Source organism: Prochlorococcus marinus XMU1412, assembly GCF_017696315.1.
Taxonomy (GTDB): domain Bacteria; phylum Cyanobacteriota; class Cyanobacteriia; order PCC-6307; family Cyanobiaceae; genus Prochlorococcus_A; species Prochlorococcus_A marinus_AF.
On the sequence record NZ_JAAORJ010000004.1, the window covers coordinates 136796 to 194466 of the forward strand.

General features: G+C 27.1%; 56 protein-coding genes and 1 tRNA gene (2 of these 57 running past the window's edge). 13 read left to right on the forward strand and 44 right to left on the reverse strand.

The window, feature by feature from the left end:
• From rfbF to HA152_RS07315, 22 genes are all read right to left on the reverse strand, one after another.
• Positions 1-649, reverse strand: the 5' portion of a protein-coding gene (rfbF, locus tag HA152_RS07210) for a glucose-1-phosphate cytidylyltransferase (RefSeq protein ID WP_209135029.1). It extends 122 nt beyond the left edge of the window; the window shows 649 of its 771 coding nt (coding positions 1-649); its start codon is at positions 647-649; the stop codon falls past the left edge of the window.
• 104 nt (positions 650-753) lie between these two features.
• Complete coding sequence (locus tag HA152_RS07215; RefSeq protein ID WP_209135030.1) at positions 754-1755, reverse strand: glycosyltransferase family 2 protein; 1002 nt, start codon at positions 1753-1755, stop codon at positions 754-756.
• A gap of 5 nt (positions 1756-1760) precedes the next feature.
• Positions 1761-2933, reverse strand: a complete 1173-nt coding sequence (locus HA152_RS07220) for a hypothetical protein (protein ID WP_209135032.1) — start codon at positions 2931-2933, stop codon at positions 1761-1763.
• Positions 2934-2935: 2 nt separating this feature from the next.
• Positions 2936-4933, reverse strand: a complete 1998-nt coding sequence (gene asnB, locus HA152_RS07225; protein ID WP_209135034.1) for an asparagine synthase (glutamine-hydrolyzing) — start codon at positions 4931-4933, stop codon at positions 2936-2938.
• A gap of 2 nt (positions 4934-4935) precedes the next feature.
• The gene (locus tag HA152_RS07230; protein WP_209135036.1) at positions 4936-5898 is read right to left on the reverse strand and encodes a class I SAM-dependent methyltransferase; all 963 of its coding nucleotides are present in this window, start codon (positions 5896-5898) and stop codon (positions 4936-4938) included.
• Between the two features lie 124 nt (positions 5899-6022).
• On the reverse strand, positions 6023-7003 hold the full coding sequence (locus tag HA152_RS07235; protein ID WP_209135051.1) for a fructosamine kinase family protein: 981 nt from the start codon (positions 7001-7003) through the stop codon (positions 6023-6025).
• Complete coding sequence (locus HA152_RS07240; protein WP_209135053.1) at positions 7000-7608, reverse strand: hypothetical protein; 609 nt, start codon at positions 7606-7608, stop codon at positions 7000-7002. The genes HA152_RS07235 and HA152_RS07240 overlap by 4 nt, the downstream gene beginning before the upstream one ends.
• Positions 7601-8527, reverse strand: coding sequence for a transketolase family protein (locus HA152_RS07245; protein ID WP_209135055.1), 927 nt, complete (start codon positions 8525-8527; stop codon positions 7601-7603). The genes HA152_RS07240 and HA152_RS07245 overlap by 8 nt, the downstream gene beginning before the upstream one ends.
• 14 nt (positions 8528-8541) lie before the next feature.
• On the reverse strand, positions 8542-9387 hold the full coding sequence (locus tag HA152_RS07250) for a transketolase (RefSeq protein ID WP_209135058.1): 846 nt from the start codon (positions 9385-9387) through the stop codon (positions 8542-8544).
• A gap of 4 nt (positions 9388-9391) precedes the next feature.
• Positions 9392-10333, reverse strand: a complete 942-nt coding sequence (locus HA152_RS07255) for an NAD-dependent epimerase/dehydratase family protein (protein WP_209135060.1) — start codon at positions 10331-10333, stop codon at positions 9392-9394.
• On the reverse strand, positions 10330-11343 hold the full coding sequence (locus HA152_RS07260) for a GDP-mannose 4,6-dehydratase (protein ID WP_209135062.1): 1014 nt from the start codon (positions 11341-11343) through the stop codon (positions 10330-10332). Before HA152_RS07260 ends, HA152_RS07255 begins: the two co-directional genes overlap by 4 nt.
• 15 nt (positions 11344-11358) lie before the next feature.
• Entirely contained in the window at positions 11359-12867 is a 1509-nt protein-coding gene (locus HA152_RS07265; protein WP_209135064.1) for a PfkB family carbohydrate kinase, read from the reverse strand.
• Positions 12864-13916 carry a zinc-binding dehydrogenase gene (locus HA152_RS07270; RefSeq protein ID WP_209135066.1) on the reverse strand — a complete coding sequence of 351 codons (1053 nt, stop codon included), beginning with the start codon at positions 13914-13916 and terminating at the stop codon, positions 12864-12866. The genes HA152_RS07265 and HA152_RS07270 overlap by 4 nt, the downstream gene beginning before the upstream one ends.
• Positions 13917-13921: 5 nt before the next feature.
• Positions 13922-14593, reverse strand: coding sequence for a class I SAM-dependent methyltransferase (locus tag HA152_RS07275; RefSeq protein WP_209135068.1), 672 nt, complete (start codon positions 14591-14593; stop codon positions 13922-13924).
• A gap of 4 nt (positions 14594-14597) precedes the next feature.
• Entirely contained in the window at positions 14598-15200 is a 603-nt protein-coding gene (locus HA152_RS07280) for an SIS domain-containing protein (protein WP_209135070.1), read from the reverse strand.
• Positions 15201-15205: 5 nt separating this feature from the next.
• Positions 15206-15934, reverse strand: a complete 729-nt coding sequence (locus HA152_RS07285; RefSeq protein WP_245211232.1) for a nucleotidyltransferase family protein — start codon at positions 15932-15934, stop codon at positions 15206-15208.
• Positions 15935-17152 carry an L-2-hydroxyglutarate oxidase gene (lhgO, locus tag HA152_RS07290; RefSeq protein ID WP_209135073.1) on the reverse strand — a complete coding sequence of 406 codons (1218 nt, stop codon included), beginning with the start codon at positions 17150-17152 and terminating at the stop codon, positions 15935-15937.
• Positions 17149-17814: a D-glycero-alpha-D-manno-heptose-1,7-bisphosphate 7-phosphatase gene (locus HA152_RS07295; protein WP_209135075.1), complete on the reverse strand. Its 666-nt coding sequence runs from the start codon at positions 17812-17814 to the stop codon at positions 17149-17151. The genes lhgO and HA152_RS07295 overlap by 4 nt, the downstream gene beginning before the upstream one ends.
• Positions 17807-19588, reverse strand: a complete 1782-nt coding sequence (locus HA152_RS07300; protein WP_209135077.1) for an ABC transporter ATP-binding protein — start codon at positions 19586-19588, stop codon at positions 17807-17809. Before HA152_RS07300 ends, HA152_RS07295 begins: the two co-directional genes overlap by 8 nt.
• Before the next feature lie 52 nt (positions 19589-19640).
• On the reverse strand, positions 19641-20999 hold the full coding sequence (locus HA152_RS07305) for a nucleotide sugar dehydrogenase (RefSeq protein ID WP_245211233.1): 1359 nt from the start codon (positions 20997-20999) through the stop codon (positions 19641-19643).
• Between the two features lie 6 nt (positions 21000-21005).
• On the reverse strand, positions 21006-22016 hold the full coding sequence (locus tag HA152_RS07310) for an NAD-dependent epimerase (RefSeq protein WP_209135079.1): 1011 nt from the start codon (positions 22014-22016) through the stop codon (positions 21006-21008).
• Positions 22017-22152: 136 nt separating this feature from the next.
• Positions 22153-23238, reverse strand: a complete 1086-nt coding sequence (locus tag HA152_RS07315) for an EpsG family protein (RefSeq protein ID WP_209135081.1) — start codon at positions 23236-23238, stop codon at positions 22153-22155.
• Between the two features lie 131 nt (positions 23239-23369).
• Here HA152_RS07315 and HA152_RS07320 point away from each other — a divergent pair, with 131 nt between their 5' ends.
• The 5 genes from HA152_RS07320 to HA152_RS07340 all read left to right on the forward strand — a co-directional run bounded on the left by HA152_RS07320 (position 23370) and on the right by HA152_RS07340 (position 27825).
• Positions 23370-24092, forward strand: a complete 723-nt coding sequence (locus HA152_RS07320; RefSeq protein ID WP_209135083.1) for a hypothetical protein — start codon at positions 23370-23372, stop codon at positions 24090-24092.
• Positions 24093-24157: 65 nt separating this feature from the next.
• Complete coding sequence (gene hisH, locus HA152_RS07325) at positions 24158-24796, forward strand: imidazole glycerol phosphate synthase subunit HisH (protein ID WP_209135086.1); 639 nt, start codon at positions 24158-24160, stop codon at positions 24794-24796.
• An 11-nt stretch (positions 24797-24807) separates the two neighbouring features.
• The gene (locus HA152_RS07330) at positions 24808-25572 is read left to right on the forward strand and encodes a HisA/HisF-related TIM barrel protein (protein ID WP_209135088.1); all 765 of its coding nucleotides are present in this window, start codon (positions 24808-24810) and stop codon (positions 25570-25572) included.
• Between the two features lie 9 nt (positions 25573-25581).
• Positions 25582-26733, forward strand: coding sequence for a hypothetical protein (locus tag HA152_RS07335; RefSeq protein WP_209135090.1), 1152 nt, complete (start codon positions 25582-25584; stop codon positions 26731-26733).
• A 210-nt stretch (positions 26734-26943) separates the two neighbouring features.
• The gene (locus tag HA152_RS07340; RefSeq protein WP_209135092.1) at positions 26944-27825 is read left to right on the forward strand and encodes a hypothetical protein; all 882 of its coding nucleotides are present in this window, start codon (positions 26944-26946) and stop codon (positions 27823-27825) included.
• Positions 27826-27904: 79 nt separating this feature from the next.
• Here HA152_RS07340 and HA152_RS07345 read toward each other — a convergent pair whose 3' ends face one another.
• From HA152_RS07345 to HA152_RS07360, 4 genes are all read right to left on the reverse strand, one after another.
• Positions 27905-28291, reverse strand: a complete 387-nt coding sequence (locus HA152_RS07345; RefSeq protein WP_209135094.1) for a hypothetical protein — start codon at positions 28289-28291, stop codon at positions 27905-27907.
• Between the two features lie 19 nt (positions 28292-28310).
• Positions 28311-29600 carry a hypothetical protein gene (locus tag HA152_RS07350; RefSeq protein ID WP_209135096.1) on the reverse strand — a complete coding sequence of 430 codons (1290 nt, stop codon included), beginning with the start codon at positions 29598-29600 and terminating at the stop codon, positions 28311-28313.
• 115 nt (positions 29601-29715) lie between these two features.
• Positions 29716-30663, reverse strand: coding sequence for a glycosyltransferase family 2 protein (locus tag HA152_RS07355; protein WP_209135098.1), 948 nt, complete (start codon positions 30661-30663; stop codon positions 29716-29718).
• Between the two features lie 86 nt (positions 30664-30749).
• The gene (locus HA152_RS07360; RefSeq protein ID WP_209135100.1) at positions 30750-32057 is read right to left on the reverse strand and encodes an ArnT family glycosyltransferase; all 1308 of its coding nucleotides are present in this window, start codon (positions 32055-32057) and stop codon (positions 30750-30752) included.
• Between the two features lie 411 nt (positions 32058-32468).
• Between HA152_RS07360 and HA152_RS07365 the strand changes: the two genes are divergently transcribed.
• The 5 genes from HA152_RS07365 to HA152_RS07385 all read left to right on the forward strand — a co-directional run bounded on the left by HA152_RS07365 (position 32469) and on the right by HA152_RS07385 (position 37033).
• Complete coding sequence (locus HA152_RS07365) at positions 32469-33200, forward strand: TylF/MycF/NovP-related O-methyltransferase (protein WP_209135102.1); 732 nt, start codon at positions 32469-32471, stop codon at positions 33198-33200.
• Positions 33201-33247: 47 nt separating this feature from the next.
• Positions 33248-34363: an SGNH/GDSL hydrolase family protein gene (locus HA152_RS07370; RefSeq protein ID WP_209135104.1), complete on the forward strand. Its 1116-nt coding sequence runs from the start codon at positions 33248-33250 to the stop codon at positions 34361-34363.
• A 258-nt stretch (positions 34364-34621) separates the two neighbouring features.
• The gene (locus HA152_RS07375) at positions 34622-36475 is read left to right on the forward strand and encodes a carbamoyltransferase family protein (RefSeq protein ID WP_209135105.1); all 1854 of its coding nucleotides are present in this window, start codon (positions 34622-34624) and stop codon (positions 36473-36475) included.
• Between the two features lies 1 nt (position 36476).
• Positions 36477-36869 carry an SxtJ family membrane protein gene (locus tag HA152_RS07380; RefSeq protein WP_209135106.1) on the forward strand — a complete coding sequence of 131 codons (393 nt, stop codon included), beginning with the start codon at positions 36477-36479 and terminating at the stop codon, positions 36867-36869.
• Between the two features lie 2 nt (positions 36870-36871).
• Positions 36872-37033: a DUF5989 family protein gene (locus HA152_RS07385; RefSeq protein ID WP_209135107.1), complete on the forward strand. Its 162-nt coding sequence runs from the start codon at positions 36872-36874 to the stop codon at positions 37031-37033.
• Here HA152_RS07385 and HA152_RS07390 read toward each other — a convergent pair.
• On the reverse strand, positions 37030-37542 hold the full coding sequence (locus tag HA152_RS07390) for a 2'-5' RNA ligase family protein (protein WP_209135108.1): 513 nt from the start codon (positions 37540-37542) through the stop codon (positions 37030-37032). The two genes, HA152_RS07385 and HA152_RS07390, sit on opposite strands and share 4 nt — an antisense overlap.
• Before the next feature lie 430 nt (positions 37543-37972).
• Here HA152_RS07390 and HA152_RS09995 point away from each other — a divergent pair, with 430 nt between their 5' ends.
• Positions 37973-38509 carry a YdcF family protein gene (locus HA152_RS09995; RefSeq protein ID WP_308789026.1) on the forward strand — a complete coding sequence of 179 codons (537 nt, stop codon included), beginning with the start codon at positions 37973-37975 and terminating at the stop codon, positions 38507-38509.
• A gap of 16 nt (positions 38510-38525) precedes the next feature.
• On the opposite strand, the gene HA152_RS07400 is transcribed toward HA152_RS09995, so the two are convergent.
• The 10 genes from HA152_RS07400 to HA152_RS07445 all read right to left on the reverse strand — a co-directional run bounded on the left by HA152_RS07400 (position 38526) and on the right by HA152_RS07445 (position 49308).
• The gene (locus tag HA152_RS07400) at positions 38526-38759 is read right to left on the reverse strand and encodes a hypothetical protein (protein WP_209135109.1); all 234 of its coding nucleotides are present in this window, start codon (positions 38757-38759) and stop codon (positions 38526-38528) included.
• 3 nt (positions 38760-38762) lie between these two features.
• Positions 38763-40265 (reverse strand): hypothetical protein, encoded by a 1503-nt coding sequence (locus tag HA152_RS07405; protein ID WP_209135110.1) that lies wholly within the window; start codon positions 40263-40265, stop codon positions 38763-38765.
• 345 nt (positions 40266-40610) lie between these two features.
• Complete coding sequence (locus HA152_RS07410; RefSeq protein WP_209135112.1) at positions 40611-41363, reverse strand: HAD family hydrolase; 753 nt, start codon at positions 41361-41363, stop codon at positions 40611-40613.
• Positions 41353-43401: a hypothetical protein gene (locus HA152_RS07415; protein ID WP_209135114.1), complete on the reverse strand. Its 2049-nt coding sequence runs from the start codon at positions 43399-43401 to the stop codon at positions 41353-41355. Before HA152_RS07415 ends, HA152_RS07410 begins: the two co-directional genes overlap by 11 nt.
• Before the next feature lie 3 nt (positions 43402-43404).
• Positions 43405-43992, reverse strand: a complete 588-nt coding sequence (locus tag HA152_RS07420; RefSeq protein WP_209135116.1) for a phosphatidylinositol-specific phospholipase C/glycerophosphodiester phosphodiesterase family protein — start codon at positions 43990-43992, stop codon at positions 43405-43407.
• Between the two features lie 2 nt (positions 43993-43994).
• Positions 43995-44699 carry a glycosyltransferase family 2 protein gene (locus HA152_RS07425; protein WP_209135117.1) on the reverse strand — a complete coding sequence of 235 codons (705 nt, stop codon included), beginning with the start codon at positions 44697-44699 and terminating at the stop codon, positions 43995-43997.
• A gap of 6 nt (positions 44700-44705) precedes the next feature.
• Positions 44706-46316, reverse strand: a complete 1611-nt coding sequence (locus HA152_RS07430) for an NTP transferase domain-containing protein (RefSeq protein WP_209135118.1) — start codon at positions 46314-46316, stop codon at positions 44706-44708.
• Positions 46317-46318: 2 nt separating this feature from the next.
• Complete coding sequence (locus HA152_RS07435) at positions 46319-47323, reverse strand: class II aldolase/adducin family protein (RefSeq protein ID WP_209135122.1); 1005 nt, start codon at positions 47321-47323, stop codon at positions 46319-46321.
• A 127-nt stretch (positions 47324-47450) separates the two neighbouring features.
• A complete protein-coding gene (locus HA152_RS07440) occupies positions 47451-48194 on the reverse strand; it encodes a PIG-L family deacetylase (protein WP_209135124.1) in 744 nt (247 codons plus the stop codon).
• A 94-nt stretch (positions 48195-48288) separates the two neighbouring features.
• Positions 48289-49308 carry a glycosyltransferase family 4 protein gene (locus HA152_RS07445; RefSeq protein WP_209135125.1) on the reverse strand — a complete coding sequence of 340 codons (1020 nt, stop codon included), beginning with the start codon at positions 49306-49308 and terminating at the stop codon, positions 48289-48291.
• A gap of 179 nt (positions 49309-49487) precedes the next feature.
• On the opposite strand from HA152_RS07445, the gene galE reads away from it, so the two are divergent.
• The gene (gene galE / locus HA152_RS07450; protein ID WP_209135126.1) at positions 49488-50516 is read left to right on the forward strand and encodes a UDP-glucose 4-epimerase GalE; all 1029 of its coding nucleotides are present in this window, start codon (positions 49488-49490) and stop codon (positions 50514-50516) included.
• Positions 50517-50567: 51 nt separating this feature from the next.
• Here galE and HA152_RS07455 read toward each other — a convergent pair whose 3' ends face one another.
• From HA152_RS07455 to HA152_RS07485, 7 genes are all read right to left on the reverse strand, one after another.
• Complete coding sequence (locus HA152_RS07455; protein WP_209135127.1) at positions 50568-51182, reverse strand: methyltransferase family protein; 615 nt, start codon at positions 51180-51182, stop codon at positions 50568-50570.
• Between the two features lie 390 nt (positions 51183-51572).
• Positions 51573-52457, reverse strand: coding sequence for a hypothetical protein (locus HA152_RS07460; RefSeq protein WP_209135128.1), 885 nt, complete (start codon positions 52455-52457; stop codon positions 51573-51575).
• 91 nt (positions 52458-52548) lie between these two features.
• Entirely contained in the window at positions 52549-53388 is an 840-nt protein-coding gene (locus HA152_RS07465) for a class I SAM-dependent methyltransferase (RefSeq protein WP_209135130.1), read from the reverse strand.
• Between the two features lie 2 nt (positions 53389-53390).
• Entirely contained in the window at positions 53391-53549 is a 159-nt protein-coding gene (locus HA152_RS07470; protein ID WP_209135132.1) for a DUF5989 family protein, read from the reverse strand.
• Positions 53550-53933: an SxtJ family membrane protein gene (locus HA152_RS07475; RefSeq protein WP_209135134.1), complete on the reverse strand. Its 384-nt coding sequence runs from the start codon at positions 53931-53933 to the stop codon at positions 53550-53552.
• 4 nt (positions 53934-53937) lie between these two features.
• Positions 53938-55770 carry a carbamoyltransferase family protein gene (locus HA152_RS07480; RefSeq protein WP_209135136.1) on the reverse strand — a complete coding sequence of 611 codons (1833 nt, stop codon included), beginning with the start codon at positions 55768-55770 and terminating at the stop codon, positions 53938-53940.
• A 342-nt stretch (positions 55771-56112) separates the two neighbouring features.
• Positions 56113-56185 (reverse strand) — tRNA-Ala (locus HA152_RS07485).
• 491 nt (positions 56186-56676) lie between these two features.
• Between HA152_RS07485 and HA152_RS07490 the strand changes: the two genes are divergently transcribed.
• Positions 56677-57671, forward strand: the 5' portion of a protein-coding gene (locus HA152_RS07490) for an SGNH/GDSL hydrolase family protein (protein ID WP_209135138.1). 136 nt of this gene lie beyond the right edge of the window; 995 of the gene's 1131 nt are visible here — the first part of the coding sequence; the start codon lies at positions 56677-56679; its stop codon lies off the right edge, out of view.

A 57671-nucleotide genomic window follows, 5' to 3' on the forward strand; every position in this document is an offset into this window, starting at 1 on the left:
TTTCAGCTAATTTTTTAAGAGGTTTATCTTCCCACATACATTGATCTCCATTAATAAAATCAATTACAGAAGGTTCGAGGACAAAAAATCCTCCATTTATCCAACCATTATCACCAATCGGTTTTTCCTTGAATGATTTAACTAAGTTACCCTCCAATTCCAGTGCTCCATATCTCCCTGGAGGCTGAACTGCAGTTAATGTTGCGAGTTTTTTATTCTTTTCATGATGATCTATAAGTTTCCTAATATCAATATCTCCAACCCCGTCACCATAAGTAAAGCAAAAAGATTCATCTTTTAAAAAATCTTTAATTCTTGCAAGTCTTCCACCTGTCAATGTAAATTCTCCTGTATCTATAAGAGTGACCTTCCAATCTTCTGATTTTCTGCTATGAAAAATAACTTTTTCATTATTGATATCAAAAGTAACATCGTTTGTATGTAAGAAATAATTGGAGAAAAATTCTTTAATAATATATCCTTTATATCCTAAGCAAATAATAAATTCCTTTATTCCGTATGAACTATAAATTTTTAAGATATGCCATAAGATAGGTTTCCCCCCTATTTCAATCATAGGCTTAGGTTTTAAATGTGTTTCTTCTGAAAATCTTGTACCTAATCCTCCTGCTAATATTACTGCTTTCATTATAAAAAAATATTTATTTTACAAAAAATGAACCTTATTAAATTAAAAGTAAATTATTCCAAAAAAAATATCAAGGACATAAATCAATTCTTAATATTAAAAATTCAATTTATTTTTATTTTTAACTGAGCTAAAGCTAATTTTGGACTAAATTTTGAATTATGATTTTTCTTTAAAAATTTAATATAAATTATATAAATTAATTTAAAAACCAAGACTGGAATCATGACAACAAAAAATATTAAAATTTTATTTAGTAAGGAAACTTTTTTTGAGGTAAATAAATACTTTTTATATATTTGATAATTAATTCTTCCATAAGCTCTTGCGGCAACCATAGATTTTATCGAATTCATAGGATTTCTTGAAATAACTTTTTGTTTAGCAAAATTAGAATAATTTTCCAATCCCCAAATAATACTGGGATATAGCAAATACCAAATTTGAAAGGATTTATCTAACCAAGTTTGAGAACCTAATCTCATTTTTATTACAGGAGTAGAAAAATAATAAACGACTCTATTATTTTTTAATGAAGCCAAACAATCTATATGAGCAAAAAAACTTCCAATTTTAGATTTATCATAATTATCTATCCATAATTTTCTTTTAACAAGAATAGCTCCTACAAATGTTAAATAACCCCCTAGGTCAGTAAGAAATGCATCATTCTGATTCTCTAAATAAATATCTTTAATTGTTGTAGGAAGTCTTGAATACTCAATTATATTTTCATCTCTAAAACTTTGACTATTTAGTATTAAAAGATTGGGTTTTTTTAACTTCAAAAAATTTAAAATATTTCTTACCACCCCTGGAATTAGTAAATCATCGTCACCAAAAATCCAAACATATTCTCCACTTGATAATTCTATTGATCTATTAACATTTGCATCTAAAGAGTCAAAATGTTTTGAATTAAAAAGAGATATATATGGAACATTAAAATCATTCTCGTAAAGTTTTTTTATATCATCATTAATACTATTGTCAGATATTATAATGTCAAATTCAATGCCAAATTCCTTTTCATTTATTATTGAATATAAAGCTTCTTTTAATAAATAAGATTTATTGTGAGATGGTATAGCTATAGTTAATAACACAATTTTTAAATTAGTATAGTTTTATATAAATTTTCATATTTGTCTAAAGCTAATTTCATATCATATTCTTTTTTAGCTATTTTTATAGATGTTCTTGATCTTCTTGGGTCATTTATTTTTTCAAATAATTTTTTTGCTTCTATTTTTTTAATTTTATGTACTAAAAAATCTCTACGAATAATTTCAACAGAATCATAATTTTTAGCTAATCTTTGTGTTACATTTAATCCTTCAAGGCTTAAAACAAATAATCCGGAGGCCAAATATTCTCCAATTTTTGTTGGAGAACTCATACTCAGCCATTTACCTTGAGCAATAAAAACCAATCCACAATCATATCTATTTAATTCTTTGGGTATCTTTTCATTTGGTATTTCTTTTATAGAAATATTTTCTAAAGGAAAATTTATGTTAGAGCAAATTTTTTCAATTACTTTATGCTCTCCTTTATTTATGAAGTCTAACTTACAATTAAATCCAAGTTCTTTTAATTGATTTATAAACATAAGCGCCTCACAAGGAAGATATGGATATGAAACACCTCCAAGAAAAACAAATTTTATTTCTTTGTTTTTCTTATATTTAAATGCCTTATAATTATTTAAATTAGTTGATGTAGGAATAATTTTATATAATATTTTCTTCTTATAATTACCTTCTAAATACTTGGCACCAGACTTATCTAAAACTACTACTCCGGCTGCTCTTTTAATTAGATAATCCTCCAAAATTCTAAAAATACCATGCAATAATGAATTTTTTTTTATCGCCTTTGTTTCAACCCATTGTCCAGAGAATGATCGCATATCATAAATAAATTTTTTATTTACGAAAGAAAAAAAATAAATCAAAGAAGATAGAATCGTTCTACAGTGGACTAAATCAATATTATTATTCCTACATATATGATTTACTAAAAAGGCTCCTTTGATTATTCTCAATAAGTTTTGAAACTTTCCTTTTTGAAAACTGAGTCTATACCATTTTAGATTTTTTTTATTTAAAAGATATTCAAGTCTTTCAAATTCATTTATATTTTTATTAATCTTTTCATAACTAAGAATATTAAATCTAAAACCTCTTTCAGACAGCCCAAGCAAATAAGGCAAAATTTGACTTTTACCTAAAGGATCCAGTAAGCCGTCATAACTAACAAAAAGAACATTTTTTTTTACCATATCTAATTAAGTAAATTTTTTGAAGATCTATAATTATTCAACCAAGATTGCCACATTAATATTGGCCAAAGTTTACCACTATTTTGAAAATTACAAGATAAATGATCATCCCAAATTTTCTTAATAGGTTCATATTTTAAAAAATTTGTATTCTCAATATTATCCTTAGAAAGTAATTCATTAGCCCAATCCTTAAGAGGTCCTCTTAACCATGAATCAATAGGTACGCCAAATCCAGTTTTAGGCCTTTCTATAAGTTCTCTTGGTATATATTTAAACAAAATCTCTCTTAATATAACTTTATTTGAATTGTTAAATCTATTAGATTTAATTTTTAAATTTTTATCTAATCTCCAGGCCAACTCAATAACTTTATGATCCAAAAAAGGAGCCCTTGTTTCCAAACTTGTCGACATTGCTGCTCTATCTAACTTGGTCAAAATATCATTAGGTAAATAGTCTAAAGAATCATAATACATCATTCTTGAAACTAGATCATTAGATATACATTCAGGCAAATCTAATTTTATATAATTAGGTATTTCTAATAAATCTTCGTTAGTTAAATCCTTATTAAATAAAAACGTTAAATCTTTCCATTGAGAAATTAAAGAAAAATAAAATTCGTCTTCATTTTTTATATATTTCAATCGCTCAGAAAATTTTCCAACTTTTGTCCCAAATTGATTAATTCCTACAATATCTGAAAATTTATTTAAAACTTGATAAGGTATTCTTAATCCAATAGAACCAATTTTATTTCTTATCTGGAAAGGAATAAAATCTATTTTTTTCCATATATTTTCTGCCATAATATATCTATTATAACCTCCAAAAAGTTCATCTCCTCCATCTCCACTTAGTGCAACTTTTAAACCACTATTTCTTGCTTCTCTGCATATAAGATGGGTAGGAATTTGGGATGAATCTGCGAAAGGTTCTGAATAAATCTGATTCAATTTTGGAATTATTTCTTGTGTATCTTTAGAAGTTAAATAAAATTCAGAATGATCTGTTCCCAAATGTTTTGCAATTTTTTTTGAAAAAGGGGCTTCATTAAATTGTTTATCCTCAAAGCCTATCGTAAAAGTTTTTATTTTCGTATTAGATTCACTTTGCAATAAAGCAGTAATAAGAGAAGAATCAATACCTCCCGAAAGAAATGTACCAAGAGGGACATCTGCAATACTTTGCTTTTTTATTGCATCTTTTAAGATATATTCGGTTGCTGATATTGCGCATTCTTTATCTATAATTGGATCATTAAGAGATTTTTCTATACTAGATTTTAAATTCCACCAAGGTTTGCTTTCAGGTAAATTTTTAGATTTTGGATTTTTTAAAGTAAATATATGACCAGGTAGTAATTGATGAATTCCTTTAAAAATTGTAGAAGGAGCAGAAATTGCTTGATAATTTAAAAGTTGAAATAATGCGTTCGGATTAATATTATTATCAAATAATCTCCAACTTGTAATAGCTGACAATTCTGATCCGAATAAAAAAGTATGTGATCCATCATCTCCACTCAAACCATAATAGAGTGGCTTTTCACCCATCCTATCTCTTGCTAATTTTAAGCATTTTTCATTTCTATCCCAAAGCGCCAATGCAAACATTCCAGTACATTTTAAAAGTGCTTTTTCAATTCCAAAATATGAAATCAACTCCAATAATATTTCCGTATCGGAATGCCCCCTCCACTTAATTAAATTATTGATCTTTTCAAGTTCTTTTCTTAAATCAAAATTATTATAAATCTCACCGTTAAATGAAATAACATATCTTTCGTTATGACTAATCATTGGTTGAATACCTGCTGTGGATAAATCTAAAATTGATAACCTTTTATGTGTTAAATAAAAATTTACGTTTTGATCACTCCAAAAACCCTCATTATCAGGGCCTCTATGATTTAGACAAGAGGCCATTTTTTTAATATCTTCTTCCAACTGAATATTTTCACAACCATTTGACCATAATCCTGCAATTCCGCACATATTTATTTCTTTACTGCTCTAATTACTGTAGTAGCGCCTCCATTGTAATTGACAACCCCTCCAAAAGTAATCTCACATCCTCCTTTTTTAAACATTTTTACCACATTTTCTAACTTTTGAGGATTATCAAACTCAGGAGAGAAGGCATCAAAAGTATCCATTATTGCCCATCTTTTTCTTTCAAGTTTATTTAAGTTATTTGGAAATCCTCTTATATCAGTAATAGGTATAAATCTAATTAAAAAATCAATCTTGAGAAATAAAAATAAATCAAATAGAAATAAGGAAATATTTATAGTTTTAGAAATCAAAAAAAGCAATATTTTTTTAGGGATTCTTTTTGTTATTGGACGCAATAAATATTTTGAATGAATTCTAGTAATAAATCCTTTACTTGGATAAAAGTCAACAACTACTTCACCATCTTTTTTTAATTTTTTTACTAAAGATAGTACAGATTTTTCAAATGAAGGAGTATGTTGCAAGACTCCAAAACAAAAAATCTTATCAAAAGTTTCATCTTTAAAGGGCATTTCATAAATAGAAGCTTGAACCAAATTAAGTCTTGAACGATTACTATAGTTATTTCTCATATTAGCCTCTACGGCAGAAGAGTAATCAAGACTGTAGAGACTTTCTTCTGTAGATTTTAAAAATACTTCTGTAAATCTACCTGCCCCACAACCAACTTCAAGGATATTTTTTCCTTTTAGTTGATCTTTATCCCAATTAGTTGCAGCCCAAAATCTTCTATTAGACAACTCAGAATTAGAAAAACTATCTAGTTGAGTTCTATCAAATTTATTCCATTGAAATCCAAAACTGTTTGTATAGTTATCAGGTGAACAAAATCTTGGAATATTATTTTTTATAAAAAAAACATTTCCTGACTTTGTAGAATATTTTTTACCATCAAATAATAAATCGTCACCAGTATATGGGCAAACATATTTAACGCTATTCATAGGTTAAAATTTGATAAATTTAAATTCCAATTAATTAACTTATAATACACATCCCAAAGTAGTTATAAAAAAATTTTAATCAATTTATAATAAAATCATTTAAATTTTTTTATTTTTAATTTTACTAAATATTCCATATTTCACCAACCAAATTATAGTAATTCTTTATCTTAGTAAATAAATTATTTATATCCTTAATTTCTAAATTATCCTCATACAAAATTTTATTTAAAATAATTGTAATCCACTTTACCCTATATAAATCTATATAAAAATGAAGTACTTCATTTGAAATTTCCATAGAAAAGCCATCTGCAAGAGAATGTATTATAAAAAAAGCTTCCTTTATGTTTAGTGTTTGTTCAGGTTGTATAACTAGATCAACAAACAATTTGTAAGGATCATCCCAACCCGAATATTCAAAATCATAAAAAAAGAGTTCATTTTTTATACAGATAATATTATGAAACCCTACATCAGAAGGAGAAATTATCTTATTATTTATTGATGAAAATTTTGAGTATATGGTATTTTGAAAATATTTTTTTTTTAAAATTTGTAAACGATTTATTATCTTTTTTTTCAACCATTCATCTATATATTTAATTTCCTTTTTACTTAAAATAGTTAATGCTTTATTTACTCTATCTTCAATAAGATCCAAATGGCTTCCAATATCAAAACAAGCTTCAGAAGCATTATTTATATTTTTTGCAAAATTAGAAATTTTTAGATTTTGAAGATCTAAAATAAATTTAATGTAAATTTTCCATTGATACTCATTTGCTTTAATAATTTTATTCCCTTCTATCCACTCAAATAAACTCCAATTTTCTAATTCATTAAAGTACAAAATATTAGGAACATTTGAAATATTTTCATTTTTTAACAACTCTATAAAATTAATTTCATTATTTAATCTATTTCTTTTAAAATCATAATCCTTATAAAACTTGAGAAAATAAAGGTTTTTTTTGTCCTGTAATTTCCAACAAGTGCTATTTGCTCCTCCAAGTATTCGTTGATAATTTTGAATATGTAAATTATTTTTTTTTAAAGTATTTAAAGCTTTATTTAGATTTTCTTCTCTTGAATTTTTTTTCATAAAAAACTACAAATATAATTACCAATCAAATCCCAGTTTTGAGTTTTTAAATCAAAATTATATTTTTTATCATCATGTGATTTATTGTATAGTATTTTTTTTATATTTGGCTTAATCATATTTAAAATTTCGGGTAAATCATCTATGAAGAAATCACATTTTAAGTCATGAATTTTTTTGATTTTTTCCTCTTTAGAAACATTGAAAAATATCATTTCTTCTGAAATCTTTGCTCCTTTAGAAGATAAAAATAAGTAATGTCTCAACCATTTTTTTGCAGCTTTATGTAGGTCATACTTTTCTCCAATGTAAGGATATTTTGTTTTGTGACTTATGATAAAAACTTTCATGCCGAGATCATTAAATTTCCTTATATTTTGGATAGCATTTTTAGAAGGGGTTGCGCTTAATATATTTAGCCCATATACCTCTCCTTGCAATTTAGTAAATAGTGATTCCTTTCCTTTATTTACAAGAAATTCCCTTACAGCAATCTTTGACTTCTCAATATTTGAATCAATCAATCCTTCCCTTAATGCAATTTCATAAAATAGTTCATCGTAATGGACTAATGTATTGTCAAAATCAATCCCAATATTAAACATATTTTCTAATAATTTCAAAGATTGCAGCACTATCTAATTTCAATTCTTTTCTTAAATAATTTTGCTTACCAAGTTTATTAATAAATCTATTAGGCGTACATAAGTTGATAACATCAAAATTTCTTTTTTTTACATTTTGAATTAGCCAATTATTTATTTTAGAACCTACTCCACCATTAAAACCATGTTCTTCTAAAGTGATCCAGCATTTAAAATTTTTTTCTACCATTTCAGATAAAAAACTTTCATCAAGAGGTTCTATACTACCAAGACTAACTACCTTAACATTTTTATCAAAAACACTCTTTATATTATTTGATGCTTCTAATGCTTCTCCAAGAATTGGTCCAATACCCATAATTAAAATATCGCAACCATCTTTAATAAGATTAATCTTTCCAATTGAAGTTTTAATTGTATTCTGAATTAAATTTGGTTCACCTTTTTTTCCAATTCTTATATATGTAGGACCATCAAAAGATAGAGATTCTTTTAGTTGCGCAGATAATTCTAATGAGTCGCAAGGGGCTAAAATTCTCAAGCCTGGCAGAGTACTTAAAATACCAATATCTTCAAGAGAATGATGCGTTGGGCCTAGTTCTGCATAAGATAATCCTGAACCTGTTCCGACAATTATTACATTTGCATTATGGTATGCAATTCCAATCTTTATTTGCTCAAAACACCTCGAAGTTAAAAATGGAGTGATTGTATATACAACTGGCCTTAATCCTGAAAGTGCCATACCCGAAGCAATACTCATCATGCTAGCTTCAGCTATTCCACAATTTACAAACCTTTCAGGAGCGATTATTTTAAAATCGTCAAACATTCTATTTCCAATATCCCCAGACAATAGAACAACATCACTTCTCTCTTTAGCAAATATAGTCATTTCTCTTGCAAAAGTATTTCTCATGAATTAGTACTAAATTATTTTTTTCTATCAGTTGATAACTCAGCTAAGGCACTTTCTAATTCATGATTGTTAGGAGTTCTATAGTGCCAATTATTATCATCTTCCATAAAAGAAACACCTTTACCCTTTATTGTATTAGCTATTATAATGCTTGGTTTGCTGACAGTTTTGTGAGCATTTAGAAATGCCTCGTGAATCTCATCAAAATTATGTCCATTAATTTCTTGACAATGCCAACCGAATGATTGCCATTTATCAACAAATGGTTCTATGTTCATTATATCTTTAGTCCTTCCCGTTGCTTGCCATTTATTGTAATCAATAATCCCAATAAAATTATCTAGTTTTAATTTAGGAGCTAATAATGCGCCTTCCCATATTGAACCTTCATTACATTCACCATCACTTAGTAAAGCATAAATATTAAAATCTTTTTTTTGAATTTTAGCAGAAATTGCCATCCCTATACCCATAGGGAAGCCATGGCCTAGCGAACCTGTGGCGGCCTCAATACCTTTAATAATTCCTGGTTTAGGGGGATGCTCATGTAAAAAGCTTCCATTTTCTCCAAATTCTTTAAGTTCACTTAATGAGAAGAAACCTTTTTCTGCTAAAACCTGAAACAAAACAGGCGCTGCATGCCCCTTACTTAGTAAAAAACGATCTCTATCAATATCTTCAAATTTTTCAGGATTTATTGATAGCTCTAAAAAATATAAATAAACTAAAATATCAACACAAGAAAGACATGATCCTAGATGAGGAATTTTTGCCTCGAAAGAAGTTATAACAGTTCTTTTCCTAATTAATAAAGAGATATCAGTAAGTTTTTTAAAAGTATTTTTTTCTAATCTTGTCATCATATTAATTTATATTTAAGCTTTTCATCCACTTAACCGTATAACAGCTATCCGTCTCAATTAATTCTCTTTTTTTATATTTTTGAATTATTTCATCAATAGCAGTAGAAACATCATATTGAGGAATAAATCCTGTTTTAAGCAGTTTAGTCGAATCTTGTCTATAAGATCTTGGATCATTAGAATCTGAGATAACTATCTCACAATCAACTTTTTCTTGTACCTTTTTCGCTATATCTAAAATACTTATATTCTCAAATCCTGCATTATAACAACCACTTTCAATAGATTTATCATTTAAAAAGTGCTTATAAACATTTGAAATATCTTTTATATGTATATTTGGTCTTGTTTGATTACCTCCAAAAACATTTATTTTTTTATATTTTAGAGCCTGAAAAGTTAACAAATTTACACTCACATCAAGTCTCATTCTTGGAGAAAAACCACAAACTGTTGCTGGCCTTATGCACTTGATATCAATCTTGTCTTTGTAAGATAGAAAAATTCTTTCAGCACACATTTTCGTTTTATTGTAAGTAGAAATTGGAACTAAAGTAAGATCCTCCGTAACATTTGTTTCTGACTTTATCCCATAAACGCTACCAGAGCTCGCATAAAGGATCTGACTTACACCCTCTCTCATAGCCTTATCAGCAATTTTATGGCTAGCTAAGACGTTTACTTCCCAACTTAAAGTGGGATTCAAATCAACTGCAGGATCATTAGCAATATTTGCTAAATGGATTATTGAATCAAATCCTTCAAATGAAAGAGTATCTATATTTCTAATGTCAGCTTCAACTTTTTTTAAATTTTTATTGTCTTCTAAATGATCACCAAACCAATTAGTGTCAATGCTAAGTATTTCATGTCCATCATCTAATAATTCAGGGATAAGATATGAACCCTTATATCCGCATCCGCCAGTTACAATAATTTTCATATTTTGTGAACATAATCCCAAGGCAACTTACATAATAAATCATAATTGCAATCAATCCAATTAATAGTTTCTTTTATTCCAGAAATCAAATCTATTTTCTCCTCCCATTTGAAAGCTTCTCTAATAGCATTGCTATTTAACAGATAGCTTTGATCTTTACCTAACCTTTCTTCAGAGATATCTACAATTTTACTAAAATTAACATCACACAATTCGCAAATTTTTTCTACTAAATTTCTAATAGATATTTCTTCTCTGTTAGACAAATGCCATGAGGTTCCTGGGGATGCATTAGTCATTATTTTTAAAGTAGCTTCTACAACATCGTCAATATGAATAAAGCAACGTGTAGAAAGTCCTCCGCCGTGGAGCTTCATTTTTTTCCCTGAAAGAGCACTCAAAATAGTTCTTGGTATTATCCTGTAGAGTTGCTGGCCCGGGCCATATACATTAGCGGCTCTGGTAAATGTAACAGGGAATTTATATGCTTGATAAAAACTTTGCAAGTGCAAATCACATGCAGCCCTACTAACTGCATAAGGGGTACTAGGAGAAAAATTAGTTTTTTCATCAATCCAACCCCTATCTGTACTTCCATACACCTCAGGAGTAGTGACATGTACATATTTTTCTAAATATTCCTTTTTTCTTAGCTCGTCATGAAGGGCAACTTGCGATACTACATTCGTTTTATACCAATGAGTTGGATTCATCCAACTTTCAGCGACCATTCCTTGTGCTGCAAAATTCACTATATATGAAGGTTCAAAAGTATCTATACTCCTAATAATTGAATCTAAATGTTGGTTGAGATCAAATTTCTTAAATATAAATATATTTTCAGAAATTTCATTTTTGTTTTTTATCCATCTATAAGGCAAAAAAATAGGCAACGGTTCCTCTGATCTGCTAATACCCATAACTTCGTATCCGTAATTTAAAGCTTTATCAACAAAATGTGATCCACTGAAGCTATTGCTGCCAATAACAACGAGCTTTTTTTCATGCATAGTAAATTATTTGAATTAAAAAACTTTAAATCCTGAAACAAAATCAATCAAAAGTGATCTGTTTATAGGTTGATTCCCCATGTTTTCAACAGCTATAGAAGCCATACAACAAGCAAGCGCGGCTGAATGCATGAATTTATTTTTTTTGCATAATGCAATTGCCATAATCGCTAATAATGAATCACCCGCGCCAGATACATCCAAAGGATTTACTGATAAAGTTGGGAATGATTGACTTACATGTTGACCTTGGGAAAGCTTATCATAGGCTATGAAACCTTGAGGACCTAACTTCATAATTAGCCTTTCACAGTTGGTATGGGAAATTAGTTTATTGCTAAGAATCTCCAATCCAGAATCTTTATCTTGAAGTGCAATTCTTGCTTCCCTTTCATTTGGGCACAAAAGGGAAAAATTATTGAACTTTGTAATCATTCCAATTTGACTACTACATTGAATATCACCGAAAATTTTTAAATTATGCTTCTTGGATAACTTTAAAATTTTTTTTATTATTTTTGGAGTTATCACGCCGTAAACGAAATCCGAAACAACAATTCCATCTACATTGGGTGCTATTTCTTCAAGTTTTTTAATTATTTGATTTTCTATCACACGATCTAATAAATGATCGTTTAGCCTACTAACTCTAAAAAGTTTTTGATTCTCAACTACATATCGTTTCTTAAATGTCGTAGGTCTTGAATTATCTACTATTAGATGACAATTTATTCCTTGATCAGTAAGTTCTTCTTTTAAAATATCTGCATACTTATCATTACCAACTACTGATAGAAAATTACATTTTGCTCCTAGTGCTTTTATATGAGAAGCAACTATAGATGCTCCCCCAACATAGTTTTTCTTCTGTAATTCTCTTACAACTAGTACAGGGGCTTCAGCACTCATTCCAATAGCTTCGCAACCAGCATATTGATCTAAAATGGCATCTCCAATAACTAGTAATTTCGTATCGTCCCAAGACTTAATAAGATCAAGTAATTCATCTAGTTTTATTTTTTGTCTTTGGCAAGATTGAATAAATTTATTTCTATTTTCTTGTAATAAATCATTTTTTGATTTTTCCAACAATGATGTACTTGCATATTGAACATCTCCAGCATAAAATTTTACTTTTCTCCCTTTCTTCTTCATTAACCTTATCGCCTTATTTATTTCTGGATCAGCACTTTTTTCAAACTCTTTCCCAAAAATCAATAATTTAGGATTAAGAGTTTCTACAGCTTTGCAAAGTGCATTTTCTTCATCATCTAATAAAAGGATTCCATTAATAAGTGCAAAAGCTGCAAGCCCATCTGCCCTCTCCAATTGCGAAAACTGATAAGATTTATTTTCACCTTTTTTTGTATCAGGTAAAAGAGCTATTACAAGATTTTCTCCTTGAGAGGCCGCATGTCTTAAATATCTTATATGCCCAGGATGCACCAAATCAAAATGACCATAAGCTAAGGTACAATCCGAAAAAGTTAATTTATCTCCATTTTTAAAGGTGGGGATTTTCATAAATTTATTATTATTCTCCCAGCAGTATTCCCCTCTTGCATTTCCTTAATAGCGTAATTTATCTCTTCAAGCTTAAATCTCTCTGTTACGAGTCCATTTATATTCCAGATACCATTGTTAAATAATTTTAAATACCTTGGAATATCTTCATTTGGAATTGATTCACCTCCATGAGAACCCTCAATTGATTTACCAAAATGCATAGGTAGAGAATGAATTTTGATATCAGAATTATGCCTTGGAACTCCTACTAATATTAACCTACCTTTTGCAGATAAAACTTCATAACCCATCTCAATAATTTCTTTTAATCCAGTATTATCAATAAAAACATTTAAAGAATTAGGATTCAAAATCTTATTAATTTCTTCTCTGAAGTTAGTTTTTCTTGAATTTATTAAATGTGAAGCTCCAAAATTTTTAGCCAATTTTAATTTTGAATCATATAAATCTACTGCAATTATTGGATATGCTGAAGAGAGTGATAAAGCTTGTATTATATTTAAACCTATTCCACCTGCCCCAAAAACGACTACAGATTCACCCATAAAGATCTTTGCATTATTTTCTACAACTCCAAAACCTGTCGTAATTGCACAACCAAATAAAGAAGATAATTCCATATCAGTCCCAAGAGGTACTACAGTGCATCTGTTCTCACTAACAACTGCGTGTCTATTAAATGTCGTCACCCATCCGGCATTAAGATTCTTTCCTCTCCAAGTATATTTTGGTGTTTCAGATTGCAAGCCTGATCCTTTTCTCCAATGTAGTACTACTTGATCTCCTACAGCCAAAGTTTTTACTCCGGGTCCTATGTCTAAAACTATCCCTGCCCCTTCGTGCCCTAAAAGATGTGGCAAGTAGTTATCTTTGCCTTTTGCACCTGTAATTTCTCCAATCTGAGATCCACATATACCGCTTGTACATACTTTTACTAGGACTTGACCAATTTCTAAAGAATTTGGAAGTTTTATTTTATCAACAACTAATTCTTGATTTTGCTTAACAAGAATAGCAGCATCGGTAAAATCGTTTAATTTTATCATTTGGATTAGTCGAAAAATATAAAAGAATAGTCACCGGTATAACCTGATTGTGAAAAAAGCCATTTCCATGATTCAGTGTTATGAAAAGCTTCACACGTTACTTGCCAATATAATAAATTTGTTTTTTGTTCCTCATTTGTATAACTTTCAACGCATAAATATTTATGTTTCTTACTTACTCTTTCCATCTCTTTTAATGCACAGTTTAAATCCGAGGCATGTAAGCAATGCAAAGTATTTATTGAAATAACCAGATCAAAATGGTCATCAGGATAGGGAAGATATGATGCATTACCTAATGTTAGAGAGTCCTTAATCTCATCCTTAGAATGTTCTAATGCATAATTGGAAATATCAATCCCTTTAACAGATATTCCCGGTAATAATTTTTTTAGATCATATAGTAAATATCCTTTTCCGCAGCCAATATCTAATATTCTTGAGTTGCAGTCTAATTTATAATGATCTATTAATTTGATTGCTACCTTTTCCCATCTACCCTCCATATATTTATAACCTCCATAACAAATTCTTCGATCTCCATCCCAATAATCAAAATCAAATTTTTTAGCTAAAACAGCAGCCTTTGACTTTGGATATTCTGTATCATTTACTCTTCCAAGGTAATCTCTTTTAGTACTTTTATGAAGCACACTCATAAAATCAATTTCTTGCATATTCTTAATTTAAAAGAGGTTTATTTTGAGTTAGCCATTGCATGCACATATGCCCAACAATTAATTGGGTATCTTCTGCTATTTGCATATCATTAACTTTAAAATGAATAGGCAGGTCAGCGATACTTAAACATTGCCCTCCATCATATCCAAGAATTGCGCAACTATAAACACCTAGATCTTTTGCCTCAGCAATAACATTACAAATATTTTTAGAATTTCCACTTCCAGATAATACTATAAGTAGATCATCAGCTTTGGCCTTGTTTAGCAATTGATGTGAATAAATATTTTCATAACCTATATCATTAGCAAGACAAGTTACAACTCCTACATTGGAAGGCAAAGCTTCTACTTTTAGACCTTTTACCACAGGTTTAGGGCCGCAAGCACCCACTCCATAATGAAAGTCATTTGCCATATGCAGTGCATTTGCGGCACTTCCCCCGTTCCCACAAATAAATAAGTTTTTTTCTTCTTTCCAAATCCTCAACAAATGTATAGCTAATTTCTCTATTTGATCAAAGATTTCTTCATTGAACAAATCATTAAGTTTATTAATATAATTTTTTGATTGCTTAGCAAAGATACTTTTTCTTTTATCCATATTGCTTAATTCGAATCATCTAATTTTTTAATTCGCCTTGCTTTCTCTAGGGATTCCAAAGTACCTATATCAATATAAGGCATATTTGTATGATAAGTATATATCTTACCTATAAGATTAGGAATAACTTCGGTGCTGAAATCCTTACTATTTTGATAATTTTCAATCAACCATTGTAAGAAATCATCCTCAAAAATATAAGCTGCTCCATTAGCAAGATTACCGGGAGGATTTTGAATCTTTTCATAAAAATTTTTAACAATCTTCTCTGAGTTAACCTCAACAATGCCACAAGAACTTGGATCTGAACAATTAAATGTGAGCATTGTAAGAAGGCAACCAGGTGGACGATTAAAATGTGCTTCAACAAAATTACTTAAATCAAGATTAGTGTAATTATCTGCGTGAATCATTAGTCCTACAGACTTAGAAAAAAACTCATAGTTTTCTATTAACGTACCTGCCGTACCAGATAAAACTTTTTCATAAACCTCATAAATCTTCATTTCTCTATATTTTTGCGTTAATAAGTACTGATGGACTTTTTCATGAAGATAATGAGTATTTATAAGTAATTTTTGAGTATTAATTTTTTCTAATGCATCAATCCAATTCTCCAATAAGGGTTTGTTATTAATAGAAACTAGACATTTGGGTATATTGAGGGTTAAAGGTCTTAATCTTGTTCCTAATCCAGCAGATAACAATAGAGCTCTTAAAGGCTTTTTAATCATTTATTTCAACAAGTATTTATTAATTATAAAATCTGCAAAGGCAAAACTTGCAGTAAATGCAGGAGAGATTGAATTAAGTATGTGAGTACTATTATCACCTTCTAGACATAAAAAATCCTTGATCATTTTTTTTGAATTCATATCAAATAATTGAGCTCTTAATCCAACTTTTTTACTTGGTTCAATATGACTATATTTGAGATTAGGAATTAATTCTTGAGCAGATTTCAAAAAAAACATAGGGAATCCCAAGAAAGCTTGCTCATTAACATATTTTCTAAATCCATCATTATCATGAAAATATTGTTGAGCCAAAAAAGAAAAATCATTTATTGCATTTTTGAACTCAATTTTCTCTAACATTTTATAATTCTCTCTCCCTAAAGCTGGCACTGCTGTAGGTCCAATATCTACAGAAGTATTTAAAGAATTTGGGGTAAAGTGAACACCCAGAAATGGTACATTCAAATCTGGCACTGGATATAGGTTTAAATTAATATTAAAAGGTGCATTTTCTCTTAATTTCCAATAAATTCCTTTAAAAGGAATAATTTTATAATTTAATCCAACTTCAAACTTTTGAGCTATTTTGTCAGCTTGAAGACCAGATGAATTTATAAAATGACCAAATTTTATCCTAGTATTGTCATTTACCAGTAACTCTGATGTCTTTTTATTTAAATGCCATTTTGTAACCGATTTAAATATTTTGACATCCTTATCTTCTAACAAATAAATCAATTTATTAATGACATCCAAAGGTTTGACAACTGCAGTAGCAGGACTCCATAATGCTCTTCCTGATGTAACATTTGCGTATGGAGCTAATCGATTTATTTCACTAGTATTTAAATACTCAATATATGCTCCATTTTTTTTTCCCCTTTCATAAAGAGTATCAAGTTGTTTATCAAGATTAACCTTTTGAGGAATAATTAACTTACCACACTTATTTATATTTAATTCATGGTTTTCCATCCATTGCTTCAATCTATTTGCACCTTCAATACATACTTCTGCTTTCAAAGAGTTGGGTTCATAATATATTCCCGCATGAAGTACTCCACTATTTCTGCCCGAGCTATGCAATCCTAATTGCCTCTCTTTATCAAGAATTATAATTTTTTTAGAAATTTTTCTTTCTATTAATTGATGTGCAATTGTCAATCCAACAATTCCGCCACCACAAATAAGAAAATCGCAATTAAATTTTTTCAAGTTACCTTATAAATAAGATCATCCAAGGGAAAACAGCTTAAATCATCTAAAGTATGCAAAATATTGTTTTTGTTAGATTTAGAAAAAAACCTTAAAACATTTTGCCTTTCTTTTCTTCCATGTCCAGTTAACACATGAACATATTTTTTTAACCCTGATTTGTACCCAGATAAAATATCTGTCAATCGATCCCCAATAATTATTGATTCCTCCAAATTCAAATTAAATTCTATAACTGCTTCCATTATCATGTTTGGATTTGGTTTTCTCCAGCTTTCTTTCTCTAAATCATCAGTTGGTTTATTACTATTGGCATAAATACCATCAATGTTGCATGGCCTTCCTAACATCTCCAACATATGATGAGTTACTTTTTCATAATCCTCCCAAGTATAAAATCCTCTTCCTATACCTGATTGATTTGTGATGACAATGTTTGCCCATCCAAAGCTTTTAGAAAAAGATAACAATTCTTTAATTCCCGATAATATTTTTACATCTTTCGGATCTGAGATATAATTGACATCATCAATTATTACTCCATCTCTATCGAGAAAAATTGCTGGTCTTGAAAATTCAAGATCATTACTAGAGGAATTTAAAGAAATAAAATGATTGAAATTATTAATTTTGACTTTCTCAAAAAAATTAATCTTATCCATTGAATATTTCCCTTCTTATTAATTTGCCATCTTTTATTTCAAAAACTCTATTACAAAATTTAAGAGTATTTAGTCTATGTGCGATTACTATTATGGTAACTTCTGAACCCAAGTAATTAAAGGCATTCATAATTTTATTTTCAGTAACTTCATCTAGCGCACTAGTAGCTTCATCAAGAAATATGACATTTTGATTTTTGTATAATGCTCTTGCTATACCTATCCTTTGTCTTTGGCCTCCACTTAACCTTACCCCTCTTTCACCTACTAGAGTATTTAATCCTTTAAATGAGTTTTGTATAAAATCATTTATCTGAGCTTTTGAAGCTACTTCTTGAATTTTTTGAAAATCAATATTTTCTTTTTTAAAACCAAAAGCAATATTTTCAGCTATTGAAGAATCTGATAAGAAAATGTTTTGAGGAACATGCATAAATAAATTTTGCCATAATTTCTTAATCCGATATGATTTACTACCAAATAAACTTGCATCATCAATTAATATACTTCCCGAGGTTGGCTCTATTAATCCCATGATCAGATCAAGGAGCGTACTTTTTCCGCTGCCAGTTTTTCCTATAAAACCAATTTTCTCTCCTTTTTGTATTTTTAAACTCACATTATCTAAAATTAGAGGGCCATCCTTGTCATATTTGAAGCATAAATTCCTCAATTCTAAATTTTTTTTAAATTTGATTGATTTAAGAATTTTCTTATCTTTTCTTATTTTATCTGGAGGATTTTCTAAAATTTCAATAAGATTAACAAGTCTTGATTTAGCTAACCTTGGTAAAGTAATACCTTCATAAATTCTTTGCGCAAAGGGCAATAATCTTATTCCACTAAAAGTAAGTGCTCCTAATATGGTTATCGCATCTTTTGAGTTAGCAAAGGAAACTAAATAATACCCACTGCAAGCAACAATAATTATTGCTATGGGCTCAATAATTAATTTCGGTAAAATACTTAAAAAATTCCCAAAAGAATCTTCCTTCCTAAAAGTTTTATCGTCTACTGAAAACTTTTTAATAAAATATTCCTGATTATTTGAGAGGATAACATCTCTTATTCCACCAATACTTTCTTGTACTAACTTAATTAGGTTTTGACTTATAATTGCATTAATAACACTAAGTTTTCTAATCTTAATTGCAGAAATTTTTACAAATAAAATATAAAATAATAATATAATAAATATACTATTGAAAGTCATACTAAAATTAATAACTAATAGAGTTATTAACATTATTAAAGATATAACTAATGCCGAAAATAATTGAAAAGTCGGATTAATTACATAGGATATTATTTCATTAATATTTTTGGCTATTATTGTTACTAACTTATTGCTATTGGTCACTAAATGATATGAATATGGCCTATAAAGCGAGTATTTGTAAGCTATTATACTTAAATCAGAGCCAATTAAAGAAGACAATCTGTATGTATAATAGTTAAAAATAATCCTTGTTATAGCTGAAAAAATGTTTGCTACTAAGAAAATAACTGTAAGTATTAGAAGTAAATTATTACCTATTTTAAAATCAAATAAATTAATGATATTCTGAATTATTTGATTTTCTAAAAAAGAATCAGGGTTAGTTAATACAGCCAAAAAAGGGACCAAAGAATAGATGCTTATAAATTCAGATATACTGGCAAAAATTACAAGTATAATTAATAACTTTATTTGTCTTTTTCTTATACTACTAAGATATTTCCAAATTAATCCGATGAGGTAAAAAATATTTTTATTATTAAGAGAATCATTCATAATATTTTTATCAATTATTTATCTGTAAATTAACTTAAAACAAAGAAAGTTCTCAAGGCCTTATTGGATTTAACTCAAGAGGTACAATACCTTTTAAATCTAAAATAATATGTTCTTCATTGCATAAAGACTTCCAATTATCATAATCAAATGCAATGAAATCATCATGGGCGACTGCTACAACAATAATTGAATACTTTTTATTTGATCCTAGTTCTTTATGAATTTCAATATCATAATAATCCTTCGCATTTTCTTTATCTGCAAAAGGATCAAATATATCCACTTTAATACTATGCTGCTTAAATGCTCTTACCATATCAATGACCTTAGTATTTCTAATATCAGGGCAATTTTCTTTAAATGTAAAGCCAAGGATTAATGCATTACTTGAAACTATTTTCATACCTCTTTTTACCATTTCTAGAATAATCTGTTCTACATACCAAGTCGCCATCCCATCATTTATTTTTCTTCCAGCCAGTACAACTTCAGGGGAATATCCAACTTGTTCAGATTTGAAAGTTAAATAATAAGGATCAACTCCAATACAATGCCCACCAACCAATCCAGGAACAAAGGGTATGAAATTCCATTTTGTCTTTGCTGCCTCTAAAACTTGCAAAGTATCAATATCTAATTTTCGGAAAACTATTGATAATTCATTTATCAATGCAATATTTAAATCCCTCTGTGTATTTTCAATTACTTTCGCAGCCTCAGCAACTTTTATAGTTTTTGTTTTATAAGTTCCAGCATCAATAATTGATGAATAAAGAGAATCAACCCATTCTGCAACTTTTTCATTATTACCACTTGTAACTTTAGTAATTGAATTTAATTTATGTTTATCATCTCCAGGATTAATTCTTTCTGGACTATAACCAAATCCAAAGGACTTAATATTTTCTAATTTATCATAAACTGATAATCCTGAATTTAATTTTATAATTGGTATACAAATTTCTTCTGTAGCACCAGGGAATACAGTGCTCTCAAAAATTACTACAGGAGAAACTAAAGATATATTTCTTTTTAATGCGATTCCTACAAATTTGCAAGCTTTTTTAAGAGCACTAAGTTCAGGCTTTTTAGCATCATCTATTGGAGTAGGTACAGTAATTATAAAAACTTCAGCTAAATCTAAATCAGCGATATCATTTGTGAATTCTAGATTATCTAATTTTTTTATTTTAGAAAGATCACATTCATTGGTTTTGTCAATTCCATTGTCTAATTCATGTATCCTTTTTTGACTAATATCGAAACCAATTATTTTTCTATTTAATTTCTTTTTCTTGATACAAGAGTATTTTTTTCTTGCAAATTCTAATGCTAAAGGTAGTCCTACATAGCCTAACCCAATGATAGCAATAGTACATTTTTCATTATCTGGCAGTTTAAAACTCATTAAAGACTAAATATTATAAAAACTTTTATACCACTCAACAAAATTTCTTATGCCCTCATTTATTGAAGTCTTTGGCTTAAAATCAATCCAGTTTTCCAAAAGTTTAGTATCAGCATGAGTAGCTGGAACATCTCCAGGTTGTATTGGCTCAAAATTCTTGATTGCTTTTATTCCGATAGCATCCTCAATAGCTTTTATAAAGTTCATTAATTTTACGGGATTTGAGTTTCCGATGTTGAATATTTTATGTGGAGCCCAACTTGAGGCGGCATTCGGATTTGATTTATTAAAATTTAAATTATCTCCAGGAGGCTTGTTAATAACACGTATAACACTCTCAATAATATCATCAATATAAGTAAAGTCTCTAATCATATTCCCTTCATTAAATACCTTAATTGGTTTTGACTCGAATATTGCTTTTGTAAATAAAAATAGTGCCATATCAGGCCTCCCCCAAGGACCATACACTGTAAAAAACCGTAATCCAGTTGATGGAATTCCATAGAGATGACTATAAGAATGTGCTATTAATTCATTTGCTTTTTTTGTGGCGGCATATAAACTAACTGGATGATCAACATTTTGCATTTCTGAAAATGGCATGTTTATATTCCCACCATAAACTGAACTACTACTTGCATATACTAAATGTTCAACTTTATGTTTTCTACAAGACTCCAAAATATTTAAAAAACCTACTAAATTTGAATTTATATAAGCATCAGGATTTTCCAAAGAGTATCTAACGCCAGCTTGAGCTGCCAAATTAACTACTTTTTTAGGCTTGAATTCTTGAAAAATATTCTCTATTGATTGCTTATCTTCCAAATATACTTTTTTAAATACAAACAAATCTTGAAAACTAGATAATATTTCTAAACGAGCCTTTTTTAGAGAAACATCATAATAATTATTTACACAATCTATTCCAATAACAGTATCCCCATTATTCAATAAAGTCCTACATAAATGAAATCCAATAAATCCAGCTGCTCCAGTAACAATTATTGTCATTAATTAAAATCTTATAGTTTAGAAATTATTATCCAAATTTTATTATCTTTAAAAAAGAAATTATAATAAAAAAATTTTTGCTTAATAATATGTATCTAAGCACTAAATTTTTTTAAGGATCTAGAAATTCATCGGATCAATAAGTTAACTTATCTTTTATGCCAAGAAAGAAGAAATTCTTATAAGGTAACCAATCGCTAGAATGACTTGAGAAACCTAACCAAACTATTAAAGTTAAAAAATAAAATCCCACAAAAAACAAACGCCATGATTGCCTTGGAATATTAAACAACTTATTTTCAACAAATCTATCTGACAAAATAATTTGAACTGGATAAAGGTATAGAGATAGCCTATATATGACGGCAGAAGATTGAGATAATATTGTAAAAAAAGATAGAAAAATCAATCCAAAAACATTTATTGATAAAGTATTCAATAAACTTCTTTCAATATTAGTAAAAGGCATTTTTAATTGATTCATGAAAAATACTAAGGCATAAGAGAATAGGATGCCCCCTTTAACAATGAATCCTCCCGCGTTATAGTTTTTAGTAAAGTAATAAGTATAAGTTTTTTGAAAGAAGTCTAAAAAGAAAAAGCTAACCACAAAATATGAAAAGATTAATATAAATATCATAGAAATAAAAGCCTTTTTATTCCTAAAGTTAACGACCCTTTCTACAAGCGGTATTGTCAATAAGAAAACCGCAGAAGCATGAAATAGAATACAAGCAGCTAAAAAAGCAAAATAAAGTTTATAATTTCCTTTAAGATAAAAAGTTAGTGCAATTAACTCTACTCCAATAGCGGCAGACTGATTAACATAATTCATCCCAACAACAATTACTAAATAAGGATAAGAAATTAATATTCCTAAAAAAGGGTATTTAAGGTTACTGCAAAAGAAAACTAATCCAATAGAAAAAACAATTGCATTCAAAACATTCAATCCAAATATTCCTGTATTTGTAATATTTGTTATCCATAAAAACAAAGCATAAGCTGGCTCTTTAAATTTGCTAGAAAGCTCAGCAAAAGTTTTTTCTTTTTCAAGAATTGTATGTATAAAGTAATTTGTCCAATCAGAACCAACTTCGAATCTTAGGCCTATAAAAACAGTTAAAATAAGTACTAAAAATAAAAATATATACTTATCAATCCTTTGCCTCTCCCTAACTGAAAATAGGGACAAAAATATCATTGGTAAGACGTAAAACATTGAAAATTTACTTTTTTTCAATATAAATCTTTTATAGTTTTAGACCATATAAAATTAAGTTTCTACATAATTCCCTAAAAAAAATAAACTTTATTAAACTACAATCATTAAAAACCTATTTAGATTATTTAATGAAATTAGATTTAATTAAATCAATTAAATTAATATTTATCTTTTTTTTAATAATAACTTCAAAGTACTTTTTTAGTTCTATAAATGTAAAAAAAGATCTTTCAGAAGAGGATATTCGTGCGATCAAAATGTTAAATGTTGATAAGCAATGTAAAAAAATATCTGATTATAAAAGTGAAATTGAATGCATAAAAACGATACAAATTGCACAAAAGAATCTAGTTAATTCTGAAAAATGTAGAACAGGGTTGATCGATGTTGAACCAATTAATTTTATAAATTATAACTTTGGTTGTTGTTATGATAGAGCAAGATTTATTGAAAAGACTCTTACATATTACGGATTCGAAAGCAGAAGAATCTTTTTATTAGCAACTGATAAATATGGTATTTTTTCAGCAATTGTTCCTAAGCAGGATAGCCATGCAGTATCAGAAGCAAAAACTTCAAAAGGTTGGATAGGTGTAGAGACCATAGAGCCATTCTTTGTATTAAATGACGAAGATAATAATCCTTTAACTTTTCGCAAAGCTTTAAAAGAAAAATACAATTTTCCAAAAAAAATATATGATAACTTCTACTATAGAAATCCTATGAGTATAAATGGTTTATATTCTAGACATGGCAAATTTCACAATCCCTATATTCCTTTACCTGAAATTAATTTTAAAGATTTTGCTTATAACTTTAATATTCTAAATTTAATTTTAGTAAATAAATAACTTATAGAAAAGTAAATCAACTAAAGTTATTAATAAGATAATGAATAAATTTTTTTTATTAAAAAATGGATAAATTTCCTAAAGTCGGAATTTTAGACTATGGCACAGGAAACATAGCTTCGTTATTTAAAGCTTTAAAAACTATAGGTTCTTCACCATATTTAGTTACTGATAAAACAAAATTAAAACAATCAAAAAGTTTAATTCTTCCAGGTGTTGGGCATTTTGGAGAAGCAATAAAATCCTTAAAAAAAAATGAAATGATAGAGAATTTGAATTATCTAGTTTCATCAGGCGTGCCAATTTTGGGCATTTGCCTAGGTTTTCAATTGCTTACAAACTCAAGTGAAGAATCACCGGAAGAAAATGGTTTAGGAATTTTTCCAATGAAAACAATTAAAATCAATCCTTGTAACAAAACAAAAATTAAAGTTCCTCATATGGGTTGGAATTCAATAGAAAATATAAATAAACAATTAAAACTATTCAGAAATATTAAATTTCAAAATCAATTATTTTTTTTTAGTAATGGATATGGAATAAGAAAAAATCACTCTAATATAATCAATACAGCTAACTATTTGCATGAAATTGAATGGGTTGCCATCGCAGAAAAAAGAAATGTTTTTGGAGTACAATTTCATCCTGAAAAAAGCAGATCCCAAGGACTTACTCTTTTAAAAAATTTTTTATCCATTTCCTAGGTCTAGTTAGAATGCTTAGAAAACGATTAATTGTCTCACTTTTAATAGATAATGAAAGGCATCTAGTAAATACAGTAAATTTCACAAAAAGGCATTATATTGGTGATCCACTAAATGCTTCATATATCTTTAGTGATTATGAAGTAGATGAATTATTGGTTTTAGATATTGATGCCGCAACAAATAATAGATGCATACCATACGCATTTGTCCAAGCCCTATCGAACTTTACGACTGTTCCTCTTTCTGTAGGAGGAGGAATTAAAAATTCTAGAGAAATAAAAGATCTACTATCTTTGGGAGTAGAAAAAGTAGTAATAGGAGAAAACTTAAACGATAATTTTAACTTCCTTAGAGAGGCATCAAGTAAGTTTGGATCTTCCTCAATTACGGCAATTTTGAATGTAAAAAAATCGCAAGATGGCACTTATAACTTTTTCAGCGGAAAGAAAAAAATTCCTAATAACGACATAATTAAAGTTGCTTGTAAATGTCAAGATGCTGGAGCTGGAGAATTAATCATAAATAATATAGATAGAGATGGCAAAAAAAATGGTTATGATATTGATCTAATGAGTAGATTAAACTCAAAATTAAAAATCCCCCTTGTTGCTTTAGGAGGATGTGGGAATACTAACGATATCAAAGAGTTAATAAATAAAACTAATATTTCCGGAATTGCTTGTTCAACATTGTTTGTTTATGCTACAAACACGAAAAATGTTTTGCTGAAATACGGAGAAATTAAAGAAAAAATTGAAGATAATCTTACTTAATAATCTCTTATGACAACATCAGCCCCCAAGAGAAAATATCAAATTTGCAATAGATGCGTAATGGATACCAGTGATCCTTGGATTATGTTTGATGATCAAGGTAATTGTAATCACTGTAATTATTTCTTACAAAAAAAAGTTAAAAATTTAAAAAATAATCGTTCAAATCGTGAGAATTTAAAAAAAGTATTTGATAAAATAAAAGAAAATAATTCCAACTCTAAAAGCCATGACGTTTTGATTGGAATAAGTGGAGGTACAGATAGTTCATCAGTTCTTTTATTAGCCCAAGAAGCCGGATTAAAGATACTCGCTGTGCATTTAGATAATGGTTGGGACACTCCAGTTTCAATTAGAAATATAAATAAATTGGTCTCTTTAAAAGGAGTGGATTACGAATGCGATGTACTAAATTGGAATAATTTTAAGTTACTACAAAGAATATTTATAGAATCCGGATTGCCAGATATTGAGCTCCCAACTGACAGCGCGATCCTATCAATTCAAAGTAGATTTGCTGCTAAATATAAAATAAAAACAATATTAACAGGAGGTAATATATCTAATGAGGGTATCTTACCTGCAGCTTGGATGTATAACGTCAAAGATACTTTATTTGCGGAATCTGTTATTGCGAGAGCAGGGTATTCAAAATCTTTATTCAAACCAGTAAAATTTGGTTTTCGAGATGAATTGAAGCATAGATTCATTCACAAAATAAATACGATTCATCCCTTAAATCACATTTATTATGATAAAGAGTTAGCTAAGGAGGAACTAAGACTGAAAATTGGATGGGAAAGTCCAGTTGGGAAACATTGTGAATCAACTTACACAAGATTCTGTCAGTTAATTTACCAGCCTAAAAGAAATAAGTTTGACTATAGAAGAGCTCATTTATCAACTGATATTTTGCAAAAAAGAATTAGCAGAAATAATGCTCTTAAAATTTTAAAAGAAAATCCTTGGGAATCAATAAATGTTGAAAACGAATTAGAATTCATAGCATATAAATTGGGATATAGTGTAAATGACTTAAAGGAAATAATGAAAATGCCTTTAAAATGGTATTCTGATTTTCCAAATAGAAAAAAGTTTTTAGGTATTTCATATGACATATATAGATTTTTATCAGGTAAAAAGAAACTTGCTCAATTTTAATTTGATGATATTTAATCAATAGTTTAGGATTTATTTAAATATAAATTTTCTAAATAAATTAGAATAAAGGACTAATCACAATAATATCTTTAAAGGGAAAATTATATATTTCTTATCTTGAAAAATTTTTAAAATATTTTCACAGAAGTTTAATACTTAAAAAGCTAATATATAATTAGATAATTTTGATAAGGAGAAAAAAATAAATATATGTCTATTACTTTCAAAATCTTAAAAACTAACGAACTTGAAAATTCAGATTTAAATGATTTAGCAAAGCTTTTCAAGGATTCTTTTAATAAAAAAGTATCTCAGAAGTTACTTCTTAAAAAATATTTAACTACATATAAGGGTTACTCTTATCATGGTTTATTTTATGACGATAGCAATGACATTATTGTAGGAGCTTATACTTTTATTCCAAAAAAATTCAAATACAAAAGAAAAGAAGTAATTGGATTACATCTTCAAGATACATGCTTCCCTTATGAAGGGATTGTAAATCCATTCTCAATAAAGAAAGGGGTTTTTAAATCACTAGATTCAGTCAAAAAAGATATAAAAGAATTATCTTTTTTATACGGTTTTCCAAACAAAAAAATTGAATCTTTATGGATCAAATTATTGAAGTGGCAATATGTGAATACTGTATATACTTGTATTGATCTATTTCCTATAGTAAGTTTTCTAACAAACTTAAAAATAAAAAAATTTAATACAAGAAATGTAGTTATCACTGATATTGATGAAGAACAAATTAAATCAAGGCTTAATTGCTTTAAAAGTTTTCATCACAAAATAAATGAAAACTCATTCTTGGCTTTATGGCAAATACATAAATTTATTCCAATTCAAGTCATAGATAATTTAAACGTTTATCATGATAAAAAAAATAGTACTAAATTAATAACTTTTTTACTAAGGCTTTTAATTCCCAGCGTATCTTCTTTTAGAAATAAAAAAAATAAGAAATTTTGGCAGTTAAATTTTAAAATGCCAAAATTCCCAGTATATGTTCTTCTTCTCGGAGATGAAATTAAAGATCAGACTATTAACTTTAGTACTTCTTTTATTTGGAATGATGTGCCATAAATATATTTTTTTTCAGACTAAAATTTTAAATGGGACTTAAAAGTTAATTTTAAAAACAATTTATTAAAAATTATATAATCTAAAACGAAGACTTAAATACAATATACTTCTGAGTTATGTAAGAAAAGGCAGCTAAAAAAGGCATAACTATAAATGCAGATAAATTTTTATTAATGTTATATGAATGAACTAAAGAAGTTCCAAAAGTATTCAAAAACCAATTTATTATTGAAAGAAGAACAAACTTTTGAAAATAAGAATTTTTAAATTTATATACACCAAAAACATTCCTCCCATAAAAAAAATAACCAAGCGGAACATAAAAGCAATTACTAATAAATACAGACCAAGATATGGGGAAAAACAAAAGTGAAACATGTAATAATATTTGGGTTGTAGACCAAACTATTACTGCATTTTTTAAAAATCTTACTTTTTGATTAGAAAAAAAATATTTAATTTTCACAATAAATTTTTGTACATATTTATTTGTTATGTCTTTCTTTAAAAAAATCAAGTACGATTTTAAATATTTTCTCATTATTTATATTTTCCTTCATTGTAATATTTGAATAATAAGCTTTACCAAAAGGTATATGAGCTCCTGTTCTTTCACCTAACAAAGAGAAATGTTCATAAAAATCATATGTTTTATCCAAAATGCAGAACTTTGTTCCTTTATCTAAAGCTTTAAAATAATCAAATTGATAAAATAATTTTAATTGCTGAGTTTCATAAGTAACTATATGAAATAATCTTTCTCCATTTATTGAAGCTAATTCAAGTAATTTGAGTGCATGATCTTTATCTTCTTTATTTTTAAAGAAGATATGGCTTTCGTTCGTCATACATTGCTCTAAGGACAAATATTTTATTTTCAATGTATCCAAAAATTTTTCGGGATCAATCTGCCGGTAAATGCAGTATTTTTTTCCATCTACATTTTTTTGTCCTAAAGCATTTAGAACAATTAATGCTTCATCATCCTTTAATTGTCTAAAAATCATACCTAGAATATTATCTACTATTTTCAAAGTCATCAAAAGATCTTTTTCTATAACATCTTTCTTCCAAACTTCATGTTGAGCATGAGCTAAACAATTAAGAAAAATAATGCAAAAATTTGGATCAAATTTCCTCTTATATTTAAGGAATACCTTTGTGGATATTAAATCAAATAATGAGAATAAGAGGTTTCCATTTAAACCAATTTTTAATATTAATCTTAATGATATAAAAATTTCATTTACTAATTCTGATAATTTAAATTGAAAAAAAATAAAATAAACAAGCCTCAGAGAATTTTTTAGAAGTCTTATTAAAGGCAAGGATAAATAATTTTTAGAATAAAATCTTGGTAAAGCCAAAAAATTATTTAATTTTTCTGGTTTAGCTTTCTGTGAATATGTCCATGGATCAGGAAGAAAAAAATTACAATTTTTTGCATTATTTATAGAAGCATTCATAGCTCCCCAGATACCTGAGGAAAAACCTCTTCTTCCCACCTCTTCCCAAATCTGCGGATGTTTTAAATTTGACACATCACCTAGATGATCTACTTTATGCAATTTATGAGGTACCCCAGTATGAATAGATACCCATTGCACCCAAGGATCAAGACCATGATGCTCTCTATCATCCTGACTTTTTGTATTTATATTTTTAAAGTTTAATAATTTTTCGATATTTTTTAACTTATGCAAATGTGCTGCATTAAGCAAAAGTTTATCATTAAACTCATTCAACTCTATAATTGTTAATCTCTTTTTATTCAAAACAAAGAATTTAAAATAATAAATTATTAAATATTAAGAAATTTTCCATAGAAAAGTAATTATTTATTTTTTTTAAAAAGAAAAATATAAATATTTTCATAATTTAGAATCAATATTAAATTGAGCGCAACTTCCTGAAAAGAGGTCTTTGGGAGGCATCATAATAAATAAAATTTATTCCAAAATTTGAGGAAATTAATAAAAATGCAAGAAATAATGTTTGTATACCTGATGGGGTTTCTAGAGTATTTAATAGAGCGTAGAAGTAACTTATACCAGCCAACATAATAGCAGCCATACCAAATAAAAACGAAATGATAAAACTTATGCTGCCTGGATTAAAGTCATAAAGAAAATAATGATAAAAAATTCTTTTTATAAAAATCAAAATATGTTTAAAGAAAAAATTTGGTATTTCGAAAATTGGATACATATTTGATACTTCTTCACCATAAATTGCATTCATTGGAATTTCATGTATTAGTATCTCATTAATAGAACATCTAAAAAGCAAATCAGTCTCAAAAAAATATCTATTATCAATTTTTCTTAAATCTATATTCTTAATTATATCTGATCTAAAAGCAATAAATCCATTAGTTGGATCAAATAATTCCCAATAACCAGTAGAAAGTTTAGTCAAGAAGCTTAGAAAAACATTTCCAACAAGTCTTAAGGCAGGCATTTTCTTAACAATGTTTGAATCTCGAAAACGATTTCCTTTAGAAAAATAAAAATTTTTTTCTTTTATAGGATTGATAAGATTTGGAATTAATTCAGGAGGCATTTGCCCATCAGAGTCTATTTTCACAATAATATCTGCTTTAATCTTTAGGGCATGAATAATACCTGTCTTCAGAGCACCACCTACTCCTAAATTTTTTTGATGCCTTATTACATAAATATTTTTATTTTCTATTTCAGATTCAATTTTATCACCTGTATTAAAAGGACAACAATCATCTACGCATATCACTTTATTGACATAATTAAGACATTTTGAGGCTATTAAAGGAGCTTTGTCCGGAGTCTTGTAACAAGGAATTATTGCGACTGTTAACATAAATTTAGATCTTATATTATTTAGATAGCATCAATAAAAAAAAATATACAATTTTAAATTAAAGTTTCATATATTGTATAAAAAAACTAAAACTTATCTTTTAATTCATAGTAATTTCGCCAAAGATTAATTGAGTAAAAAGACCATATCAAAATAAAAGGGACAACAATAGTTAACATTCGTGCATATGCAGAAACTAATGAAGATAATGCTATATAAATAAATATAAAAACCATACAAAAGATCATTTCGCTTGGGTATTTATTAATCTTTTTAAAGCTTATTAAGCAAGAAAATAAAATCATTGAAAATAAAATTGAATTTGGAATTAAACGTAATATTGTTATATCTCTTTGATAAAAATAACTACTTGGTATGTTGTAAAAAAGTCTGCTTACATTATTTATGATATTCCTTGCATACTTTATAGGATATTGTTTAATATTTGAGATTGCTTTTTGCGTCAATTTTTGATTTTTCTCTACCATATTTAAATTTTCTATACTTCTGAAAAATTCACCATGATTTTTTTCAATTAAGTAACTATTGCAGTTAGGCCCACTATTTTCTAAAGATTGACAGTTTGAATTGAATTGGTCATTATTCCAATCTCCCATTTCTCCTTTGTATGGAGTAGACATCCAATATAAGCTTTCGCCTGAAATATTTGAGAAAAATAAAATTTTGCCTGTTTTACCAAAAGTATAACTTTGGTAAGGTAAAGTCATCGAAAAAGCTAATATTAAGGATAAAAATATAGGAAAAAATTTTCTATCAAACAACAACCAAATACTTATTAAAATAAATAAAAGAATTACTACATAAACAAAAATAGGCTTTGTCAATAACAATAATCCCAAAACAAAACCTATTTTTAAAGAATTTAAGGCGTCTTTTTTAATTTTTTTTCTGCAAATGAGATAAAAAATTGAAATTATTAAAAAAGACGCGAAAGGCTCTGTAAGTGCAGTAAAAAGCTGTTGGAATTTGATGTAGTATAGCCCCCAAATTATAGTTATGAAAAAAGATATCTTTCTTGATAGAAATATTTTTGAAGTTAAATAAGTTATTACTATTGTGAAAGATCCAAGAACAATATTAAAAAAAACTATTGATCTCCTTCCAAAATCCAAAAGTAAAAAAGGCGCAATTACCAAAGAAAAGCCTGGAGAGACTAATCTATCTTTAAAAGGATCTTGATAAATCCCTTTAAAAATATTTTTTGCATTTGCAAAATATGCGCATTCATCACTTACGCAATAATTTGGAATTTTCTCCCAAAAAACTCCAATAATAAAAAATACAGAGTAAAGAGTTAAAAAAGAGAAAAATATTATTAAACAATATTTATAATTATTCTTATTATTAGTATTAGAAATTAATTCTGAACTCATATTAAAAATGCAATAATTCCATTATAGACATTTCCTTATAATTGGATAAGCCTTTGATAATGATTCAAAAAAACTTTTAAAGTCTAGATATTAGATTTTATGATTTTGATTTTTTATTTAAATAATTTAATTGAGAAATATCTTTAAAAATTTTTATAAAACAATTTATTTTAATTATTTTTGAAATTTTGAACTACTTTGCTTAGTTTTACATTTCAAAATCATATAAAAAATTTTTTTAACACTTAGTTCAAAATTTAATAAATTTAAATCTTCCTTATAAATATGAGATTATGAGTGGTAGTATTAGTTAAATTTTATCTTAAGATGATTTATAAAATAATTTCAAGAAAAATTATAACCGCAATCAATATTTTTAAGGAAGGGAACTTTAATCATTTTTTTAGATATTTGAAATTAAAAATTCAAAAGCCAAATAATTCATCTTATCTTAGTGAGATTCATAAAGTAGTAATAAAAGAAATTGATGATCACCATCTGAGCATTTCAAGAGAACTGGCAAAGGCAGTTTCTTATACATATATGATGGGAGTTAAAGGAGACATAGCTGAATTTGGGACAATGACAGGATACTCAGCTGTTGCATTAGCTACTGCTGTAAATCTAAGAGATTTTGAATATAGAAACGATAAAAGAGGAAATAAAAATTTGCATTTCTTTGACAGTTTTGAAGGATTACCTGAAGCAACAAATGATATTGACAAAAATTCTCCTCATGTTCTTGATGGGATTTGGAGCAAAGGTACTTGCAAAGGACTTTCAAAAAAAGAATTCGAAAATCAAATATGCAAATACATAAGTAGAAAAAAATTTTTTGTTTACAAAGGTTGGTTTAAAGATACTGTCTCATTAATAAATGATGAATCATGTTTTTCTCTTGTCCACATAGATGGTGACCTTTACGAATCTGCAATAGATGTTCTTGATCCCCTTTTTAAAAGGAAAATAATATCAAAAGGGGCGATTATATTATTTGATGATTGGAACTGCAATGCTTCTAATCCTAACTTAGGAGAAAAAAGAGCTTTCAGAGAAATAATTGATAAATATGATGTTGAGTACACTGATGAAGGTGGATACTCAGCTAGCGCTCATAAATTTATAATTCATAACTATAAATAGTTCCTACTTAAAATTTTTTAAAATTAAGATTAATAAATTGATTTAAAATGCGTACCAGTTTCTTAAAAATTATTCTAACAAATAGTGCATTTTTTTTTCTTTTTATTTTTTTATCTGAATTATTTTTAGGAAATTGGTTAAAGATTTCTCCTGTTCAAACAATTCCCAATGCTTTATATAAAGTTAGTGAAAAGTATGATGGAAGCCATTTATATAATTTAAAAGAACCATTTATCATAAATTATTCAAGAAATAAAGATGGATATAGAATCTCAGGATCAAGCAATAATAAAAAAAACATTTTAACCATAGGGGGGTCAACTACTGATCAAAGATATGTAAGTGATGGGGAAACTTTTCAAGACTATATTTATAAATATCTAAAAGGAGAATTTAATATAATAAATGGAGGTGTAGACGGACAAAGTACTTTAGGGCACATTTATTCAATAGAAAGATGGCATTCAAAAACTCTAAATAAAAAGAATATAGATACCATCCTTTTTCTAATAGGTGTGAATGACATTAAATTTGTTTCATCCGAACAAAATAAACTTTATATCAACATGGATGATTTAAGTATAGTTTCAAGAATTAGATTTTTTATTTCTAATAGATCTTTTATTTATAAAAAATTAAAAACCTTAAAAAACAAATTTACATTATCTAACGATAAAGTAAAAAAATTAGAGATTGGACATGGTGCTAAATTAAATTACATTAATAATAATCAATTAAAAGAATACATAACTTTAGAAAAATACAATGATAATTCAACTAATTACTATTATTATTTATTTAAAAAACTATTATTAACCACAAAAGAAATTTTTCCAAAAGCAAAAATTTTAGTTGTACAGCAACAAGACCCAAAATGTAAATTTAATAATCAATTAGAATTTGTCCCAACAATTAATAATTATGAATTGGCAGGAAAATCTTGGGACAAGCAAGATGTAATTTCTTATTGTCAATCATTAGGAAACATTTTTAGAATTCAAGAAAATGTTTTAAATGAATCAGACAATTTTAAAAATGTAACGAAAGTAAGGATGTTCATTGATTATCCAGTACCAAAAAATGGTTTCTATGATGGGTTACACACAAATAAAATTGGCTCAAAATTTATTGCAGATTATCTTTTCAAATTTATTAAAGAATAAACTTCATAGATTTCTATAATATAGAATTTATACTCTTAACAAAATTTTTTTTGAAATCATTTTTAAATTTAATTTAAAAATATAGCTCTAAATTTATAACTCTTTTAAAAAAAGACTAAACAAAGACTTAATGATTTTAATAAGAATTTATTTATAAAATTATTTTCATAATTTTAATTTTTAATGATTTTATAAAATATTAAAATATTTACAAGAAAAATTATTTGTGATATTTTGTATATGATTTATGATTAAGCTTTGTCTGTTTATATCTTAGGTATATCTTGTTATTATCATGATAGTGCGGCTACATTATTAAAAGACGGAGAAATAATATCAGCTGCACAAGAAGAAAGATTTTCCAGAATTAAGCACGATCCAGGGTTCCCAATTAACGCTATAAAATTTTGTCTAAAATCTCAAAATATTCAGATTAATGATGTTGATCAAGTCATATATTATGAAAAACCTTTACTTACTTTTGAAAGGCTTCTCGAAACATATTTAGCAGTTTCTCCAAGAGGCAGTAGATCATTTATTGCTGCTATGCAGGTCTGGTTAAAAGAAAAACTTTTTTTAAAAAAGATTCTTAAAGACAATTTAAAATCTATTCATGATGAACAAGATTATAAAAAATTTAAAAATCCAAATCTTTTTTTTTCTGAGCATCATTTATCACATGCTGCGGCGGCTTATTATCCAAGCCCATTCAATAAAGCAGCTATCTTATGCATGGATGGTGTTGGAGAATGGGCAACAACTTCGGCATGGATTGGCGAAAATAATTTAATCAAACCTCTTTGGGAAATAAACTTTCCACATTCCTTAGGTCTTCTTTATTCAGCATTTACATATTATTGCGGCTTTAAAGTTAATTCTGGGGAATATAAGCTGATGGGCTTAGCTCCATATGGTCAGCCAAAGTATACAGATCTCATAAAAGATAATCTAATTGATATAAAAGAAGACGGTTCCTATCGATTAAATATAGATTTTTTTAAATACCATAGAGGATTCCAAATGACATCACAAAAATTTAATAAGCTATTTGGCCAGCCACCTCGTAAAAAAGAGACAAAACTGACTACTTTTCATATGGATATTGCAGCTTCAATTCAAGTTGTTACTGAGGAAATTGTTCTCAAGTTAGCCAAAAGTCTGCGTGAAGAAACAGGTTTGAATAACATTTGTCTATCAGGTGGGGTAGCCCTTAATTGTGTAGCTAATGGCAAATTACTTAAATCTAAAATATTCGATGAAATATGGATACAACCTGCAAGCGGAGATGCTGGTTCTTCACTAGGTGCAGCTTTAGTTGGTTGGTATCAAAATAAAGATAATGAAAGAAAAGTGAATTTAAATGATTCTATGAAAGGTACTTATTTAGGACCTGAGTTTAGCAATGATGAAATAATTAGCTATTTAAAAACTATAAAAGCTCCTTATTTAAGTCTTAATGATAAAGATCTATTCATGAGGGTTGCCAAAGAATTGGATGGAGGGAAAGTAATAGGCTGGTTTAATGGCCCTATGGAATTTGGACCAAGAGCATTAGGCAGTAGATCGATAATTGGAGATCCGCGTAATCAGAAAATGCAAAGTATTATGAACCTAAAAATTAAGTATCGAGAAAGTTTTAGGCCATTCGCACCCTCTGTCCTTGAAGAGGATATTAGTTCTCAATTTGAAATAGATTCAAAAAGTCCTTACATGCTTTTAGTAGCTCCTGTAAAAAAAGATTTATGTCGAGCAATGACAGATTATGAAAAAAGCCTTTTTGGAATTAAGAAGTTGAACATACCAAGGTCTACATTGCCAGCCATTACTCATGTTGACTATTCGGCTAGAGTCCAATCAGTAAGTAAGATGACTAATCCGCGTTACTATAATTTAATAAAATCTTTTAAAGAGCTAACGGGTTGTCCTCTTGTAGTAAATACCTCATTCAATGTAAGAGGGGAACCAATAGTATGCACTCCTCAAGATGCCTACAGATGTTTTATGAGAACAGAAATGGATATTTTGGTGCTACAAAATCAAGTTCTTTTTAAGATTGATCAGCCAAAAATAGAAAAAGACGAAAAATGGATGCAAAGTTTCGAGCTTGATTAAAATGAAAGAAAAAATTTCAAAAAAAACACTCCGAGATTTTGGACTTTTAGTTAGTTTTGGATTCCCCCTTTTTATTGGCTTCTTATTCCCACTTATTACAGGCCATAATTTTAGGATATGGACATTATGGATCACAATTTTAAGCTTTACTCTAGGATTATTTTCACCTAAATTATTATATTTTCCATATAAAATTTGGATGAAATTAGGTTTTATATTAGGTTGGATTAATAGTCGAATTATTCTTGGCCTTGTATTTTTTTCTGTACTTCTACCCATATCATTAATTATGAAAGTTTTTAAATATGATCCACTTAAAATAAAAAAAATATCTAGTAAAACTTATAAGGATTCTAGAATTAACCATAAAATAGACATAAAAAGAGTTTTTTAATCATGGAAGCTTTTCTTGATCTAGTTAAAGATATATGGGACTTTATGAAAGTACGTAAAAAGTATTGGCTTGCTCCTTTAATAATAACCATTGTCTTAATGGGGACATTAATAGTATTTACACAAGGATCAGTTATAGCTCCATTTATTTATTCTATTTTTTAATTCAATTCGAAATTCTCTATAATTTTCCATTGAGATATATTTTCATTAACATCTACGAATGATAATTTATTTATTAATAGATTATTTTTAAGTTTAGGAAGATTTATTATAATATTCTTTTTAACAGATTCTTTAAATGAACCATAAATCAAACTAATATGAGGATCAAAATTAGAATGTGAATCAAATTTCTTCATTCTAAATAAAGAATTTCTTATGTTTTGTAATCTAATTGAATTTTCTACCGAAATATATATTGATTTATAAAAATGTTTTTCAAATGTATATTTTTTAATTTTTAAATTAATAGACTTATTTGTTTTTGCATAATTATCCATTGAATCGTAAATAGATTTATCAAGCCTTAAATATGGCCCAGCCAAAGTAATATGTACATCAAATCTTGGTCCTTGCAAATTTGAATACACTTTATTTCTTATTAAGTTTAAAAATTTTGTATCTTCCGCGTTAAATTGCCCCCAAATCCAAAAAGCCTTAGTTATTCGCATTAATTTTTTTTCTAAAATTTTTCTCTTATTTATTTGCTAATCTTAAGAAAGTTTTGTTAATTAGCAAACAAATTTAGGATAATAATTTTTTAACATTAAAGTTAATTTTAATTGTATTTATATCATTAAATATCATTAACAAGAATTAATAGAATTTTTATAGAAAATTTATTATCTTTAAATTAGATTTATACTAAAAATAATTTTTTTATTAAGCAAATTATTACCTTTAATTTTTTCTCCATTAGGGCTTACATTATCATTTTTACTAATTTTTGGTATTAAAAAAAGTTCTAAGTTTATTTTAGGAATAATTTCTTTTTTATATATATTTAGTAATGGTATTATATCAAATGGCTTAGCCAGAATTGTAGAGTATCCTTGGAAAAGATTAGATATTAATTCCCCGAATTATGCTGATGCTATTGTAGTGCTAAGTGGTGGTAGACACTTACCACCAGGAAATTCAGAAATAATTGAATGGTATGACCCAGATAGATTCTTATCAGGAGTAGAACTTTACAAGTCCGGGAAGGCTGAAAATCTCATATTCACTGGAGGCATTAACCCTTACTTTCCTGAAATACCCCCTGAGGGAGATTTATATAAAAAAGAAGCATTATCTATAGGTATTCCTAAAGATGATTTATATACTACTTCACCAGTTTTGAATACTGAACAAGAGGCACGAGCAATAAAAAAATTATTTAATAGTATGTTTAATAAAAAACGTCCTAAAATTATTTTAGTTACAAGTGCATTTCATATGCAAAGAGCAAAAAAACTTTTCGAGAGAAAAAATATTACTGTATATCCATACCCTGTCGATTTTAAGAGTCAGAAAGTAAATTCGTACTCTATTTTTTTAAATCCATTAAATTGGGCTCCCAATGCTATGCATCTAAATAATAGTTCGATTGCAATTCGAGAACTTCTAGGTAGACTTTTTTACAAAACTTGGAATTAAGATTTAAAAATATATATTATTTATATTTCAAATGATCTAATTCGCATACTAAAAGAAGAATAGAATCTTTCTCAATAGAATTTAAGAGAATTGAATTATCTTTACATAAAGTGGATGCCATAAGTCTAATTTTATCTATATATAGAGGCTGATTTTTCCAAAAAATATGCTTTAAACTATTTGGGATAAAAATAAGCTGAGCAGATGAACAAACTCCTAAAAAAATTATTGTTTTAATAAATATTTTCATTTTTTAATTATTATCTTTTATCCATTCATTTATTAGACTATTTTTGTGAGTAAATGCCGCATTTGATCTGATGCCTTTCATAGAGTGAAATATATGTTGAATATCACTACTATTACAATTATTCAAATCTAGAAACTCTTTGAAAAAAGTAATTAACTTTTTATCCGTAGTACATATTGAATTATCTTTTTTATAAAAATTATTCATCTCAGAAATAGTTAATGAAACTGAGCCCAAATCCTCTTTAGTACTCTCTTTTATACTAATGTAAGCATCTTTATTAGGGGTCCATGCATAATTGTAAGAAATTAAAGCTGTAACAAGTAAAAAAAGTATAGGGAGTCTTATCTTCTTAAACAAATTATTACTAAAGTTGGAAGTTAAATAAATTAAAATTAAATTTGAAATTATAAACAAAGGAATAATCAAATAAGCATGCGCTGTAGTCATCCCATCATATCCTAAGGATGTTCTAAAAATAACTACTCCAAATGCAGTAGCCAATCCATAAAAGATTGTAAAACTAGCAAAAAATTTTAATTCTTTTATTATTGATTTTTTAAACAAAAAATATCCAGAAATTATGCATGGTAAGATACAAAAAAACCATATATATATGAAATCTTGAAAACCTGGGAATCTATCACGACTAAATATAGTTTGTATTATCAAAAATATATTGCCAGGGATAACCCATCTTTCAAAAGGATTCTTAAATAAAGATGTAATACATTCTTCAGGCTGAGCAAGTCCATCTATTAAACAAAGAGGGAAAGCAGCGCTTAATGTACCATGATTACTATCTTGAATAGTCCAGCCAATAATAGAAATAATAATCATAGAGACTATAATCAAAAATATATTTAAATTTGAAATGTTTAAAATAGTTTTTATTCTAAAAGTATTTTTATAATTAAAAAAAAGAAATATTATGGATAATGAGAAAATAGGAAAAGTAACAGCTTTTGCAATGGTTAATAGAGTTATGAATAAAAATGAATATTTCAAAAATTCAAAAGAATTTAATTTTTCACTTTCGTTTAATTGATTCATACATAAAGATGAAAATAACAAAATTAATATAAATATTGGCCAATTAGAAACTGAAAGATTGTACTGTAACTCACTTCCAAAAATAATAAACAGAAGAATAAGAAAGGAATTATTTAATATAAGGTTATTAATTCTTGATATACCTACCTTAAGAACTAAATTTGTATTATTAAAAGTCTTTATAAAATAGAAAAATGCGAGAGAAATTAAGGCAAATTTAATCTTATATGAGTTTATGATATTTACTTTTGAAAAAATTGTGAATGGTATAATTAAAGACCCAGGAGTTAAATGATTTGCACTCATTATTGATGGATAAGCAGTGGGTATTCTTATGGGACCTGAATAATCAAGAGAAAATATGCCGTTTAGCCAGCCAAAATAAAGAATATCATGATCTCCAAATCGCCATTTATCAGGAAAAATCTCATAAGTAAAAAAAATCAAAATCAAAAAAGAAGTTAAATATATTATTAAATTTTTACTAGTAAAATATTTATTTTTAAATCTAAAGTATTTATAAATATCTATTTTATATTTTTTAAAATTATATATTAGATTTAAAACAGCCAAAGCAAGAATTAAATAAATATAAATTGAAATAAACCTCGCATTTGTAAATGCAAATAATTGAATTGGAGAAATGATTATAAAAAGACTTAAAAAAAAAGTTATGAAATTGATTTTCTTAAATATTATTAAAGAAAAAATTATGCAAATAAAAATTCCGACAAAAAAAGAGAGTATTAACATTTACAAATTTATATCCACTATTAGTTACTTAATATTAAAACTTAACTACAATCCTTTTTCAACTTTAGAAATCAGATTAATTAATGAAGAGAAATTATCAAAGCTTATATCTGGAATTATATTTTCATATTTATAATTACGATTATTTTCATTTTTATGAATACTAATTAAACCAAAATCATTTGCTCCTTTAATGTCTGCATTTAAATTATCTCCAATCATCCAACATTTGCTAGGACAAATTCCAAGTTTTTCAATAGCTAATTTAAAAGAAGCATTGTTGGGCTTGTCAAATCCTGATTCTTCAGAAGTTACTATAAAATCGAAAAAATCTTCTAAACCAAAAAATATAATTTTCCTAAATTGAATTTGAGATGTCAGATCTGTAATTATGGCAGTAGTTATATTTAAATCTTGTAATTTTAGTAAAAGTTCCTTTATACCTGGATATAAATTACATGTTTGCAAAAAAGTTCGCCAGTAAGTTTGTTCTAAATCTAAAGTCAACAAAAGTTGAGAGTTAACTCCCAAAAGTTCGATTGTCCTTTGTATGTATAAAAGTCGACTATGAGAACTTGCATTTGATCCCAGTCTTAATTTAATTTCTTTTCTAGCTTTTTCAAACTCTGAATTGAATAGTTTTATAGGAATTCCCAGTAATTTATTTGCCTTGACCGCTAATGCTTTTGAGGCAGCCTTATGGGCTGGTAAATATGGATATAGAGTATTATCAGTATCAAAAATAACAGCTTTAGGAAGCTCAAATATCGATTTATTATTGTAAACTTTATAACTCATTTAAATTTAAGTTCCTACATTTGAAAAACTGGGAAGCTTGCATTAATACTATTAATTGCATTATACCAATTGAATCCGATCTCCATTTAGGCTCCACATCTATTATTTCGGATAAATCAGGAATTAACTTTTTAGAAACTAACATTATGTCTTCTGACCATACTTCTCCTTCAATAGTTAAATGCGAGCTTAAATTTATTTCATCAATCTCTAAATTAACTTTAAGACCACAAATAGATATTAAAGCTTTTACAAGTTTCTCTGAATAAATGCCATTTTTTAAAAAAACATCTAATTTTAAAAGATTTCGATTAGTTTTAATTGAATATGGTTTTTCATCATTTACGTTTGATATTGAAAAAATAATATCTGAAATAGATTTTTGATTACTATATAAATTTCTATATTTTTCTATATCTTTAATATCCATAAAATCATTTGAGATATTTTCATTTTTTGAGTTTTTATTAAACCAATTTTTGTTAATTTGAAAAGAAGGTTCCACAAATATTTTAATTCCAAAATAATCTGCAAATGATTTTGATTGATATAATTGATAACCATTTACTATGATGAAATTCTTATTTTCATTAAACTTCTTAAAGCTTTCAATTCCATTATTTTCTAATTTTGCATTTTGCTTATTTTGCAATATATTTATACTTTCACTTAATCTTAAAAAATCTTGAGATATTGGTTTTAATCTTGATTCTGTTTTCCACATGGGTGATTTTCTTGACCACTTCAAATAATCTTTTTGATAAACCATATGAACTGAGTGATTACCCAGAATATCTACAATAGCTTCACTTAATATTGATTTTCCACTGCTTGGCCCCCCACAAATACCAATAGTAGTAGGCAATCTACTAATTTTGAAATAATCATTATTTTTAATACTTTCTCTGTATAGTCTTAAGCATAAAATAATACCTATTCCAATAAATAATGTATATAAAAAGTCTTGGCTAAAATTATTTTCTAACAAATTACTTTTAACAATTCTATTTCCTAGAAAATATATATTTGATCCAGAAAAATTATTAACCATAAAAATTATAGATATAAGAGAGAAAAACAAGACTGATAATTTTCCAGTTAAATCTGAATTTATTTGATAAATAATTAGAAATGGTAAAGACCATAAAAACCATCCAGGTGTAGGAGGCATCATCAAAGCTGCTATTAAGAAAACCAGTCCTGTAATTGATGTTAATAATGTGAAATTTGAGCGTTTAATTCGCCACATCGAATAAAAAATAAGAATAAGGACTATTGGCAATATGAAAACATTTGAATCATTTCCAAGAGGAAAACGAAGCCAAAATAATGAAGTTTTGAGTGGTGTCCCAAATACCATTTCTCTATATCCGGTTGAAGATAATGGAGAAAAAACTAATATCGATAATGAAAATAACAATGAATTACAAAAAAGTGGTAAACCTTTTGAAAACCTTTTATTTTGCCAAAGATAAATTATAGGTATTGGAAGTATCAAAAAACTGCTTAATTTTGAGGCTATAGCAAAACCTAATAAATAACCGCTTTGCCTAAATCTATTAATTGAAAGTAAAAAATAAGCCCATAATAATAAAACAGATGGGATTAAATCTATTTGGCCATGAATGTATGTGACATAAAAGATGAGAGGCGATAACCAATAAAAGTAAATGATGTTTTTAATTCTTGATGGGAATAACTTGTAAATTAAAATAAACCCAAGGATATCAAATACTAAGATTGTCAACTTAAATCCAAGACCAATTAAATAAGTTTCTAAACCTATGATAGAGCCTAAATTATGGCCAATATAAGTAAGGGGTAAAAAGACCATAAACATGATTGGTCCATATGGGAAACTCAGTGGATCGCCTTTTTCTAATAAGAAATTTGACCATATATCTAATGAAGGATTATTAAAAAAATAGATAAAAAAAGTATTAAAATATTTTTCTTGAATAATTGGAATAAAGCAAAAAATTGCTATTAATTTTATAAATAAGATAGAGATAAACAATTTGTTTTTGAAAATTGTCATAAATTATTCATTCCAAAAACTATATTTTTTTGTACAAATCGCATCAATTTCAAAATTATTTTTAAGTATATAATCTTTTAATTCTTTGCATTCCTTTTTACCAAAACCTTGTAATTCCGGAGAAACAAGGCATATTTTAAAATTTGAACTTTTCAATTCTAAATAATTTGTTTTATTTAGTGGCAGTCTTGTAAAAAAGTCAATCCAAACCCAATTTAAAAGTCCCTTCATTTGCAAAACTGTCTCTATAGATTCATATTCAGAAAACCTTACTGCTGTCCTTTTCTCACCTTTTTTTATTGTTTTTATTAAAAATGGAAATGATTGATCCAAGAAGAAAAAATTATTAATTGAAAATTTAGACATTAAATCTAATAATTTATTTTCTAAACCTTCTTCTTTGATATTTAAGATTAAAGTTCCATGTTTATAAAAAGAAATCCATTCTTCAAAATCGACATAATTTGAAAATGGATCATGAGAAACAACTAATTTATCTTGATTTGATCTAATGTCCACTTCCACTCCATATTTAGTTGGAGTTTCTAATAATTGATTAATTTGATTTCTTCTATGCGCTATTATTTCCATATTTATTTATTTTTTAAAAAATTAAGCCTTAAACTATAATTTATCGTTCTTAAAATAAATATCCATTTTGATTTCAAACTATAATTCCAAGATGAGATTCCAAATATCCTCTTAGAGAAATTTACTGGAAATCTATATATATTATATCTATTTTTTTTTGCCAAAAAATATACATATAAATCAATCGCAAAATCTTCAGGAGGATTAACCCAAGATTTATAAAAATCTCTATGAAATAAGGTAGGTTGCGCATTGACGTCATAGATAACTTCTCTAAATAAAATCGATTCAAAAATACTCATTGAGAATGTAAAAAAAGAATCAAAAAAAGGTCTTTTTATTCTTCTACCTTTTATAAAGAAATTTGAATTATTTAATTTTTCACTATAATTTTCCAGTGCTTTAATAAAGTCTAATGGATCAGTTTGCAAATCAGCATGAGTCCATCCTAATATTTTGCCCTTTGCATGCCTCAGTCCTTCAAGAATGCCATGACCGTATCCAATATTTTTTTTAATAAAAACTACTTTTAGAAAGGGATAAATTTTTAAAAATTTCCCTAAAATAATTCTTGAATCATCTGTTGATCCATTATCTACTAATATCAATTCAATATCTTTTTCTAAAAAAATACTATATACTCTTTCAATGATTAGCTTAAGATTCTTAGATTCATTAAAACATGGAATTATTAATGAAAAACGCATATTTTTTTAAGTTAATATATTATTGAAATCATTATCTAATATTTTCTTATATGGGTGATCATTCCATTTATTAAAACATTCCTGCCAATACTTATAAGTATGCAAATCATTTGGCGTTCCCCAACATAAGAAAAATTGAACTTCCATAAAAACTACATTTAGACCTAAACCAATAGCCTCATTAATACAACTATCTACATAATATTCATTATTAACTGTATGTTTTTTTTCAATTAAAATTTGAGCGGCTTTTGAAAAGAATTCAGGTTTTTTAAAGGTAAATGTTCCAATCACGCAAGGATCATCTTGAGGATTTTTAGTATTCTTTTTAACAATTATTTTCTTAATAATATTCTTTTCTTCAATTATCCATCCATACATTTGAGGATTTTTTATAGCGCCAGGATAACCTCTACATCCCCAAACAATGATATCTACATTATCGTTATCCATAAGATTCTTAAAATTTTTATAATCGAAAATAATTCCCATATCGCAAGCACTAATAGTTAAAGGAGTATTTAAACTTAAATTTTCAATGGCCTGTAAACATGTATCTGCTTGACCTTTTGTAGGCTTATCAAGAACTAGTAAATTAATATTATTTTTTTTATTTTCTTTTATTAGTTCTAAATTTCTAAAATTTGATAATTGATTATTTTTTATAACTAAATGGTAAGAATCCATTACTGGCAAGTCATTTAGTGCTTGCTGAAACATATTTTTACCAGAGACTTCTATAAGGGGCTTTGGTAAAGTAAAACCTTTTATTTTAAATCTTTTACCTTCGCCAGCCATTGGCATTAGGATAGTTCCTATTTGATAAGGCCTAAATGAATTTTGATTATTTATTAAAGATTTAAAAAGATCAGAATACCATAAATATTCTTTTAGATCTGAGGGAGTTCCCCATTGCATGAAATGATCAATTAAAAAAGTATTAACTTTTTTCCCCTCATTAAGCATAATTTTATAAACCATAGAGACATAGTATTCTCCTTTTATTTCTAAATTAGAAGCCAATGTTTTTTTAAAATAATTTTTCATTATCAACCCACTTTTAAAATAGTAACTACCGCTTGAGGCTTCCTCATTCATCGGTTCATTAGTAAAAGGTTTTTTTTCTTGTATATCTTTAACTGAGTTTTTTAATTTGCTTACATAAGCATAATTTGTACTTGAAATCATATGGGGATGAAACCCCGTATAGGTAAATATACAGCCATCAGGATTTTCTTTTTTTATCATTTCGATAAAAGATTTTTCATTAAATAAACAAAAAAAGTCGCAATAATTTACTATAGTTGGCATTTTAGGATTAATAAAATCTAATGCTTGTAGAACAGCAAAAACAGGTCCTTTTTTATGAGGCTTAATAGAGACTACATTACTATTAGGATGAATTTCTTTTAAAGTCATCATCATATTTAATTTTTTATCTGCTAAGTGATCCTCATTACATATAAAAACAACTGATTCAATATTTTTAAAAATATTAAATACATGATTTATAATCGGCTTACCATTTACCTCAATTAGAGGCTTTGGAACTTTGTATCCTTCATTTATAAACCTTAATCCAATACCAGACATTGGAATAACTAATTGAAATTTCATATCTATTTGTTAATTAATTTACGATATTTTTCGGCATTCCAGTTAAGAAGTTCATTCTCCTCTCTATCTGTTAAATAATTAATATCAGTATTTGAGGGTATTCTTTGAACAATTAATAAAATCGAGTAAAGAAGTTCTTCCTCAGTTAACTGAAAATCAAAAGGGATTAGAATTCCCTTATTTGGAAAAATTATTATACCTTTTTTAAATGAATTAGAATGCTTTAAATTATTAATTTCACGCTCATCGTTCAAAATATACCATTTTGTTCCTAAAAAAACTGCTTGATCAGGGAAAAGGACTCCCCCCGTAATTATTGATATTGCCTGTTTTGAAAATGCTAATTTATGAAGCTCTTCAAATTGAGGTAATTTATAACCCGTATCAATAATATATTTACTTTTAATAGTATGATTTAAATCAGGAATTAAATTGGGTTTAACAGCTAATCTATTAGAAATATTTTTAACTAGTTGATAAACTTCTTCTGGGCTATTGCTACCAGCCACAAGTCCATGATTAGACAATAAAATTACCTCGGGAAAGTCATTTTTTACTACCTCTCTCACAGCATTTGTTAATTGCTTGCCAGGTTTTTTATATTTTACAACCTCCCATTTTATACCTTTAAGTAAGGGTACGATTGAATTATAAAAATCTTTCCTCACCAACCAACTAATTGTATTTACGCAATGAACATGCAGGACACATTTAAAAGGCATTAAAGCATGCAGTGTTGTTTCTATAGAGGGTTTCAAACCTCCTTCAGTGTCCCATGAGTTATCTAAAGGGTCCTCCTTATCATTAACAATTGAATATAAAATCTTATCTAAATCAGTTTTTACAAATATATTCCTTTTTTTTGCATCAACTAATTTCTGGCCTGAACTCTTAATGTATAAAATATTATCATTTTTGTAAGAAATGTTCCCACCTGGCCCCTGAACTAGTAATTTATCAGCTCCCACTTTTTGAGAAATTTCTAATAATGATTTAGGGATATCCAATTTAGTCAAGAAGTTTAATAACTGATAATACATTAGTTAATTTATACTTTTGAAGCAAATAAATAAATATTTCATAATTAAAATTAAATACTTTAAAAAGGATCTTAAATTAAGACTATTTAAAAAATTACTTATTTATGTAAAATTTATTTATAAAAAAAATCCAATCTAATTTATTACATCTTTTATGAATCTCATAAAGTGGTTTATTTTTTAATTTGCGAAATATTGAATTTTTATCTGATATTAATTTATAGTTTAAAGTAAAAATTCTTGCTGGTCTATTTAAAATAATATTAAATATATAAGGAATAAAAAGAAATATCCAAGATAAGCATTGAGATTTATAAACTATAAACATAAAATAAAGAGATTTAATGGGCAATTCTCTTAAATTGTTCTTCTTATTTAAGAAAACATTATCACTATATTTATTATTTGACATTACGGAAAATAAGCCAAAACTTCCTAAAGCAGTATAAGTAGAGTAGAAATAAACAATTTTATTATTATTCTTAATTAAATTTAATGCTGTACATAAACCTATAGTGTCATGATCTTGATGTCCTCCTTCAATTACAGGAGATAAAATAATATCAAATTTGTTAAATAATTCCTTAATAATATTGTCTAATTCTTCATAACTTTTATGCAAACAACCATCTACAAACTCATAACCTAAATCACTAGCAAATATAGGTTGCCAATTGTTCATTAAACATGATTTTATAGCTTCTTTTCTTCTTATGGAATTTCCTATAAAAAAAAGAGCATTAATTTTATATTTCTTGGTATTAAATTGCTTGATAAAAGGGAATGTAAATATTTCGTCATCTGGATGAGGGCATAGAACTAATATAGTATTATTCATTAAAATTACTTAGATAAATTGAATATTCAAAAAAATAAAGCTTAAAGTATTTGATTTGAGAATAGCCTAAAATTTTTTTGAGCTTTATAAAAGTCTATAAATAAACTTTTTTAAAAATTGATAAATAATTACCTTTATTAGAATTTACAGAAAAATATCTTTCTACTCTATTTCTTGCATTTTGGCCTAAAAACTTTCTAAGAGAAGCATCTTGAATAAGATTTGAAAGGGCCTCAAACCATTCAATATCATTATTTACAAGAATTCCTGATAAATTATTTTCAATTACTCTATTATTACAGCCTAAATTACTTGCTACTACTGGAAGTCCCAAAGCCATGTACTGAAGTGCTTTCAAACCACTTTTTCCTTTAATCCATTCATTATCTGGTAAAGGATATAAACCTATATCGATTCTTTGCAAAGTTTTTATCTCTATTGAACTCTCCCAAGGAACTGTTTCTATATTAACCCCCTTTATTTTAAAATTAGTTGCACCCATAACTAGTAATTTAAAATTATACTTTTGCGATAATTTAATTAATACTTCATCTAAAAGATGCAAATAAGGAACTGTCGAATGGCTCCCTGTCCAACCTATAATTAATTTACTTTCATTTGAATATTTATTTATTGGAAGATACTTTTCAGTATTTATTGTTGAAGAAATATCTTTTGTATTTTTATTATATTTTTTTGCAATAGAATCTAGTGTAGGAGTACATGTTATACAAAAATCAGATTCCTTCATTAATAAAAAAAATCTACTTCTAGATTTAAAAAAGCGAGAAATATTATTTTGTTTTGAAGTATTTAATTGAAATACCATATCATCAATATCATATATAGTCTTCTTAGCTATTTTTAAATAAAGCCATTCAAGAATTGGTGGGCCTAAAGGACAAACATTCAGATGTATATAAATTCCATCAACAAAAGGTAACTTAAATAAATATAAAAATCTCTTCAAAAATCCTTGTACAACACCAATAATTTTTTTAATTATGTATCCTTTTCTATATAAAATTGAGAATGTATCAATCGCGAAAAAAGGAACAACCTCTATTCTAAATCCTTTTTCTTTAAGAAATTCAATATATTGTTCGTATTTCAATCTCTGAGAAGGAACTTTATCAAAAGGGTAGGGGCAGAAAATCAATATTTTTTTTTTAAAAAAATTTTGTTTCAAAATAAAATTATGAAGGATTTTCATATAATAAATTACTATAAATAAATATTTATCAAATTTTTTAAATATTTAAATTAAATTATTTTTAAAGCCATTATTTTGATATGTATATTTTAGTAACTGGTGGAGCAGGTTACATAGGTAGTCATACTGTTAGAGCTTTGCAAAAGGAGAACTTTGAAGTTGTAGTGCTTGATAATTTAATTTATGGTCATAAAAAAATTGTAGAAAATGTTTTAAAAGTTCCCTTAATTGTTGGTGATATTGGTAATAAAGAACTAATAACTCAAATCCTAAGTGGGAAACACCCAAAGACAAATGGCAAAAAAATAATGGCTGTTATTCATTTTGCGGCTTTTGCATATGTTGGAGAAAGTGTGAAAAAACCCTTGAAGTATTATATAAATAATGTCAAAAAATCAATATCTTTTTTTGAATCAATTTTTGAAGAATCATCAAATAGAAGTAAAGGGGAAATATCTAGACAGATTCCTATTGTATTTTCAAGCACCTGCGCAACATATGGAATTCCAAAAAAATTACCAATAATTGAATCAACGGAACAAAATCCTATAAACCCTTATGGCAGAAGCAAATTAATGATAGAAAATATTCTTAAAGATTTATATTTTTCTCACAATATTCCAAGTATGATCTTTAGATATTTTAATGCAGCAGGAGCTGACCCGAAAGGCGATATTGGAGAAAATCATATCCCTGAAACTCATCTTATTCCACTTGCTTTTGATGCTTTAACAAAAGAAAAATGTAAGTTTCAGTTATTCGGAAATGATTATCAAACTTTTGATGGAACATGCATTAGAGATTATATTCATGTAACTGATATCGCTGATGCTCACGTAAAAGGATTAATAAAAATACTAAATGAAGGAGGTCAACATATTTATAATTTAGGAACAGGTAATGGATTATCAGTTAAGCAGGTTCTTAAATCGATTGAGAAAGTAACCAATTTGGAATTAAATATTGAAATTCATCCGAGAAGGCAAGGAGATCCTCCAATTTTAGTAGCCTCTCCAAATAAAGCTTTAAATGAACTTAATTGGAAACCTTCATATTCTAATATTGATACTATTGTGGAACATGCTTGGAAATGGTATCAAAGAATTTAGTATTTTTTTATTTTTTTTATAATATTGATTCCCAAAATAATTTTTATATGCTCACCTAATTAGTGGCAAAAATTTCTTTGTTTGAGTCTTATAGTAATTGTATGATTTACCAAATTTTCTAACTAATGTCTTCTCCTCAAAATAAGATCCAATATCAATATAAAAAATTATTGAAAACAGATTAGCAAAAAAAAGGTCTGAATATATGGTAGAGGAAGTTATATAAACTAAAACTATGCCAAGATACATTGGGTGTCTTATATATTTGTATAAAAAATTTGTGTTTATTATTTGTTCCTTATTTTTAGTTTCGTCAGAATTTGAAAAAAAATCAAACATCTGAGTAATTCCAGTAAAAAGACCAATATCAAAATGAAATACAGTAATGATTAAGAATATATTTGCAATTCTATTAAGAAAATATAATATAAATTCACCCTCGGGAGGAGCAGAAAAAAATATAATTGATGGTTTTAAATTCCTAATTAAATCATATATTAAAACAAAAATAATACATTGAGAAATAAAATAAATAAAAGGATAAAAATGTAATTGAAATTTTTCCCCAAGAATAGTTTTTACTTTTTTTTTAAAAAATGGTCTAGCAAGTATTGAATGCTGTAAACCAAAAATTGTCCATAAAAAAAAACACAAACTAGAATTCATAATTTTCAAGAGTTAACCCATTTAATTGCTTTCTGAGTTATAAAAGCACTAATAAAAAACCAAAAAATTGGATTAATAAAAAAATTTAAATAATAAGAAAAATTATTATATAAATGAAATATTAAATCATTAATATTGTTAATATAAGCTATTTCAGATTGATATTTATTCCCAACTAATAAAGGTCCAACTTGGAAAAAGTTTACAATCATTGGTGTTATGTAAACCAAAGAAAAAATTGAGACTATATTGAAAAGATGAATTATTTTAAAATTTTTACTTCTCATTCAATTCTGACTTTCAATTTAAATATAACCACCAATAAAAAATTGTAAAGCAATAATAGATATTAAATTACTATTTCAGATCTTATATTGAAAATTAATTTTATCAATTTTGTTTTGAAAAAATATATGATCCTACCGAGTTTCTAATATGTTTATTAGAAAATTGCCATATAAAGCCATCTATATAAAAATGATAAAGTTGAAATATAATGGGTATTAAATAAAATATTGAATAATTACCATTATTAAATTTCTGACTTGGCATTCCAAAATAAGCTAATGCCGTCATTAAAAATGAATAAGAGATTACAAATAATAAATTCTTTTTTATTGTATTCTCTAATTTTAAAGGACTTTTCATTACTGTATTATTAACTATATTAATTTTTCGCATTTTTATAGACCATATTAATGCAATATATTGACACCAATGCATTCCTACACCTAAAGCAGTAGCTAATGCGAGATTATCAATAAATAGTAGAGGAAGATAAATACTAATCCCAGTAATAAAAGCAAAAACCCCTCTAGCTAAATCGGAAAATTTAACTATTGATAATAAATAAATAACTATTAAAGAAAATAAAATTAAGTTTGCCAAACCACTTGTTAAGCTGAAAGATAATATTCCTGGTTTTGAAATACCAATAACTAAACAAAAAAAGGAAATTCCGTAAGTTAGAAAAGAGCTTATAAAATTATTATTTTTTGATAACTTTAGTATTCCAATACTCTGTCTAGTCACATGCCATCCAGAAGCTAAATAATGAAAAATTAAAACTATTCCATTGTTAAATTTCCAAATAATTAAAACTGCGATAATTAAATATAAAGGTAGTAGGAAAAATTTATAACTATTTTCTTTAATCCAATTCCAATTTTCTCTATCAAAAAAGAATAACCAAGTTGAAGCAAAATGTGTTTCCGCAAATAAAAATAAAACTGAAAGGAATAAAAAAGGAGCCAAAAAAGGAAAATTAACAATCAATATTAAATAGATTATGGGAAACCAAAGTGGGTAAAATATAAAAAGATTATCATTAAAAAGAGTATTTGTTATTCTTGTGTTCACGTTTTAATTAAATCTTTTTTGCGCAAAAAGTAAAATATCCTGGAGTAAACTTTCTATCTTTTATATTTCTCTTATAAGAATAATGTTCCATTTCTTTCTCTAATTTATCTAATTTATCAGCACTAAATTTTTTCAAATTCTTATAGTTATTTATACTTGTAGAAATCAATTCAAAGCCAATCTCTTTAATCCAAGAAGAAATTTCTTTAAGTGTGTGTTGAGTTTCATGAGGATGAATTACTTGATCTCTAAACCAGGAAAAACTATGGTCCTTGTCTTGCATTGAAGAATTCATTTTCTTAAAAAGATTATAAGCGGACTTTTCACCATGCCAATAAGAATACTCTTGCAGAAGTTTTAACATCGGTCTTCGGCCATAATAATGATATAGGCCAACATAAATAAGACCTCCTTTCTTAACAAAAGAACTAATCTTTTTGAAAGCCTTATGACAATCAATAGTATGGTGCAGAACCCCTAAACTAATGACTAGGTCATAAACTTTAGAATCTTCAAAACTGAAAATATCTGAATGAGTATATCTTGGGTAAACGCTTAAGCTATTCGATACTGATTGAGCAGTCTCAATAGCCTTTTTTGTAAAATCAACTGCATGAACGTTTTTTTTATAGTAATAAGAAATAGTATTTGTAAGCCAACCAGTTCCACAACCAAATTCAATAATATCTTTTATGTTTGGTTTAAAACCATAATTATTGCTCAAAAGTTTATGCAAGTCTTCATATTCAAGAACTTGATTAGAGTTTTTAATAGAATTGAAAAAAACATTTATATCTTCTGAAAAATTAAAAGGATTATTTCTATAAAAATTACTTACCTCTTTCATTTCTAAAAAAGTGAATAAATAAAAGGCGCAACAACTGTTCCTTGTGATGCAACAAGAACCACAGCTAAAGCAACTAAGATGATGGCAAAAGGTACAAGCCAATACTTCTTTCTTGCAGCTGCATATTTTATGATGTCCTTTAATATTGAATATAATTTCATTTAGAATTGATCCCTAAAGTTGAAGTCTTTAAAATTAACTATACTATCACTATAGTAGGTTTTTATTTTTTTATTTTTAAAAACTTTATTAAATAATCTTCTTACTATAGCTACTGGAGTAATTAGCACATAAAAAAATAAAGTTAGTATAATTAACGAATTTATCTTCCCTAAAAAATTTCCTAATTTGATCCATAAATCATATGGTTTCCTTAAGGTGTAAGGGCTTATATAAGATAAAGAAAAAATAATTACTGAGAATAAAATAACTAAAGATCTAAATTCTTGATGCAACAAATATGGAATAAGAAAGAATAATGTAAAAAATATGAAAGAAAAAACTAGGCCTGCATTCCTTAATTGTGATTTTGTATGGAAAGTCATTTAATTAATCCTCTATTAAATAAGGTTTCAGAAAAAATTTACTAATGTCAGAATCAAGTTCACTTTTAACAATTAAGAAATTACCAATGGCCAGTAAATCCATATTCGTAAAAGAAAAGCATCTTAATGCATCTTCGGGAGTACAAATTATAGGCTCCCCTCTAACATTAAAAGACGTGTTAATTAGAACTGGACTACCTGTTTGATTTTTAAATTCTGAAAGAAGCAAATAAAAAAGAGGATTTCTCTCCTTAGATATAGTTTGAATTCTACAACTATTATCAATATGTGTTATTGCTGGTAATGTTGATCTTATCTCATTTACACGATCAGTACCTTTATATGTAGATTCGGATTTTTTTTCTTTTAAAAATTTAGAATTTAATTTTCTTGTTAAAAGCATATATGGTGATTCATCCTTAATCCCAAAAAATTCCTCCTTATCTTCTTCAAGTATCGCTGGCGCAAAGGGCCTAAATGATTCTCTAAATTTAATTTTTAAATTCATTCTTTGCTGCATATTTTTAATTCTTGGATCAGCAATTATTGAACGATTACATAGGGCTCTTGGTCCATATTCCATTTTCCCTTGAAACCAGCCTATGATTTTCCCTTTTATTAAATAATCTGAAACCTTTTTAATTAATAATGTGTCTTCAAGCTTATGATATTTAATTCCTAATTTATCCAAATATTTTTGAATTATTTTATTATCAAATTCAGGACCTAAATAAGATGATTTCATTGAATCATTTTTATTTATTTGCCTAACTTGTTTAGTATGTTTATATATGTAACTTAAAGCACAACCAACTGCTGAGCCTGCATCACCAGCAGCAGGTTGAATCCAAATCTTTTCAAATCCAGATTTATCAAGAATCTTTCCATTTGCTACGCAATTAAGAGCTACTCCACCAGCAAGACAAAGATATTTTTTTTGGGTTTTTTTTTGCAGATTTTTGGCAATCCTCAAAACTGCTATTTCCAACACTTTTTGTATTGAAGATGCCATATCCATATAAAATTGAGTAATCTCATCTTTAGGATTCCTAGGTGGTTTTCCGAATAATTTTATAAATGCGGAAGATATCATTTTTAAACCTCTATGATATTTAAAATATTTCATATTAAGTTTGAATGAACCATCATCTCTAATCTCTATTAAATTATTTAGTATTAAATCTTTATAGACTGGATTCCCATAAGGCGCTAATCCCATAAGTTTATATTCACCTGAATTAACTTTAAATCCACAATAATATGTAAATGATGAATATAACATCCCTAGTGAATCAGGGAAATTAATCTCCCAAAGAGGTTTAATATTTTCTTTATCTCCAAGCCAAGCGGAAGTTGTTACCCATTCTCCAACAGCATCCATGCACAAAATTGCTGCATCCTCAAAAGGAGAAGGATAAAAAGCTGCTGCCGCATGAGATAAATGATGCTCAGAAAAATAAAGTTTTTCTGGAATAATGCTTTCATCAATTAATTTCAATTCAGCTATGATATTGTCTTTTATAAAAAGTTTTTCTTTAATCCACGTTTGCATTGCAGGTAAAAAAGAGGAAATACCTCTTGGAGCAGTATTAAAATAAGTTTCTAGTAGCCTCATAAAAACCCTAATAGGTTTTTCATAATAGATATAAGCTTTGACTTCGATCTTTTTTTCTAAAGCAATCTTATAACAATAATCAACAGAACAAAATGGGAACCTTGAGTCATTTTTTTTTCTACTAAATCTCTCTTCTTGAACTGCAGCAATTATTTCACCGTCATCAGAAATTAATGCAGCAGCACTATCATGGTAAAAACAAGATATTCCAATTACTGCCATAAGATTTTTTTGTCTTGTTCAAATATAATAAGATAGTAAGATCATTTACAAATAATTTTTAATAAAATCCATAAATTTAAAATCTTAAAAATGCGATTTTTTATGAATAATCAAATATTTCTTTTTAAGAATTTTTTTTCTTTAACTTATAGACTTTCAAGTAATTCATAAATAACTAATTATTTTATATTTATCTTTACTAATGTTTTCTGTACAAAATTGGTATTTTTTATTCCTAAACTAAGAAAACTTACTATTTACAAATTTAATTACTGGTTTATGAGGTGGTTCATAGAGGATGAATGTTTATAAACTAATTGGAATAGCTAATAAAATTACCTATGGAGCCAAGCGGACTCGAACCGCTGACCCCCTGCATGCCATGCAGGTGCTCTACCAGCTGAGCTATGGCCCCTTTAAGAAAACTTTATTCTTTTATAAAGTTTTTGTAAGCTGATATATACAACCTTTAATGTTTTGAGATTTTTCTTTTTTAGTTTTCAAAAAAAACACAATTTCTCTTATAAAACAAGGGTTTTCAATATAAATGATGAAATATAAAAGTTTTATTTACAATAAAAAAAGGAAGATAAAACTCACATAAAAATAATATCTCACAAAATAAAAATTCCCTAAACAAAATTTTTAGACCTTCTTAAATTCATTAAATAGAATACTTATTAAACTAAACATTAATACAAAAATATTTGAATTAACCAATATTTATATTAATTTTTAGTAGATTTTTCAAAATCTACCAAAACCTTATTGTGCGTAAATTTTATAAAAATATTTTTCAATTACAAACAAATAAATATTTTTTTAGTAATCTTATAAAAGAAATTAAAAAATCGATAAAATAAAGCCACTTTTGTTTTCTTGATTTTGTTAGAGAAATTTTAAAAAATGTCATCCAGAAATATAAATAAGTTAGTTTTTGGTAATTTGATTGTTTTTTTCGTTGTATTACTTACGCCTGGCTCAATTTACAAAATTTATACTCTTACTGAAAATTTTAGAAATGTTTCTAAAAAACAATCTACAGATGTAAGAATAAGCTATCCTACTTATTTAGATAAAGAAAGAGCTAATCAAATATACTTAGAACTCCTTAAACTAAAAACTAAATATCATTCTTTCGTTGGATGGAAAAGAGAAAATGTATCATACAAATTTACTAAAATTTCAGGTAAATATAAAACCAGAAAATCACTTGGTGAGAGTTTAAACAATTCTTTTTGGTTTTTTGGAGGTTCCACAATGTGGGGTTATGGAGAATCGGATAATCAAACGATCCCAAGTCACTTCAATAAATTAACAAATCAGAGTGTCTATAATTTTGGCCAAGTTGGTTGGAATTCTAGGCAATCACTTAATCAATTAATTAACTTGATTGGAGATGAATTATCACCCAAGAAAATTATATTTTATGAAGGTATAAATGATGCTATTTTACAATGCCAAGCGAATGTAAAAGAGATACCAAATCATCCCTTCGAACAAAAAATAAGAAAAAAACTCTCAAGTAATATTAGTTGGAATGAATTTACAAGAAACATATTAAAATTTATATTTGATCCCTATTTAAAGTTAACTAAAAGTAATTCCTTCTCGGGAATAAATACAAAGAAAAGTAAATACTTTGATTGCGATATAAATAAAGTTAAATCAAAAAGAATTGCAAGCCATCTGATTAATAACTGGTATATTGCTTACTTAATAGCAAAAAATAATAATTCAGAATTTATTGGTATACTTCAACCTTGGGTGCTGACTTCAGAGGTAAATTATGATTATTTAACAGAATCTGAAAAAAATAAACTCTCCCTATACAAAACTCATTTAGACATAGTGTATGAAAACATTATTTTTGAAATGAATAAAGCATGTAATTATGATAA

Excerpts from the sequence above, each read along its gene's own strand:
- HA152_RS07220 (WP_209135032.1), bottom strand. The coding sequence starts at position 2,933 with ATGGTAAAAAAAAATGTTCTTTTTGTTAGTTATGACGGCTTACTGGAT.
- asnB (WP_209135034.1), bottom strand. The coding sequence starts at position 4,933 with ATGTGCGGAATTGCAGGATTATGGTCAAATGGTTGTGAAAATATTCAG.
- HA152_RS07230 (WP_209135036.1), bottom strand. The coding sequence starts at position 5,898 with ATGAATAGCGTTAAATATGTTTGCCCATATACTGGTGACGATTTATTA.
- HA152_RS07235 (WP_209135051.1), bottom strand. The coding sequence starts at position 7,003 with ATGAAAAAAAATTCAAGAGAAGAAAATCTAAATAAAGCTTTAAATACT.
- HA152_RS07240 (WP_209135053.1), bottom strand. The coding sequence starts at position 7,608 with ATGTTTAATATTGGGATTGATTTTGACAATACATTAGTCCATTACGAT.
- HA152_RS07245 (WP_209135055.1), bottom strand. The coding sequence starts at position 8,527 with ATGAGAAATACTTTTGCAAGAGAAATGACTATATTTGCTAAAGAGAGA.
- HA152_RS07250 (WP_209135058.1), bottom strand. The coding sequence starts at position 9,387 with ATGACAAGATTAGAAAAAAATACTTTTAAAAAACTTACTGATATCTCT.
- HA152_RS07255 (WP_209135060.1), bottom strand. The coding sequence starts at position 10,333 with ATGAAAATTATTGTAACTGGCGGATGCGGATATAAGGGTTCATATCTT.
- HA152_RS07260 (WP_209135062.1), bottom strand. The coding sequence starts at position 11,343 with ATGCATGAAAAAAAGCTCGTTGTTATTGGCAGCAATAGCTTCAGTGGA.
- HA152_RS07265 (WP_209135064.1), bottom strand. The coding sequence starts at position 12,867 with ATGAAAATCCCCACCTTTAAAAATGGAGATAAATTAACTTTTTCGGAT.
- HA152_RS07270 (WP_209135066.1), bottom strand. The coding sequence starts at position 13,916 with ATGATAAAATTAAACGATTTTACCGATGCTGCTATTCTTGTTAAGCAA.
- HA152_RS07275 (WP_209135068.1), bottom strand. The coding sequence starts at position 14,593 with ATGCAAGAAATTGATTTTATGAGTGTGCTTCATAAAAGTACTAAAAGA.
- HA152_RS07280 (WP_209135070.1), bottom strand. The coding sequence starts at position 15,200 with ATGGATAAAAGAAAAAGTATCTTTGCTAAGCAATCAAAAAATTATATT.
- HA152_RS07285 (WP_245211232.1), bottom strand. The coding sequence starts at position 15,934 with ATGATTAAAAAGCCTTTAAGAGCTCTATTGTTATCTGCTGGATTAGGA.
- HA152_RS07295 (WP_209135075.1), bottom strand. The coding sequence starts at position 17,814 with ATGGATAAGATTAATTTTTTTGAGAAAGTCAAAATTAATAATTTCAAT.
- HA152_RS07300 (WP_209135077.1), bottom strand. The coding sequence starts at position 19,588 with ATGAATGATTCTCTTAATAATAAAAATATTTTTTACCTCATCGGATTA.
- HA152_RS07305 (WP_245211233.1), bottom strand. The coding sequence starts at position 20,999 with ATGAGTTTTAAACTGCCAGATAATGAAAAATGTACTATTGCTATCATT.
- HA152_RS07310 (WP_209135079.1), bottom strand. The coding sequence starts at position 22,016 with ATGACAATAATTGTTACTGGAGCAGCTGGATTTATTGGATTTCATTTA.
- HA152_RS07315 (WP_209135081.1), bottom strand. The coding sequence starts at position 23,238 with ATGTTTTACGTCTTACCAATGATATTTTTGTCCCTATTTTCAGTTAGG.
- HA152_RS07320 (WP_209135083.1), top strand. The coding sequence starts at position 23,370 with ATGAAATTAGATTTAATTAAATCAATTAAATTAATATTTATCTTTTTT.
- hisH (WP_209135086.1), top strand. The coding sequence starts at position 24,158 with ATGGATAAATTTCCTAAAGTCGGAATTTTAGACTATGGCACAGGAAAC.
- HA152_RS07330 (WP_209135088.1), top strand. The coding sequence starts at position 24,808 with ATGCTTAGAAAACGATTAATTGTCTCACTTTTAATAGATAATGAAAGG.
- HA152_RS07335 (WP_209135090.1), top strand. The coding sequence starts at position 25,582 with ATGACAACATCAGCCCCCAAGAGAAAATATCAAATTTGCAATAGATGC.
- HA152_RS07340 (WP_209135092.1), top strand. The coding sequence starts at position 26,944 with ATGTCTATTACTTTCAAAATCTTAAAAACTAACGAACTTGAAAATTCA.
- HA152_RS07355 (WP_209135098.1), bottom strand. The coding sequence starts at position 30,663 with ATGTTAACAGTCGCAATAATTCCTTGTTACAAGACTCCGGACAAAGCT.
- HA152_RS07360 (WP_209135100.1), bottom strand. The coding sequence starts at position 32,057 with ATGAGTTCAGAATTAATTTCTAATACTAATAATAAGAATAATTATAAA.
- HA152_RS07370 (WP_209135104.1), top strand. The coding sequence starts at position 33,248 with ATGCGTACCAGTTTCTTAAAAATTATTCTAACAAATAGTGCATTTTTT.
- HA152_RS07380 (WP_209135106.1), top strand. The coding sequence starts at position 36,477 with ATGAAAGAAAAAATTTCAAAAAAAACACTCCGAGATTTTGGACTTTTA.
- HA152_RS07385 (WP_209135107.1), top strand. The coding sequence starts at position 36,872 with ATGGAAGCTTTTCTTGATCTAGTTAAAGATATATGGGACTTTATGAAA.
- HA152_RS07390 (WP_209135108.1), bottom strand. The coding sequence starts at position 37,542 with ATGCGAATAACTAAGGCTTTTTGGATTTGGGGGCAATTTAACGCGGAA.
- HA152_RS07400 (WP_209135109.1), bottom strand. The coding sequence starts at position 38,759 with ATGAAAATATTTATTAAAACAATAATTTTTTTAGGAGTTTGTTCATCT.
- HA152_RS07410 (WP_209135112.1), bottom strand. The coding sequence starts at position 41,363 with ATGAGTTATAAAGTTTACAATAATAAATCGATATTTGAGCTTCCTAAA.
- HA152_RS07415 (WP_209135114.1), bottom strand. The coding sequence starts at position 43,401 with ATGACAATTTTCAAAAACAAATTGTTTATCTCTATCTTATTTATAAAA.
- HA152_RS07420 (WP_209135116.1), bottom strand. The coding sequence starts at position 43,992 with ATGGAAATAATAGCGCATAGAAGAAATCAAATTAATCAATTATTAGAA.
- HA152_RS07425 (WP_209135117.1), bottom strand. The coding sequence starts at position 44,699 with ATGCGTTTTTCATTAATAATTCCATGTTTTAATGAATCTAAGAATCTT.
- HA152_RS07430 (WP_209135118.1), bottom strand. The coding sequence starts at position 46,316 with ATGAAATTTCAATTAGTTATTCCAATGTCTGGTATTGGATTAAGGTTT.
- HA152_RS07440 (WP_209135124.1), bottom strand. The coding sequence starts at position 48,194 with ATGAATAATACTATATTAGTTCTATGCCCTCATCCAGATGACGAAATA.
- galE (WP_209135126.1), top strand. The coding sequence starts at position 49,488 with ATGTATATTTTAGTAACTGGTGGAGCAGGTTACATAGGTAGTCATACT.
- HA152_RS07455 (WP_209135127.1), bottom strand. The coding sequence starts at position 51,182 with ATGAATTCTAGTTTGTGTTTTTTTTTATGGACAATTTTTGGTTTACAG.
- HA152_RS07465 (WP_209135130.1), bottom strand. The coding sequence starts at position 53,388 with ATGAAAGAGGTAAGTAATTTTTATAGAAATAATCCTTTTAATTTTTCA.
- HA152_RS07470 (WP_209135132.1), bottom strand. The coding sequence starts at position 53,549 with ATGAAATTATATTCAATATTAAAGGACATCATAAAATATGCAGCTGCA.
- HA152_RS07475 (WP_209135134.1), bottom strand. The coding sequence starts at position 53,933 with ATGACTTTCCATACAAAATCACAATTAAGGAATGCAGGCCTAGTTTTT.
- HA152_RS07480 (WP_209135136.1), bottom strand. The coding sequence starts at position 55,770 with ATGGCAGTAATTGGAATATCTTGTTTTTACCATGATAGTGCTGCTGCA.